The organism is Streptomyces sp. KM273126 (genome assembly GCF_004337435.2).
Classification (GTDB): Bacteria; Actinomycetota; Actinomycetes; order Streptomycetales; family Streptomycetaceae; genus Streptomyces; species Streptomyces acidicola.
Genome location: NZ_SJXB02000001.1, coordinates 4188324 through 4245205, shown reverse-complemented (window position 1 = coordinate 4245205; position 56882 = coordinate 4188324). Strand labels below are relative to the sequence as shown.

The window sequence follows — 56882 nt, the reverse complement described above, 5'->3', positions numbered from 1 at the left end:
GTCTTCTTCACCACCGGCGGCGGCGAGGCGGTCGAGACCGCGTGGAAGCTCGCCAAGCAGTACTTCAAGCTCACGGGCAAGCCGACCAAGTACAAGGTCATCTCCCGCGCCGTCGCCTACCACGGCACCCCGCAGGGCGCCCTGTCCATCACCGGCCTCCCTGCTCTGAAGGCCCCCTTCGAGCCGCTCGTCCCGGGCGCGCACAAGGTCCCGAACACCAACATCTACCGCGCGCCGATCCACGGTGACGACCCCGAGGCCTTCGGCCGCTGGGCCGCCGACCAGATCGAGCAGCAGATCCTCTTCGAGGGCCCGGAAACGGTCGCGGCGGTCTTCCTGGAGCCCGTGCAGAACGCGGGCGGCTGCTTCCCGCCCCCGCCCGGCTACTTCCAGCGGGTGCGCGAGATCTGCGACCAGTACGACGTGCTGCTGGTCTCGGACGAGGTCATCTGCGCCTTCGGCCGGCTCGGCACGATGTTCGCCTGCGACAAGTTCGGCTACGTCCCGGACATGATCACCTGCGCCAAGGGCATGACCTCGGGCTACTCCCCGATAGGCGCGTGCATCGTCTCCGACCGCCTGGCCGAGCCCTTCTACCAGGGCGACAACACCTTCCTGCACGGCTACACCTTCGGCGGCCACCCCGTGTCGGCGGCGGTCGGCGTCGCCAACCTGGAGCTGTTCGAGCGCGAGGGCCTGAACCAGCACGTGCTCGACAACGAGGCGGCCTTCCGCTCCACGCTGGAGAAGCTGCACGACCTGCCGATCGTCGGCGACGTCCGCGGCAACGGCTTCTTCTACGGCATCGAACTCGTCAAGGACAAGGCCACCAAGGAGACGTTCGACGACGAGGAGACCGAGCGGATCCTGTACGGCTTCCTGTCCAAGGCCCTCTTCGACAACGGCCTGTACTGCCGCGCCGACGACCGCGGCGACCCGGTCGTGCAGCTCGCGCCGCCGCTGGTCTCGGACCAGGGGACGTTCGACGAGATCGAGCAGATCCTGCGGGCGACTCTGACGGAGGCGTGGACGAAGCTGTGACCGTCCGTGATCGTCACGGCTCCGATCAGGTGAGACGCTGATCAGGTGAGCCTCTGATCAACAATCGGCCCCGGAGCCGCCCGTTCGAGTGAGAAACGGCGGCCCGGGGCCGCGTGCTGTCCGGCCCCGCCGTACCCGCTGCCTACCGTGCCCAGTGACCGATCGGCCCTGCCTTCGTTCCCCCGTACGGGGGACTCCCCACGGCAATCCTGATCTGAACCGAGGTGTACGCCCATGGTGGCCCCGCCGGACAACGACGTGCTCTGGGCACACGGCCTGACCCACACCCACGATGGCTCGCCCGCGCTTCACGGCGTGTCGATCGGCGTCCGCGAGGGCGAGATCCTCGCGGTCAGCGGTCCGCGCGGCAGCGGCAAGACCACGCTCCTGCGCTGCCTTTCGGGACAGGTGCTGCCGCAACAGGGCGAGGTGTGGTTCAACAGCACACCCGTGCACACCATGCGGCCGCACACCCGTGAGCGACTGCGCCGGGAGCGCTTCGGGTGGATCGACCCCGAGCCGGCTCTCGTCCCCGAACTGACCGCCTGGGAGAACGCTGCCCTGCCGCTGATGCTGCGCGGCACCGGCCGCCGGGCCGCCAAGACGGCCGCGCTGGAGTGGCTGGAGCGCCTGGACATCGGCGGCTGCGCCCGCAAGCGCCCGCACGCCCTGCTGTACTCCGAGCGCCAGCGCGTGGTCGTCGCCCGCGCGCTGGTCGGCTCCCCCACCGTGCTGTTCGCGGACGAGCCGACCGCGCCGCTGCACCGCGCCGAGTGCGCCCACGTCCTGCGGACCCTCGCGGCGGCTGCCCGTTCGCACCGGATCACGGTCGTCCTCGCCACCACGTGCGCGGAGACCGCCGCGCTCGCCGACCGTACGGTGTCGCTGCTCGACGGACGCCGCGTGCACTCCGTCAGTCTTCCCCAGGCTTCCGGGACGGAGGGCCGGGCCGCGTGCTCGCTCTCCGTCTAGCCCGCGGCGCCCCACCGGCCGTCCACCTGCGCCGCCTGCTGGTCACGGCGGCGTCGGCGGGCACGGGCTTCCTGCTGCTGTGCGCGCTGGGGCACGCGCTGGCGCACCCCGACGCGCCCGCCGGTTCCGTGCTGCGGCTCGTGTGGTGCGGGGTGCCGCTGGCGGCCGCGGTGTACTTCGCGGTGGCGGTCGCCCGTACGGACCCGGGGACGCGTCCCCGCCCGGGCCTCGCGGCGATCGGCCTCGGCCCGGGCCGTCTGATGGCCGTCTCGGCGCTGACGACGGCCCTGTCCACCACGCTCGGCTCGCTGCTCGCCCTGCTGTACTTCCTCCTGCTGCGCGGCGACCTGACGGGTGTCCCCCTCGACGGCACCGCCCCGGAGACCCTGGCCGCGGACCACCCCCTGCCTCTCCCGGCCGCGCTGACACTGCTGTTGCTGGTCCCGCTGCTCGCCTCGCTGACGACCGCGCTGATGCTGCGCCCCCGGGGTGGCGTACCAGGACACGCGGGGCAGCCGGGCGAACTCCGGCGCAAGGAGACGGGGCAGCCGACGGAACACCCGGCTGCCTCCGCGCGGACGGAGGTGCAAGGCCCAGCCGACGGCCGGCACCGGAACAGGGAGCACTCGACCGCGGCCCGGCATGAAGACGCGGAACACCCGGTCGGCCCCGACTACGAAGCCCCTGAACACCTCGCCGCCCCCGGCCCCGAAGACGCCGAGCATCCGGCCGCCCCACAGCGCCGGAAGGACGAACACCCGGCCGCCGCCCAGCACCAGGAGACCCGGCAGCCGGGCGCCCACGGCGCACCCGCCGGCACCCGCACCCGCACCCACGCCGACGCCCAAGCCGAAGTCCGCTCCCGCGCGCAAACCCGGGCCGAGCGTGGCAACACCGGCTCGCACGCCCTCTCCGAGGCGCTGGCGCTGGAGGCATCCGGCTCGTACGCCCCGGCGCCCGGGACCGCCCAGGCGTCCGACCCCTACCGCTCCACCGCTCCCCGGCCCGCCCCCGGCGGCCTCACCTGGGGATGGCCGTGCTCGCCGCCGGACTCGCCTTCGAGATGTACGCGAGCCGCTCCGGCCCCGCCCCCGGCCTCGCGATCCCCGGCTCCGCGAACAGCCCGGCCGGAGTGCTCGGCGGCTGGACGCTCACGGCACTCGGGCTGATCCTCGCCGGGCCGGGGCTGACCCATCTGTGCGCGCTGCTGTTGCAGGCCGTACGGCCGGGGGCGCTGCGGCTGCTCGCCGGGCGCATCCTGCAGGAGGAGGCGCGCCGGATCGGGCGCCCCCTCGGTGTGGTGTGCGCGGTGGCCTCGGGCGCGTACGCCATGGCCACGCTGCGCTCCGGGGCGCGCCTCGACATGGGCCCGCTGACGGTGCTGGGCGCGGTCCTGGTCACCGGCTGCACGCTCCTCACGCTGGCGACGGCCGCGATCGAGGCGCGGAACACGCGCGCGGAGACCGTGGCGGCCCTCCTGCGGCTCGGCGCGCCCGCGGCCGTGCTGCGCTCCGCGGCCCTGCTCCGCGCAGCCCTCCTGCTCGCCGTGTTCGGCTCGCTGACCTGGACGGTCGCGGCGCTCGCGGCCACACCCCTGGCTCCCTGACCGGCACCGCCGAGGGCGCGCGGACGCCGTACGACGGCCCGCCCGTGAGTCGGTTGCGCCGTCGCCGGAGGGCCACCGCAAAGCGGACGGTGAGCCGGCGGAAAGCCGGCAGAAAGGCCGACGGAAAGGCCGCTGGGAAGCCACCGGGAAGCCGCGGAAAGTCGTACGAAAAAATCCGCGGATCAGCGATGAGTTCCGCGCGGCACCACGGTCCACCCCCCGAACGGATCGACACCGATGGGAGAGACCGCGCATGTACCAGCAGATGATCTTCGTGAACCTGCCCGTGAGCGACCTGGACACCTCGAAGAAGTTCTTCACGGAGCTCGGCTACACGATCAACCCGCAGTTCAGCGACGACAACGCCGCCTGTGTGGTGATCAGCGACACGATCTTCGCCATGCTGCTGACCAAGCCGTTCTACCAGGGCTTCACGAAGAAGCAGATCGCTGACTCGGCCAAGACCAGCGAGGTGATGCTGTGTCTGAGCGCTCAGAGCCGCGAGAAGGTGGACGAGCTCGTCGACAGGGCGATCGCGGTGGGCGGCTCGGCGACCGGAGACACCCAGGACCAGGGCTTCATGTACAGCCGCGCCTTCGACGACCCGGACGGCCACACCTGGGAGGTCGTGTGGATGGACCCGGCGGCGGTCCAGGGCTGAGCACGCCATGGCCGCCGCGGGCCCGGGGCCTGCCCTCCGGGCGGACGGCGGGGGGGTGTGACGACGGGGCCCAGGGGGCTACTGACGGATCTCCGTGGACGCCGCGGAGATCCGCCAGAAGCCCCCTAGCATGGGCGGGTGCAGACGAGCCCCGCCCACGCAGCCCACCACAACGACCGTGAGATCGAGACGCTGGAGGAGTTCGACGCCACCGTCTCGGCCCGCGGCACGCTCGCCGGATACCGTGTCCAGGGCGTGGATCTGACGGACCGTACAAGGGAGTTGCTCGCCACGGACACCACTGGCGCCGTCTTCCTCGGCTGCCCCATGCGGGAGAACGCCGAGGCGAAGATACGCACCGACGGCGCCCTGGTCTTCCCGCCCGTCCCGGACCTGCCCTTCGATCCCTACCGCGGTCATGTCTACACGCCCGACGAGCTGTTCGCCTCGCTCGACAAGGGCTACGAGGAGACACCGGACGCCTTCGCGTACGCCTGGTTCCGGCGCACCAGGGCCGACGGCGACATCTACGCGTCGATGCTGCGCGCCGTCCACGACGACTCCGTCTCCGACGCCCTCGACGAACTCCTGCGCGGGGCACGGGTGGTGGGGGTGATGGGCGGCCACGCGATGGCGCGCGGCACGGAGGCGTACGAGGGCGCCGCCCGGCTCGGCCGCGCGCTGGCACGCGCCGGTTTCACGGTGGCGACGGGCGGCGGCCCGGGCGCGATGGAGGCGGCGAACCTCGGTGCGTACGCGGCCCCGTACGACGACGCCATGCTGGAGGAGGCCTGCCGGCTCGTCGGGAAGGCGCCCTCGTTCACGCCGTCGATCACCGAATGGGCACGGTGCGCGTTCGAGGTGCGTGCCCGCTGGCCGAAGGGCAACACCTCGGTCGGCATCCCCACCTGGTTCTACGGCCACGAGCCGCCGAACGTCTTCGCCTCCCACATCGCCAAGTACTTCGCCAACGCGACCCGCGAGGACGGTCTGCTGGCCCGCTCGAACGCGGGCGTCGTCTTCCTGCCCGGCGCCGCCGGCACGGTCCAGGAGATCTTCGACAACGCGACCCCGAACTACTACGAGTCCCGCGGCGAACCGACCCCCATGGTCCTGGTGGACCGCGCCCACTGGACGGACCGCCTCCCCGCCTGGCCCCTGTTGAAGTCACTGGCCCGGGAACGGTCGATGGAGTCCCGGATCGCGTTGGTGGACCACGTCGAGGAGGCGCCGGAGGCCCTCGCACGTCTCGGCGGTTGAACGGCACGGCTGTTAATGAGCGGGCAAAGCCAACTGCGGTGATACGTCGCCGGATTGACAGTACTTATGGCGCGCTTATAAACCTGTGAGCCACATGGGGTTACAGCTGTCACAGCTGTGGCCCGAACCCCCCGCATTTCCCTTGAAGGGCAACCGTGTCCATATCTCCGCGCACCGCACGCTCGGTGCGGTTCCTGGGTGTTGTCTCCGCGTCCGTGGCACTTGTGCTCGGCGTCGCGAGCAACGCAATGGCCTGCAGCATCCGTGACTTCTCGGCCAAGGCCGAGTGCGACGCCGACGGCAAGGGCGTCATCAGCGTCACCGACGTGGACCCGACGGGCGTCACCGCCGAGGTCTCCGTCTACCTGGAGAACAACGGCGCGGACGAGCGGATGGTCGGAACCCGGACCATCGAGAACTCGACTGCCAAGGGCGTCACGGTCTCGTTCTCGGAGGACTGGGAGCCGAACGCCGAGTACCGCATCCACATCAAGGCCAAGGGCTACGTCGACGAGGACATCAAGCCGAACCTGACCACGCCGTCCGAGGCGTGCGAGCAGGAAGAGGACAACCCGCCGGCGCCGGAGAACCCGAAGCCGTCGGACAAGCCGTCCACCCCGGCCGACACCGACACCGACACACCGGCGCCGTCGGAGTCCGAGAGCGCCACCCCGGAACCCGCCGGGGACGGCAACAGCCCGTCGCCCGAGGGTGACTCGAACCTCGCCGAGACCGGTGCCGACTCCAACACCCCCGTGATCGCCGGGATCGCCGCCGCCTTCCTGGCGGTCGGAGGTGGCGCCATCCACTACAGCACACGCCGCCGCGGGGCCTCGTCCCGCTGAAGCGTTCCGAAGCGTTCCGGGTCGTACGCCGCGTACGGCCGGTCTCCAGCCGTATGTCACGCACGGCTCCGTGGCCCGTCCCCTCGACCAGGGGGCGGGCCACCGCTGTGCGCGCTCAGCCGAACGTCGCCCGCTCCAGCCAGAAGTCCAGCAGCTCACGATCTCCCAGCACCTCCAGCCGCCCGTCGTCGGGCGGGAGCCGGCGGTAGAAGGCGAGCAGCACCTCCGTGAGCGGTCCGCGCAGCGCCACCGTCGCCTTCTCATGGCCCCGGCGCCAGGCGAGGCCCTCCTCGGTGAGCTCGATGAACCACTCGGCGTTCACACCGTCCGGGGCGTCGGTCGCGTGGAGGTGGATGCTGCGGTGCGGTCCGCGCAGCGCGCTCGCGGCGTCGTCCGGCCTCATCCGCTGCACGAACTCGACGATCTGCAGCCACTCGTCGATGGCGTCGGCGGCGATCTCGGGCGCCACCTCGTACGGCAGCCCGGCCGCGAGTGTCGCGTCCGCGCGGTGGATCGTGATCTCGTGGGCCATGCGCCGGGCCCAGAACGCCGTGCTCCGGTCCCAGGCCCAGGTCCACACCGGGGTGTCGGGGCCGGCCGCGCGTATCGCCTCGACGACCGACGCGCCGGTCTCGGCGAGCCATGCGTCCAGTGCGGCCGGGTCGCCCTGTTCCTCGGGGCCCTGGGAGTGCGGCACCTCGTCGTCGGGCACCTCGTCCTGCGCCCGTGAGCGGACGATGTGGTCCACCCAGCGCAGCGCCCCTCCCATATGCCGCACCAACTGCTCCAAGGACCAGTCGGGGCAGGTCGGCACCGTCACCGTGAGGTCCGCGCCGGAGGTCACCACCGCTCTCAGCTGCCGTACCTGTTTGTCGATCTCGTCGCAATAGCGGTCATGTCCGAGTGGGGTCATGCTCCTGACCCTAGGGCGGAAGGCTTCCCAAGTAGGACGATTTCCGCTGCGTCGAACGCCACACCGACCTCGTCCCCGGGCCCCGGCGCGTCCCGCAGGGCACACGCCGCCTCCAGCCTCGGCGCGTCCTCCGGTTGCAGGTGGACGGCGACGTGGGTGCCCCGGAAGGTCCGCGCCGCCACAGTGCAGCGCAGCCCCTCCGCGGGCTCCACGAGCCGTACGCCCGCGGGCCTGACCAACAGCGCGGCCGGCCCCTGCCGCGCTCCCTCAGGCACCGGCACCTTGCCCCAGGGGGTGTCCGCGACCTGGCCGCTGACGGTCGCCGCGACCACGTTGTCGAAGCCGAGGAAGCGCGCCACGAACTCGTCCGCGGGCCACTGCCACACCTGAAGCGGGGTGCCGGACTGGGCGATCCCCCCGTCCCGCATCACCACGACCCGGTCGGCGAGCGCGAAGGCCTCGCCCTGGTCGTGCGTCACGGCGAGAACGGTCGTGCCCAACTCGTGAAACACCTCACGGAGTTCCACCACGAGCCGCTCGCGCAGCGACCGGTCCAGCTGACCCAGGGGTTCGTCCAGCATCAGCAGCCTGGGCCTCGGGGCGAGGGCGCGGGCCAGCGCGACACGCTGCTGCTCGCCGCCGGAGAGGGAGGCCACGGCCCGGCGTTCGGCCCCCGGCAGCCCGACCAGCTCCAGCAACTCCCGGACCCGTGCGGCCCGTTCGCCCTTCGCCTCGCCGTGCATCCGCGGCCCGAATGCCACGTTCCCGCCCACATCGCGCTGCGGGAACAGCTGGTGGTCCTGGAACATCAGGCCGACGCCGCGCTTGTGCGCGGGTACGCCCGTCTGGTCCCGCCCGTCGAGCAGCACCCGCCCGGCGGACAGGGGTTGCAGCCCCGCCACCGCCCGGAGCAGCGTCGACTTTCCGCTGCCGCTGGGCCCGAGTACGCACACGATCTCGCGTTCGGCGACATCGAGGCCGACGGCGTCGAGCACGGCCCGCCCGCCGAAACGGACGGTCGCGTCCTCCAGACTCAACAGCATCTAGAACTCCCCGGTCCGGTTGGTGCGCAGCCGCTCCAGCACCAGCAGCGCCACCGCGCACACCACCATCAGAATCGTCGAAAGGGCCATCGCCTGGCCGTAGTTGAGATCACCGGGCCGACCGAGCAGCCGCGCCACGGCGACCGGCAGCGTCGGACTGTCGGGGCGCGCGATGAACACCGTCGCCCCGAACTCCCCCAGCGACACGGCGAACGCGAACCCGGCCGCGACCAGCAGCGCCCGCCGCACCATCGGCAGATCGACCTCCCGCCACACCCGCCACGGCGACGCCCCGAGCACGGCCGCCGCCTCCCGCAGCCGTACGTCCACGGCCCGCAGCACGGGCAGCATGGTCCGTACGACGAAAGGGACGCCCACCAGCGCCTGGGCGAGCGGCACGAGGATCCAGGAGGAGCGCAGGTCGAGGGGCGGCTCGTCGAGGGCGATCAGGAAACCGAAACCGACGGTCACCGCGGAGACGCCCAGCGGCAGCATCAGCAGCGCGTCGAAGCCGCGGACCAGACGGCCCGCGTCGCGGCGGGTGAGGGCCGCGGCGGCGAGAGAGCCGATCACCACGGCGATGGCGGTGGCGGCGAGGGCGTACTGCAGCGAATTGCCGATCGCCTCGATCGGCGCGACGAGGAAGGTCCCGCCGTCCTCACCGCCCAGCGCCCGGTAGTAGCCGAAGCCGGGTGCGTCCAGGGAGCGTTGCACCAGCACGGCGAGCGGCAGCAGGAGCAGGACGACGACGGTGACGAGGACTCCGGCCAGCAGCGCCCACTGCCCGGCGCCGCGCGGCCGCCGGGCCGTGATGTCCGCGTCGACCAGGCGCAGGGCGGTCTCCCGCCGCCGTACGGTCCAGGCGTGCACGGCGAGGATCGCGACCACGGCCGCGAACTGGACGATCGTGAGCACGGCGGCGGTGGCCAGGTCGAAGATCTCCGAGGTCTGCCGGTAGATCTCCACCTCCAGCGTCGAGAAGGTCGGCCCGCCGAGGATCTGCACCACGCCGAAGGAGGTGAAGGTGAAGAGGAAGACCATCAGCGCGGCGGCGGCCAGGGCGGGCGCGAGGGCGGGCAGGGTGATCCTGCGCCAGGCCTGCAGCGGCGATGCGCCGAGCATCCGTGCGGCCTCCTCCTGACGCGGGTCCAGTTGGGCCCACAGCCCGCCGACGGTCCGTACGACCACCGCGTAGTTGAAGAAGACGTGGGCCAGCAGGATGGCCCACACGGTCGTGTCCAGCCGTACGCCCCACAGCTCGTCGAGGAGCCCGCCACGCCCGAGAAGGGCCAGGAACGCCGTCCCGACAACGACGGTCGGCAGCACGAACGGAACCGTCACGACCGCCCGCAGCACGTGCTTGCCCGGGAAGTCGAAGCGCGCGAAGACATACGCGCCAGGGAGTGCGATCAGCAGCGTGAGGGCCGTCGAAGCGAGCGCCTGCCAGGTGGTGAACCACAGCACGTGCCGGATGTCGGACTGCGCGACCACGTCCACGATCCGCCCGAACCGCCAAGCGCCGTCCACCTTCAGCCCGCGCGCCACGATCGCGGCGACGGGCCAGGCGAAGAACACCGCGAAGAACGCGACGGGCAGGGCCATGAGCCCGAGCCGCGCCGCGCTCCCCGTACCGTTCCCGCCGACGGCTACTTCAGTACGAGTGACGTCCACGACCTGACCCACTGGTCACGGTTGGCGGCGATCTTCGAGGGCGCCATGGTCTCGGGGTCCTTGGCGGCGGGTCCGTACTCGGTGAACTCCTTGGGCACCGACGCCCCCTCGATCACCGGGTGGACGAACATGTTGAGTGGCATGTCCTCCTGGAACTCCTTGCTGACGAGGAAGTCCAGGAACGCCTTGCCGCCCTCGCTGTTCCTGGCGTTGCCGAGCAGTCCCGCGTACTCGATCTGCCGGAAGCAGGTGCCGTACGACACCCCGGTCGGCGCGGTCTCGGGCCTCGGGTCGGCGAAGACGACCTCGGCGGGCGGCGAGGAGGCGTACGAGACGACGAGCGGCCGGTCGGCCTTCGCCTTCCTGCCGCCCGCGGAGCCGGAGAACTCCTCGTTGTACGCCTGCTCCCAGCCGTCGACGACCTTCACGCCGTTCGCCTTGAGCTTCTTCCAGTAGTCCTGCCACCGGTCGTCGCCGTACCTGGCGGCGGTCCCGAGCAGGAAGCCGAGGCCGGGCGAGGAGGTGGAGGCGTTCTCGGTGACGAGGAGGTTCTTGTACTCGGGCTTGACCAGGTCGTCGAAGGAGGTGGGCGGGCTCAGCTTGCGCTTACTGAAGTAAGCCTTGTCGTAGTTGACACATATATCGCCCGAGTCGACGGGCGTGACCCGGTGCTTGTCCTGGTCGACCCGGTACTGCGGCCGGATCTGCTCGGACCCCTTGGCCTCATAGGACTGGAACAGCCCGTTGTCCAACGCGCGGGACAAGAGCGTGTTGTCGACACCGAAGAAGACATCGCCCTGGGGGTTGTCCTTGGTCAGGATGGCCTTGTTGACGGCCTGACCGGCGTCACCGTCCTTGAGAACCCTGACCTTGTACCCGGATTCCTTCTCGAACGCCTTCAGGACGTCCTTGGACGCGGCGAAGGAGTTGTGGCTGACGAGGGTGACGGTCTTCGAACCGGAGTCCGAGCCGCCGCTGCCCGAGTCGGACGACCCGCACGCGGACAGCGTGGCCAGACCGAGCCCGATGGCGGCGGCCACGACCTTCTTGCTGGTACTCACTTGGATTCCTCCTGGGGATGACCAGGAGAAGACGCGGCCCTGCCCGGGATCAACGGACAACTCCGAGATTCCCGGGCAGGGCGCAACAGCTTGAGTGGTGACCGATCTCCCTACCCAGAATGACCTGGGCGAGGTTCAGAGGGTCTGCGGCCCTTGCCGCACTCTCAGCGCTGTGGCGCTCCCCTGCCGGAATATTGAGATGTACGCGCTCAGATTACCGCTCGGTGGCCGCCAGCTGACCGCAGGCCCCGTCGATCTCCTGCCCACGGGTGTCGCGAATAGTCACGGGCACACCATGCGCGGCGATCGCCTCGACGAACGCCTTCTCGTCCTCGGGCCGCGAGGCGGTCCACTTCGAACCGGGCGTCGGGTTCAACGGAATCAGATTGACGTGCACGGGCCTGCCCTTGAGCAGCCGCCCGAGCCGGTCACCGCGCCACGCCTGGTCGTTGATGTCCCGGATCAGCGCGTACTCGATGGACAGCCTCCGCCCGGACTTCGCCGCGTACTCCCACCCGGCATCCAGCACCTCCCGCACCTTCCACCGCGTGTTGACCGGTACGAGGGTGTCGCGCAGCTCGTCGTCGGGGGCGTGCAGCGAGATGGCGAGCCGGCACTTGAAGCCCTCGTCGGAGAACCGGTGAATGGCCGGCACGAGCCCGACGGTGGACACGGTGATTCCCCGCTGGGACAGCCCGAGCCCGTCCGGCTCGGGATCGGTCAGCGCACGAATGGCACCGACGACGCGCTTGTAGTTGGCGAGCGGCTCACCCATGCCCATGAACACGATGTTCGAGAGCCGCGCCGGCCCACCCGGGATCTCTCCATCCCTCAGGGCCCGCATCCCGTCCACGATCTGGTGCACGATCTCGGCGGTGGACAGATTCCGGTCCAGCCCTGCCTGCCCCGTGGCACAGAACGGGCAGTTCATGCCACACCCGGCCTGCGAGCTGATGCACATGGTGACCCGGTCCGGGTAGCGCATCAGCACGGACTCGACGAGCGTGCCGTCGAAGAGCCGCCACAGGGTCTTGCGTGTCGTGTCCTGGTCCGTGGACAGGTGCCGCACGACCGTCATCAGCTCGGGAAGCAGCGCCTCCCGCAGCTTGGCGCGCGAACCGGCGGGGATGTCGGTCCACTGCTCCGGGTCGTGCGCGTACCGCGCGAAGTAGTGCTGCGACAGCTGCTTCGCACGAAACGGCTTCTCCCCGACCGCGGCCACCGCCTCCTTGCGCTCGGCAGGCGTGAGATCAGCGAGATGCCGCGGCGGCTTCTTGGCTCCGCGCGGCGCGACGAAAGTGAGTTCTCCGGGCTTAGGCATGGCCGTACCAGTGTCGCAGATCGTTGTCCGGGTCCCGCACTCGGCGATCACAGCACCGGACGGCTGATCCGGCTTCAGAACAGACTGCCGACCACACCGATGACGCGGGCGCCGTAGTTCTTCAAGCGGTGGGACAAGCGGCAGTACAGCCGCGGCTTGCTCCGCCCGCCCTGTTCGATGAGTGCACCGCAGTATCTGCACTGCAGATCACCGTGATAGGTCCCGTCTTTGTGTAAACGCGCCCGCCCCATGCGCAGGACCCTACCCCAACCGGACGGCCCACCGGGGCGCAGAAGAGGTCGCCGCCCTGTGGACGACGAGCCCTTCGCGTACCCACGGTGCCGGGTCGGCTACCGCCACTCCCAGAAGTGCCTGGAGATCACCGCATCCCAGCAGCCGGAGGCCTCTTCCGTCGTGAAGCTCGTTCCGGGGAGGCCGGAGACCTGGGCGTCGACCGTATGGAGACGGTATTCGCTCGGCAGGCCCGGGTACGAGGGTGAGACGACCTTCTCGACGGCCACCGACAGGGACAGCGGATCGATGGTGACGTCCCTTTCGCGGACTCCGAGTTCCTCGGCCAGGCACCGCAGCACCGCCGCGACCACCGTCTCCCCGGGCTTCATCTTCTCCGTGGGCGGCGAGTTCCTCTTCCGCTCGGCGCCGCCCGCCATCAGCTGCCCGACTTCCGTGAGCTGCTTTCCGTCCTGCCCGATGCGCACGCTGACGACCGAGACGTGGCGAAGCGGCGGGTCGTCCGACAGGGTCGCCTCGCCGGAGGTGATCTCGTCCCACAGGTTCCGTACGGATTTCACGGCGCCGATGCCCCATGACTCGCAGGGAATGCCGTTGCTCCGCAGCCATTCCTGGAGTTCGTCCAGGCTGTGCAGGTCCCGCATACGCCGCACCCCTCCCGTCACGCGGATCCTCCTGCGGTGATCCTACGAACGGAAGGGGTGGTGAGGAGAGAGCGGCGATACGGCGGTCAGCCGGACCCCACGAAGAGGACGAACAGCAGCCACGCCACCGGCGCGGTGGGCAGCAACGAGTCCAGCCGGTCCATGATCCCGCCGTGGCCCGGCAGCAGCGTGCCCATGTCCTTGATGCCCAGATCGCGCTTGATCATCGACTCGCCGAGATCGCCCAGCGTGGCGCTGGCGGCGACCGCGAGGCCGAGGAGCAGGCCCTGCCACCAGGTGCCGTCGTCGATGAGGAACTGCATGCACAGGGCGCCGGCCACCATGGCGAACGCGACCGCGCCGAGCAGGCCTTCGCGGGTCTTGCCGGGGCTGATGCGCGGGGCCAGCTTGTGCGTGCCGAAGCGCCAGCCGACGGCGTACGCGCCCGTGTCGCTGACGACCGTGAGGAGCAGGAACGTCAGGACCCGCCACGGGCCGTCGTGCGCGGTGAGCATCAGCGCGACGAAGGTGGCCAGGAACGGGACGTAGAACGCAGCGAAGACGCCCGCCGTGACGTCCTTGAGATAGTTCTCCGGCGGCTCCGTCATCCTCCAGACCAGGACGGCGAGCGCGGTGAGCGCCATGGCCGCCCACGCGCCTTCGGCGCCCCGTACGTACCCGGCGACGACCATCGCCGCGCCACCGACCGCGAGCGGTACGAGGGGCGCCTTGATGGACTTGCGCTCCTGCAGACGCGACGTGAGCTCCCACAGGCCCACCACCACGGCGACCGCGATCACGCCCACGAAGACGGCCTTGACGATGAACAACGAGGCGACGATCACCGCCCCGAGTCCGATGCCGACCCCTATCGCGGCGCTCAGGTCACGGCCCGCGCTCTTCTTCTGCGGGGTGGGCTGAGGGGCGTCGGGCATGGGCTCCGGCTTCTTCTGCGGCGCGACCCCGTGGGGCTGCGCCGGCGGCATCTCGTCGCGGAACGAAGGGCCGCCCATCCGAGCGGCCCCCCGGTTGTCATCCTGGTTTCCGCCATGCGCGGGGACGTCGGGCACGATGGGCATGGGCTGCTGAGTCTGCGATGGACGCGGACCCACGTGCGCATCGTACGCGGGACCCGCCGGGGCAGCCCTCTGGACAGGCCCGTGGTCGGACGGCCCCCAGTACCCGGCTTGTGGCGGCGCCCCCCAGGAAGACTCGTTCATCAGACTTCGAGCAGCTCCGCTTCCTTGTGCTTGAGGAGCTCGTCCACCTGGGCGACGTACTTCGCGGTGGTGTCGTCGAGCTCCTTCTCCGCGCGACGGCCCTCGTCCTCGCCGACCTCGCCGTCCTTGATCAGCTTGTCGATGGCGTCCTTGGCCTTGCGGCGGACGGAGCGGATGGACACCTTGGCGTCCTCGCCCTTGGTCTTGGCGACCTTGATGTAGTCGCGGCGACGCTCCTCGGTGAGCTCGGGGAACACCACCCGGATGATGTTTCCGTCGTTGCTCGGGTTGACGCCCAGGTCGGAGTCGCGGATCGCCTGCTCGATGTTGCGCAGCGCGCTCTTGTCGAACGGGGTCACCACGGCCATGCGCGGCTCCGGCACCGAGAACGAAGCCAGCTGGTTGATCGGCGTCAGCGCTCCGTAGTAGTCCGCCACGATCTTGTTGAACATCGCCGGGTGCGCACGACCGGTGCGGATCGCGGCGAAGTCCTCCTTGGCGACCACGACGGCCTTCTCCATCTTCTCCTCGGCTTCGAGGAGGGTCTCTTCGATCACCACTTGCTCCTGCGTGTCTTGAGTAGGCCCGGCTGCTGTTCTCTGTCACGTCGGCGGCCGGCTGCGTCGCGTCTTGTTCCTGCACGGTTCCCGACCATCAGAACATTGTCCATCCCCCGGTCAGGGTCCGTCCCCCGGGCAGGGGTGGTTCCCGGTCAGGCCCGGCTGTCCTGTTCACCCACGAGAGTGCCGATCTTCTCACCCTTGACGGCGCGCGCGATATTTCCCTCCGCCAGAAGCTCGAACACGAGGATCGGCAGTTTGTTGTCGCGGCACAGAGTGATCGCCGTGGCGTCGGCGACCTTGAGTTCGCGGGTGATGACCTCGCCGTAGCCGAGGGAGTCGAACTTGACCGCGTCCGGGTTGGTCTTGGGGTCGGAGTCGTAGACCCCGTCCACACCGTTCTTACCCATCAGCAGCGCCTCGGCGTCGATCTCCAGGGCACGCTGGGCGGCGGTGGTGTCGGTGGAGAAGTACGGCATGCCCATACCGGCGCCGAAGATGACGACGCGGCCCTTCTCCAGGTGGCGCACGGCGCGCAGCGGGATGTACGGCTCGGCGACCTGGCCCATGGTGATGGCGGTCTGGACCCGGCTGTCGATGCCCTCCTTCTCCAGGAAGTCCTGGAGGGCGAGGCAGTTCATCACGGTGCCGAGCATGCCCATGTAGTCGGACCGGGCGCGGTCCATGCCGCGCTGCTGGAGTTCGGCGCCGCGGAAGAAGTTGCCGCCGCCGATGACGACCGCGACCTGCGCGCCGTCCCGTACGACGGCCGCGATCTCGCGGGCGATCTTGTGCACCACGTCGGGGTCCACGCCCAGGCCCCCACCGCCGGAGAAGGCCTCTCCGGACAGCTTCAGCAGAAACCGGCCGCGTACTTTGCCGTCATCGCTCTTCTGGGCCTTGGTGGTCATGGGGTTCCCGCCTCTTTCACCTGTTGCACATACGAAGAAGGCCACTGCCGGTGGGGCGTTTCGCATCCCATGCGCGGCAATGGCCTCCTCGTCAATTCTGCTGTCGTCCGTCACGCGTGTACGGGACGGCATACGCGAGCGACACGGACGACTCGGACGACTGCTGTCGACCCTAGCGGGGTCGCGCGTCGATCGCTGTAATGACTCAGATGCCGACCTTGATGCGCGAGAAACGCTTCAGGGTGACACCGGCCTCGTCCAGGATCTTCTGGACGGACTTCTTGTTGTCGAGCGCGTACGGCTGGCCCAGCAGCGTGGCGTCCTTGAAGAAGCCGTTGAGGCGACCCTCGACGATCTTCGGCAGGGCGGCCTCCGGCTTGCCCTCGGCGCGGGTGGTCTCCTCGGCGACGCGGCGCTCGGACTCGACGACCTCGGCCGGGACGTCCTCCTTGGAGAGGTACTTCGGCGCGAAGGCGGCGATGTGCTGGGCGACGCCCTTGGCCACCTCGGCGTTCGGCTTGTCGAGCTCGACGAGGACACCGATCTGCGGCGGCAGGTCGGGCATCGTGCGGTGCATGTACGCCGTCACGAAGCCGTCGGAGAACTGCGCGAAGCGGTCCAGGACGATCTTCTCGCCGAGGTTGGCGTTGGCCTCGTCCACGAACGCCTGGACGGTCTTGCCGGCCTCGATCTCGGAGGCGAGCAGCGCCTCGATGTCGGCCGGGGAGGTCCTGGCGACGTGCTCGGCGATGGCCGTGGCCGCGGCCTGGAACTTCTCGCCCTTGGCGACGAAGTCCGTCTCGCACTTCAGCTCGACCAGGACACCGGAGCTGTTGTCGTCGGCGATGACGGAGACCACGGCGCCGTTCTCGGCGGAGCGGCCCTCGCGCTTGGCGACGCCCTTCTGGCCCTTGATGCGGAGCTCCTCGACGGCCTTCTCGACGTTGCCATCGGCCTCGTCCAGCGCCTTCTTGCAGTCCATCATGCCGGCGCCGGTGAGCTCGCGGAGCTTCTTGACGTCGGCGGCGGTGTAGTTCGCCATGAGTCTGTGAATCTTTCTCGAAGTCTGGAGGATCGAAGATCTACGGGGTTGCGATCCACATACAGCCGTGGATCTCTGACGCGCCGTTGACCTACGGGTGAACGGCGGGAGCGGACTTCACCGCGCCGGAGGCGCTGTGGGATGCAGTGCCGCTCCCGCCGTCAACGCCCTGGTGTCAGGCCTGCTCGGCGTCAGCGGCCGGAGCGGCTTCGGCGGCCGGAGCAGCCTCGGCGGCCGGGGCCTCGGCCGGCTTCTCGGCCTCGGCGGCCGGGGTGGCCTCGGCGGCCGGGGTCTCCTCGGCCTTCTTCTCGCCACCCTCAAGCAGGTCGCGCTCCCACTCGGCGAGCGGCTCGCCCGCGGCCTTCTCGCCCTCGGTCTTGACGCCCGAGCGGGCGATGAGGCCCTCGGCGACGGCGTCGGCGATCACGCGGGTGAGCAGGGTGACGGAGCGGATCGCGTCGTCGTTGCCCGGGATCTTGTAGTCGACCTCGTCGGGGTCGCAGTTGGTGTCGAGGATGGCGACGACCGGGATGTTGAGCTTCCGGGCCTCACCGACCGCGATGTGCTCCTTCTTGGTGTCCACGATCCAGACGGCGCTGGGCACCTTCTGCATCTCGCGGATACCACCGAGGGTCTTCTCCAGCTTGGCCTTCTCGCGGGAGAGGACCAGCAGCTCCTTCTTGGTCAGACCGGAGGACGCCACGTCCTCGAAGTCGATCTGCTCAAGCTCCTTCAGGCGCTGCAGACGCTTGTAGACGGTCGAGAAGTTGGTGAGCATGCCGCCCAGCCAGCGCTGGTTGACGTAGGGCATGCCGACGCGGGTGGCCTGCTCGGCGATGGCCTCCTGCGCCTGCTTCTTCGTGCCGACGAACATGACCGTGCCGCCGTGGGCGACGGTCTCCTTGACGAACTCGTAGGCGCGGTCGATGTACGACAGCGACTGGAGCAGGTCGATGATGTAGATGCCGTTGCGCTCGGTGAAGATGAAGCGCTTCATCTTCGGGTTCCAGCGACGGGTCTGGTGACCGAAGTGGACGCCGCTTTCCAGCAGCTCCCGCATCGTGACGACGGCCATGGCCGTTCTCCTTGTGTTTCTCGGTTGTGCCGCGGGTGCCGGACGGCACCCGCGCCTGACGCCCACGACGCGCCGTGCCGCGAAGGACCGAGGGGCGCTGATACGGACCACTGACGGGCCTCGTATCGGGGCGTGCGAAGTCGACCCGGTGGCCCGGGTCGCCACCAGAAGTGTACGGGACCCAAGGGGCCCCGGGTGACGCCGATATCCACAACCCGCCGGTGGTCCACAGATCCCGGCCATGATCGACCGCATTGCGGCACGGTGCTCGTATGCGAGCGAAACGATGTGCGGCGAAACGACGTGCGTGGACGTGGCTGGACCTGCCGTGGCCGCGCCTGCCGTGGCCGCGCCTGCTCCTGGCACTGACGGTCACGGCCGTGGCGGTGATCCCACCCGGAGCGATCCCGTTAGGAGCGGGCGCTGGCGGCTCGGCGTGGCAGGGGCACGACGTGCCTGGCGCGTCCTTGGCGGGCGCGGTCCCGCCGACGGCCGCGGGGCGGGAGATGCCCTCCGCGGGGGCCGGACCTGGCGGCGCGGAGGAGTCGTCGAAACCCGGGAAGGGCCCGGCCGGGCCGCCGGGCGCCGACACGTCCCTACCGGCCGTCGGGCGGAACTGGCCCGTGGGGCCCGTGGGCCGGCGCCCGTTGGTCCTACGGGGCTGGGAACCCCCTGCGACGGCGTACGGCCGCGGTCACCGGGGCGTGGACCTGGCGGCGGCCGCCGATGCCCCGGTACGCGCCGTCGCGCCCGGCCGTGTGTCCTTCGCGGGCCTGGTCGCGGGGCGCGGAGTCGTCTCGGTGGAGCTGACAGGCACGGGCGATCCGCCCCTGCGGACGACCTACGAACCGGTGCGGGCCTCGGTGAAGGAGGGCGACGAGGTGGGCGCGGGCGATGTCCTGGGCTTCCTCGAACCCGGCGCCTCCCACTGCCCGTCGTCGTGCCTTCACTGGGGCCTGCTCAGAGCCGACGTCTATCTGGACCCACTGTCCTTGCTGCCCCCGTGGCTGCTGGCGAGAGGGCCGTCACGACTGCTGCCGGTGATCGGGGTGCCGGGCTGACTGGAGGTGAATGTGGTACCGCAGTAACTGCCGATGATCGGAGTACCGGGGTGATTCTTGGTGAATCGGGATGCCGGAGTTACTGCCGCTGATCGGGTACCGGGGTGGCTGTTGGTGAATGCGATACCGGGGTGGACTGCCGGGGTGCCGGGGTGCGCTGCCGATCGCCGGAGTACCGGAGCAATCGATGAACCGGCGTAACGGAGCCTCAGCCCCGAACCCCCCGCAACGCCATCGCGACCGCCGCCTCGGTGATCGACTCGGGGTCCTCCGCCGCGCCGAGCTCGATCCGCCGCACGGCCGCGTCGACCACGCCCTGGAGCAGCATCGCGGCCAGCCGGGGCTGTGTGTGCCCCAGGGCACCCAGCGCCTCGACGATCATCGTTGCGAGCCCACCGTGCGCGGCGCGGATCTTCTCCCGCGCCCCCGCGTCGAGCTCACTCGCCGAGATCGCGACGACGGCCCGGTGCCGCCGGTCCCCGACCAGCGCCAGCTGCTGCCGCACATACGCCTCGACCTTGCCCTCGGGGCTGTCCGCGACGGCCATCACAGCCTCGACCTCCGCCGCCCAGAGGGGGAAGTCGACCTCGCAGAGCTCCTCGACCACGGCGGCCCGCGACCGGAAGTACTCGTACACGGACGACCGCGCGAGTCCCGTGCGCTCGGCGAGCGCGGGGAACGTCAGCGCCTCCGTCCCGCCCTCGGACAACAAGGAGCGCGCCGCGTCCAGCAGGGCGGCACGCTGCATCGACCGGTGCTCGGCCACGGAGGCCGCTCGAATCCTTGGCACGTCAGCCACTTTACGGACGAATCACCGACCACGGGAGACGCTTCGTCCGACGGGACGGCCTCCGGCCAGGTCAACGGCCGAAACTCGCCAGCTTCGCCCGTAGCTGGAGCACGGACTTGGTGTGGATCTGACTGACCCGGCTCTCCGTCACCCCGAGCACGTTGCCGATCTCCGCGAGTGTGAGGCCCTCGTAGTAGTACAGCGTGACGACGGTCTTCTCCCGCTCCGGCAGGGTGTTGATCGCCCGCGCCAGAAACCGTCTGAGCTCCCGGTCCTCCGCCACCTCCACGGGGTTGTCGGCGGCGGTGTCCTCCAGCGTGTCCATCAGGCTCAGCCGGTCGCCGCCCTCGCCCCCGACGTGCAGCAACTCCTCCAGGGCCACCACGTTCGCCAGCGACAGCTGGCTGAACACCGCGTGGAGTTCCTCCACGGCGATGCCCATCTCGGCGGCCACCTCGCCCTCGGACGGGGTGCGGCGCAGCCGTGCTTCCAAGGTGGCGTAGGCCCGCTCGACGTTGCGCGCCTTCTGCCGTACGGACCGGGGGATCCAGTCCAGCGCCCGCAGTTCGTCGATCATCGCGCCCCGGATGCGTGTGATCGCGTACGTCTCGAACTTGATCTCCCGGTCGATGTCGAACTTCTCGATCGCGTCGATCAGCCCGAACACCCCGGACGACACGAAGTCCGCCTGTTCGACATTGGCCGGCAGGCCGACGCTCACCCGGCCCGCGACGTACTTGACCAGCGGCGAGTAGTGCAGGATCAGCTGCTCGCGCAGCCGCTCGTCGCCCGTCGCCTTGTACGACCGCCACAGCTCGTCGAGCGTCGAGGGGGCGGGCGGTCGCACGTCGACGCGGGTGGCTGGGGGAACTGCCGCCCGATCGGACCCGGAGTGGTGCTGGGGCATTCGTCGCCTTGTGCCGTTCTGCCGTGAACTGGTGCTGCCTGGTACCTGGTGCCTGCTGCCAGTGTCGAGTTGCCGTCTGCGTCTTGCCGTCTGCGTCGTCCTGCCGTCTACGCCGGAATCCTCGTGAGCGTAGCGTGACTGGAGCGTCGCAGTGCGCGAAGGGCGAGGGATCGCCCGTACGCGAACCCCTTCCGCCGGGCGCTCCCCGGGGTCACATCTGTCGCACTGCGTAACCCCGCGGAGGCACCAACTCCGGGAATTGCCGGGGCAGTCGGCGTTCCCCCGGACGGCCGAACACGCTCGGTCAGCATCGGCGTCGATCGGATGAGCCGGAGATCATGGCCTGGCGTGTCAACTTCCAGCCCTCGCCGTGTCGTTCGACGTAGCCAAGTGCTCGGAGTTCGTACAGTTTGCCGACCGCGTCGTCCTCCGCCGTGCCGGCACCGCGGGCGATCGCACGCGCCGTCGCGGCCCGGCGAGCGGGAAGCGCGTCGAGGACTCGCCGGGCCCCTGGTTCCAGCAGGTCACGCGGCAGTACGGGCCCATGCCGGTCGGGCGCCAGCTCGCCCATGTCGCCGATCAGCTCGGTCACCTCGGCGGCATCGGTGACCAGCGTGGCCTCGCCGCGCAGCAGCTCGTGCACACCCGCCGACAGCCCGCTGGTCGCCGGTCCGGGCACGCCCATCGTGAACCGCCCCAGCCGCTGCGCGGCCCGCGCCGTCACGAGCGCGCCGCTGCGGTACGCGGCCTCGACGATCACGGTCCCCCGCGTGAGCGCGGCGATGACCCGGTTGCGGAGGATGAACCTGCTGGGTGTCGGATGGTCCCCAGGAGGCAGCTCTCCGACCACGAGCCCCTGTTCGGCGATCCTGCTGATCAGCTGGGTGTGCCCTCGGGGGTAGGGCCGGTCCACCCCGCAGGCCAGCACGGCGACGGTCGCGCCCGCGGCCCCGAGAGCCCCTCGGTGGGCGGCCCCGTCGACGCCGTACGCCCCACCGGACACGACGACCCACCCCCGCTCGGCAAGCCCTGCCCCCAGCTCGGCCGCCATGTGGGCCCCGTACTCCGTACAGGCCCGGGCGCCCACCACGGCGACCGACCGCAACGCCCACATCCGCAGACTGACCTGCCCCCGCACCCACAGCCCGACGGGCCGTGTGTCCCCCAGGTCGTCCAGTTGCCCGGGCCACTCGACGTCCCCGGGGCAGACGAACCGGGCTCCGGCGTCTTGTGCCTGCGCGAGGTCCCGCTGCGGATCCGCACGCTCGGCGCGGGCACGCAGCCCTGCCCATCGCTTCTCCGAGGCCCCCGGCAACGGTCGTCCTCCCCCGGTGAGCCGCCGCACCGTCTCCCGGACGCCGAGCTCGCGGAGCCACCGCCCCCCAAGCTCGTCTCCCGGCTCGGTGACCCGGGAAAGAAAGACCCGGTCGAGCCGCTCGGCCTCGGAGAGGCCGCCCGCGCTCACGGCTGCTCCTCACTCTGCCGCCGGACACTGTTCATGACCGCGCTCCGATCGCCATGGGCACTCCACGGGGCACACCGGTCCGCAACTGCAGTGCGAGGCCGACGTCCATGCCGTCCGGCCGGTCGTGCCCCACGAGGTCTGCGACGGTCCAGGCGACCCGCAGTACGCGGTCGAGGCCCCGCGCGGTCAGCGCACCCCTCTCCAGGCCGCGCTCGGCTTCGTCCATGGCGCCCGGCGTGGCATACCACCGGCTGCGCAGCTCCCGCCCGGGAACCTCGCTGTTCGTCCGCCACGGAGTGCCGGCCAGGCGCGCGGCCGCCCGCTCCCTGGCCGCGCGCACCCGGTCGGCGACCGCCGCCGTGGACTCGCCGCCCGCGCTGCGCTCCGTCAGCTCGGAGCGGGTCACACGGTCGACCTCCACCCTGAGGTCGACCCGGTCGAGGAGCGGGCCGGAGAGGCGGGCCTGGTAGCGGCGGATCGAGAGGGGCGGGCACTCGCACAGGTCGTCCTTCTGCGAGAAGCGGCCGCACGGACACGGATTGGCCGCGAGCACCATCAGGAACTTCGCCGGGAACCGCACCACGCCCGCACTGCGAGCGATCACGACGTGCCCAGCCTCCAGCGGCTGCCGCAAGGCGTCGAGGGCCTGGCCGCTGAACTCGGGTGTCTCGTCCAGGAAGAGCACCCCTCGATGAGCCAGCGACACCGCACCCGGCCGAGCGACACCCTGGCCACCGCCGACGAGTGCCTGCATGGTGGCCGAGTGGTGTGGGGCGCAGTAAGGCGGGACGTCGACCAGGGGCTTGCCCGCGGGCAGCAGGCCGGCCACCGAGTGGACGGCCGTGACCTCCAGCGAATCCTGCCTGCTCAGCGACGGCAGGAGGGCCGGCAGCCGCTCGGCGAGCATCGTCTTGCCGGCACCTGGCGGACCTTCCAGGAAGAGATGGTGTCCGCCGGCCGCGGCGACCTCGACCGCGGTCCGCGCCGAGAGCTGGCCGACGACGTCGGCGAGGTCGTGCCCGTGGTCGTGGTGCGCGGCACCCACGCTGTGCATGCCTGTGGCCGCGCCCACCCCCGGCACCCGCAGGCCGGCCATCAGCGGGTCCGGGCGGGTGTCGTCCGGTTCCTCGTCGGGTACGGGTTCGTCGGTGAGCACCGCGATGAGCTGGCGCAGGCTGCGCACGCCCAGCACGGACACGCCCGGCACCAGCGCCGCCTCCGCCGCCGCGCATTCCGGGACCACCACCTGCTCGTAGCCCGCGTCGGCGGCGGCCAGCACCGCGGGGAGGATGCCCCGCACCGGACGGACCCGGCCGTCGAGCCCCAGCTCGCCGATCATCACGATGTCGGCGAGGACGCGTGGGTCGATCCGCTCGGAGGCGCCCAGGACGGCGCTGGCGACGGCGAGATCGAATCCGCTGCCCGCCTTCGGCACCGACGCGGGGCTCAGCCCCACGGTGAGCTTCTTCTGGGGCCACTCGGCGCCGGAGTTGACCATGGCCGCCCTGACCCGGTCCCGGCTCTCCGTCAGGCTTTTGTCGGGCAGTCCCACCAGTGTGAACGCCGCGACACCCGGTTCGAGATCGGCCTGGACCTCGACGACGACGCCTTCGACGCCGACCAGTGCCACCGCACACGTACGGGCGAATCCCATCAGGCCACCCCTCGCACGTGCTCGACGACGGCGGCGCCGCGCTCGGGCAGGACCACGCCCACCAGGTCGATGCGCACGCCGCCCGGCGGCGCCCCGCCGTGCGCGTGGAGCCAGTGTTCGGCGAGTTCACGCAGGCGTCCGGCCTTGGCCGGGGTGACGGCGGCCATCGGATGTTCGAAACTGCCGCTGCTGCGGGTCTTCACCTCGCAGACGACGAGGATGTCGCCGTCCCTGGCCACGATGTCGATCTCGCCGGTCCTACCACAGCGCCAGTTGCGCTCCAGGACGGTCATCCCGGCCTCGGTCAGCCGCCGGGCGGCCAGCTCTTCCCCGTACTTGCCGATCGCACTGCGTGCGTTGCGTGTGTTGCGTGTGTTCATGTCGGCACCACCTCCGGCGCCAACGGTCACGCATCCGCCTCCACACAGTGGATCTTGGTGGACAACTCAGCGGCTGTGGACAACTCCGTCACTCACACGAGGGGCCCACACCGTCATCGGGCCGGGAGCCGGATCCCTCGCCCACCCGGGAGCCCCGGAGCCCCGGATCACTCACCCGCCCGGAAGCTCCAGATCGCTCTTGTTCAGCTCCTCAATGTTCACGTCCTTGAACGTCAGAACGCGTACCTGCTTCACGAAACGGGCCGGGCGGTACATGTCCCACACCCAGGCGTCCGCCATCGACACCTCGAAGAACACCTCACCCTGGACCGAGTGCACCTGCATCTCGTAGTCGTTGGTCAGGTAGAAACGTCGCTCGGTCTCGATCACGTATTTGAACAGACCGACGACATCGCGGTACTCCCGGTAGAGCTTCAGCTCCATCTCGGTCTCGTACTTTTCGAGGTCCTCGGCGCTCATGGCATGTTCCCCTTCAGCCGTGCGTCCCCCTATTGTGCGCCAGCCCCGTGAGCCACTAGACGATTTCCGTGTCGAGGACCTCGGGCCTGGCCGGGGGACCTTCGTCGAGCAGCCTGCGCAGGAGCTCGGCGAACCTGGTCGGATACACCGTCTCATGCGCTTCGGTCAGTTCCTGACAGGTCCACCAGCGTGCTCCGGCGACGCTGCGGCGTTCCAGGTCGGTGAAGCCTGCGGCCACGGTCGTGGTCTGACGCGTACGGGCCAGGTAGTACCACTCGTCCTGGTCCCAGCGACGGCCCGCGAACGGAAAGGAACATCTGCGCCGCCACAGCACCGGGCCGAGTTCCACCTCGGTGATGCCGGTCTCCTCCGCGAGTTCCCGCAGCGCGGCCTCCTCGCGCGTCTCCACGCCCTCCAGGCCGCCGCCTGGCGTGAACCACCAGTCGTCCACAGGATCGTCCGGTTCGTGGCCGTGCAGCAGCAGGACGCGCTCCTGCGTGTCCAGCAGCACGACCCTGGCCACCTTGCGCAGGCCGCCCTCGTACGTCGCCTCAGCGGGCACGGGCCGGCTCCGTCGCCGTCGTCATGCGCCGACGCGTGGCCATGCGCTGGGCGATCGGCCCGTGTGCCGCGCCGCCCAGCACGAGCACCGCGCCGACGATGATCGCGGCCGTGATCAGCCGCAGCGGACCCGGCGACGAGAGTGAGCCGAGCGTCTCGAAGCCCGTGGGGCGGGCCAGCATGCCGTCCATGGGCCAGACGACGGCATCGACCCGCGCGTCCACGGAGTTGCGCGGCACCGTGCCGCTGCCGGCCTCCGTGAGGTGGGCCGTGGAGTCCAGGGAGCCGCTGCGCTCGTCGCCGAGGAGGAAGAGCCGTCCCTCGGGCACCGTGATCTCCGGGATGCCCATTGCCTCCGCGTCCTGGCCCTCGGGGAGGTACGCCTCGTCGATCTTCTTGCCGTTGACGGTCAGCTTGCCGTCCGTGCAGCAGGCGACCTTGTCTCCGCCGACCGCGACGACCCGCTTGACCATGGGCATGTCGCCCCAGCTCTTCTGACTGAAGACGACGACGTCACCGCGCTTGATCGCGCCGCCGTCGATCCGCTCGGCGAGGACCCGGTCCCCCGCCGTGATGGTGGGCGCCATCGAGTCGGTGGGCACGGTGTACGGCTGGTAGACAAAGGCACCCCAGGCGAATCCGCCGAGGAAGAGCACACAGCCGAGGGCCACGGCCAGTCCCGACAGCGTGCTGCCGAGCCGTCCGCGGCCCTCGTCCGTACGGCCTGTCGTCCCGCTCATCCCAGTGCTCCCCCAGGTCGGAGAGCCAACCTCCCGAGGACCGTGCGCGGCCGCGGGAGATCGGCGATCTGGGACGGCACCCTACCCGGCGGTACCGCCGCCAGAAACCCTGGGGTTTCCGACGGTAAGGACGCGGCGCCGGCGCCACAGCACCAGCGGAACCGCTCCCGCGAGACCGAGCGCACCGGGAGCCGCGGCGCTCAGGTCCTGGTCGAAGGTGTCGGGAATCGGCAGCGTGTCCCAGCGAGTGGGCGGCCAGGCGATGACGATGGCGCGGCCCACGACGCTGCCCACGGGGACGAAGCCCTCGTTCTTGTCGTTCTGGTGGTAGCGGGAGTCCAGCGAGTTCTGCCGGTGGTCACCCATGACCCAGATTTTGCCCTCGGGTACCTTCACCTTGAACTGGCCGCCCTGGTCGTCCATGCTGCACGGGGTGTTGCCCGGGTAGACGTACGGCTCGTACAGCACCTTGCCGTTGACCCTCAGGGGGCCGGTGTTCTTGCACTCGATGGTGTCGCCCCCGACGCCGACGACCCGCTTGATGAGGTCCTTCTCCTCGGAGGAGGGCATCAGGCCGACCCAGCTGAGCACGCGCTGCACGGGGTTGGGCTCGGGCGTGGGCTCGCCCGAGAGCCAGTTGTCCGGGTCGTGGAAGACGACGACCTCGCCCCGCTCGGGCTCGGAGCCGAACCACGGGGTGAGCTTGTCGACCAGGACCCGGTCGCCCTGCTGCAGGGTGTTCTGCATCGAGTCCGAGGGGATCGAGAACGCCTGCACCAGGAAAGTCTTGATCAGCAGCGCGAGGACCAGCGCGATGACGACGAGGAGCGGCAGTTCCTTCCAGAAGGACCGCTGCTTCCTCCTCTGCTGGCCTCCCGCATCGTCGCCCGCGGTGTTGTCCGCACCGTCCCCGGGGCTCTCGCCGTCCCTGGAGCCCTCGGCGTCACTGCGGTTCTCGGCGTCACCGCGGTTCTGGGCGTCCGGGGAGTCACTCCCGGAGCCCGCGGAACCTCCGGTACCACCAGGGCCTGCGGCGTTCCTGGAGCTCGCCGCGTCCTCCGCGGCCGGGGAAGCCGCTTCGTCGGGCCGCTCCGGCTGCTCCTCGGGGCCACCGGGTCCGGATCGTGCGCCGACCGCCAAATCCCCCACATCCACTCCTCACGCCGTACCGCCGCCTACGCCTCATCCGGTGCAGGCCCACCACTCCCATAACGAGCGGGAGTTCCGCAGGGGTCGGGAGCGGGATCAATCCATTCAGACCCGCTGAGGCCACCCTATGCGACGCGCCGAGAGCGGTGGTCGACCCGCTCGGCACGGACGCGTACGTGTCCGGTTCCTCCAACTGGCTCCAGTTGCCGATGGGCCAGGCGATGACCACGGCACGGCCGACGACGGAGTCCTCGGAGACGGTGCCGTTGTACGACTCGGTGCGGTGGTAGCGCGAGTCGGCGGAGTTGGCACGGTGATCGCCCATGACCCAGAAGCGGCCCGGAGGCACCGCCACCTCGAACTTGATCGACGACGGTGCGTTGCCGGTGCGGATGTACGGCTCGTTGAGCGGCATGCCGTTGACCGTGACGCGCCCCTGGGTGTCGCAGCACTTGACGGTGTCTCCGCCGACCGCGACGACCCGCTTGATCAGGTCCCGTTCGTTGTCGGAGGGCAGCAGTCCGATGAACTGCAGGCCCTCCTTGATCTGCTTGATCACGACGGGGTCGTCCTGCTTCACCGTCGTCTGCTCGTCCTCCAGCCAGCCGCCGGGGTCCTTGAACACGACGACGTCCCCGCGCTGCGGCTCGGAGCCGAACCACGGGGTGAGCTTGTCGACCAGGACCCGGTCGCCGATCTGGATCGTGTTCTCCATCGAGCCCGACGGGATCACGAACGCCTGGACCAGGAAGGTCTTCAGGACCAGGGCTATGACCACGGCGACACCTATGAGGAGCGGGATCTCCTTGAGGGCCGAGCGGCGCCTGCGGCGCTTGATCTTACGGGCGAGTTTGCGCCGTTCGACTCGGCTCGGCCGGGCTGCTCCACCGGACCGTCGGGCGCCGGTGGGCAGCAGGTTCTCAGCGGGGCTGCTGACGACCCCGCGGGGTTTGCCGCGGTTACCCATGGGCACCGTCCGCGGTGGACGCGGCGGGCACGCGCGCGTAGGCGCCGGGTCGGTCCAGGACCGTCATGTGTCCTACGGGCCAGGTGATCCAGTCGGCTCTGCCGATCACTCTCCCGACCGGGATCATGCCGCCACCCGGCGACCCGAGATGGTCGCGGGAGTCACTGGAGTCACTGCGGTGGTCACCGAGGACGAACAGGGTGCCGTCGGGCACGACCACGTCGAAGGGCACGTCCGACGGGCTGTCCCCCGGGTACAGAAACGCCGACTCGTCGACCGACCGGCCGTTCACCTCAAGCCTCCCCTCCCTGCCGCAGCAGACCACACGGTCTCCCCCAACGCCGACAACGCGCTTGACGTAGTCGGCGTTCCCGAAGTAGTCGGTGCCGTCGAACACCACGACGTCACCCCGCTGCGGCTCGGAACCGAAACGGTACGCCAACTTATTTACGAGAACGCGGTCCCCGATCCTCAATCCGCGCTCCATGGAGCTGCTGGGAATCTGGAACGGCTGGATCACGAACGTGCTGAGCAGCAGCAGGAAAAGCAGGCAAACCAGTGCGGTCAGGGTGATCCGCCCGCCGGGGAGCCAGTCGGCGACACGGGTGCCGAACGAGAAACGCGACCGTCCCTCCGGCTCCGCTGTGTCCGAGATCTCTTCGGAACCGTCCGGCGTCCGGCCGGAGTTGTCCGATGGGATCTCGTCCCCAGAAGGGCGGGAGGAGCGGTCGCGCTCCACGTGATGTGCTTCGGTGTCCATCGGGGCCAGATGCTATCCGGCCCCGCTCAGTGACACCTGAGCGCACTCAGTTCTCGCGCTTCTCCTTGATCTTCGCCGCCTTGCCGCGCAGGTCGCGCAGGTAGTACAGCTTGGCGCGACGGACGTCACCGCGGGTGACGAGCTCGATCTTCTCGACGATCGGGGTGTGCACCGGGAAGGTACGCTCCACGCCGACGGAGAACGAGACCTTGCGGACCGTGAAGGTCTCGCGGACACCGGCGCCCTGGCGGCGGATGACAACGCCCTTGAACTGCTGCACACGAGAGCGGTTGCCCTCGATGACGCGGACGTGGACGTTGACGGTGTCACCCGGGCGGAAGGCCGGGATGTCGCTGCGCAGCGACGCGGCGTCGACGGTGTCGAGCACGTGAGACATTTCGTCTGCTTTCTTCGCCCATGCCACAGGTCATCGGCGGGAGCTAGGTTGTTCGGGAGGATTGCTGTCCGGGTCGGGGCGGGCGTCGTGTCCCCCTGTGGCAGGGGCGCGCGCCGGACGACGCACAACAGCGGCCTATTCTTCCACGCCCTCTGTCCTGCGCCAAAATCGGCCGTGCGGCTCACCCTCGGGGTCCGGCGACCAGCCGAGGATGGAGAGCATCTCGCGGTCCTTCTTGTCGAACGCCTTGGGGTCGCAGCGCTCGATGAGGTCGGGCCGGTTGACCGTCGTACGCCTGAGCGCCTCGTCGCGGCGCCAGCGGGCGATCTTGCCGTGATGGCCGCTGAGCAGCACGTCGGGGATGCCACGGCCGCGCCACTCGGGCGGCTTCGTGTACACCGGGCCCTCCAGGAGACTGGCCATGGCTCCGGGCGCGAAGGAGTCGTCCCGGTGCGACTCGGCGTTCCCGAGGACGCCCGGCAGCAGTCGCGCCACGGCTTCCGTGACGACGAGGACGGCCGCCTCACCGCCGGCGAGGACGTAGTCGCCGATGGACACCTCGTAGACGGGCATACGGGTCGCGTACTCGTCGATGACGCGGCGGTCGATGCCCTCGTAACGGGCGGGTGTGAAGACCAGCCAGGGACGCTCGGAGAGTTCGACGGCGAGTGCCTGGGTGAAGGGGCGACCGCTGGGGGTGGGGACGATGAGGGCGGGGCCGTGGGAGCCCGTCTCGTAGCCGTCGGCCAGCACGGAGTCCAGCGCGTCGCCCCAGGGCTCGGTCTTCATGACCATGCCGGGGCCGCCGCCGTACGGCGTGTCGTCGACCGTGTTGTGGCGGTCGTACGTCCAGGTACGCAGATCATGCACGTGCACATTCAGCTGTCCACGCGCGCGTGCCTTGCCCACGAGCGACACGTTCAGGGGTTCGAGGTACTCGGGGAAGATCGTGACGACGTCGAGTCTCATGCGTGCTCGTCCTTCGGCGAGGCCGTCTCGGCGTGCTCGTCGATCAGGCCGGGCGGAGGGTCGATGACCGCCCTCTGCTCCTTCAAATCGATCTCGGTGACGATCTCCTCGACGAAGGGGATCATCACCTCGCTCCCGTCGGGCCGCTCGACGATGAAGAGGTCCTGCGAGGGCAGGTGCGAGATCTCGGTGATCCGGCCGACCTCCACGCCGTCCTTGGTGACCACGTCCAGGTCGATCAGCTGGTGGTCGTAGTACTCGTCCTCCTCCGCGGGGAGTTCCTCCGGGTCCACCTCGGCGATCAGAACGATGTTGCGCAGGGCCTCGGCGGCGGTGCGGTCGCGTACGCCCTCGAAGCGCAGGAGCAGCCGGCCGCTGTGCACCCTGCCGGTCTCGATGGTGAGCGGGCCCGCCGAGGCGGGATCCGTGTGGAGTACGGCGCCGGGTGCGAGCCTCAGCTCCGGCTCGTCGGTGCGTACCTCGACGGTGACCTCGCCCTTGATGCCGTGGGCGCGGCCGATCCGTGCGACTACCAGCTGCACTTGTTTAGATCTCCTGTCATACGACTGCGGGCCGGGGACGGCCCAGTGGCCTTCCCCGGCCCGAGCCGGTGCTGCGTTCGCGTCAGCGGACTTGGTCCACGTCGACGAGGTCGACGCGGACACCACGGCCGCCGATGGCGCCGACGACGGTACGCAGGGCACGCGCGGTGCGGCCGTTGCGGCCGATCACCTTGCCGAGGTCGTCGGGGTGGACCCGGACCTCTAGGACGCGCCCGCGACGCAGGTTGCGCGAGGCGACCTGCACATCGTCAGGGTTGTCGACGATGCCCTTCACGAGGTGCTCAAGCGCCTCTTCGAGCATGCTGCTCAGGCCTCGGTCGACTCGGACTCAGCCGCGGCCTCGTCCTTCTTCTCGGCCTTCTTCTTCTGGGTGATGGCCTCACCCTTGCCCTCGTCGTCACCGCCGAGAGCCTCGAACGACGGACGCCCGGACTTGGCCTCGGCGACGAGCAGCGGCGCCGGGGCGGGCTCGCCCTTGAACTTCTGCCAGTCGCCGGTCTTCTTGAGGATCGCGAGCACGGGCTCGGTCGGCTGCGCGCCGACACCCAGCCAGTACGCGACACGCTCGGCGTCGACCTCGATCACCGACGGGTGGTACGTCGGGTGGTACTTGCCGATCTCCTCGATGGCCCGGCCGTCACGGCGGGTGCGGGAGTCGGCGACGACGATGCGGTAGTGAGGCGAACGGATCTTGCCCAGACGCTTCAGCTTGATCTTGACTGCCACGGGAGTGGGTTCTCCTGGTTTTGACGTGGTGGGGCACAACGAGATGCCGCGTGGGGTTGCGGTACCCGAGTGGCCCGATGGACGCGTCAGCCGGAGGAGAGAGGGGTCCTGTGCGGCTGTCGAGTACAGCTAGCCATTGTGCCACACGCCGGAGATCGCTCCGGCCACGAGGGGCTCCTGGGCATGGCTGAGCGGCACCCGGCGCCGGCTCGGCGAAGCTGGTCCGCTCACCGCCCGGGCAGGGTGCCGCCGCGCCCACTCGTGCCCCGCTGCGACTGCCGAGGTACGGCTGCCACGAGCAGCCGTCGTCTCAGCTGGCCGCCGCGCCGACCACTTCGGGGATGCGGAACGGCTTTCCGCATCCGCCGCACACGATCGGCGCCTGGGCCAGGACCGACGGTACGACCCGGACGTTTCGTCCGCAGTCGCACACCGCCTTCACCCGGACGCCGCCACCGGACGAGCCGTGCCGGGCGGCCGGGCCGCGGAAGGACCGGGCCGTGTCGGCGGCGGTCGCGGCGGAGTGGGCCTTCAGCGCGCGCTGGAGCCGCTCGATGGTCGGGCGGTAGCGCCGCTTCGCCTCGGGGTTGAGCGTGACCAGCGAGAAGCCGCTGCTGGGGTGCGGCTCCTCGGGGTGGTCCAGGCCCAGCTCCTCGGCGATGGCGAGGAATCTGCGGTTGTGGTAGCGGCCGGCGCGCGAGGTGTCGCGGACTCCGCGGGCGGCGGCGATGCCGTGGACTGCCTCATGGAGCAGTCGCTCGAAGGAGAGCTCGTGCCCGCATGCGGACGACGACTCCCCGATCAGGGACTCGGGAGCGGCAAGATCCGGCAGCTCGGGGTGGTACCGCTGAATATCGGCCCACGCCTGTGCCAGCTCTGCGGCGAGAACAGGTGGTGTCTGTGTCGTGCTCACGTAATGACAACGAGCCTGGGTCCCGCTGTGTTCCTATTCCGGGGCATCTCAAATAATTTGCACGTACCCGTCAGTTGCCGCTGATGCGACCTGACGAGGGCGGGTGCGCCGATCTGCGGAGAAGCCTCACAGCTCATACCAAGGCGGTACGTAGACGCACGTACGTCCGCCCGTCTCCTTGCACCGCCCTCAATCGATGCCCTTCGGGCCACCCCTCCTGTCCGGCGCGTGGACGATTCCGCGCGCCGGGGACACCCGGAGTTGTCAGATGCGCAAGATGCCGTTCGGCCTCTCTCGCGGAGGCGCGGGCCGCACTAGTAGGCGCGCGCCACGACGGCGACGTTACCCGGCGCGTCGTCGGAGTCGGGCACCGACCCGTCCTCGGCGACCAGACACCGTACGGTCACCGCCTGCTCGGCCAGCTTGACCTCGCCTTCCTCACCGAGCACGGCCCACGGGATGCGCGCCCAGCCGCCGGCGGCCGCCGCCTCGACCGCCTCCTCGATCGTCGACACATCGCTCGTGCGGGACTCACGGAGCTCGCGCGACTGCCTCAGCAGGAGCGCCTGGTCCGCTTCGAGGACCGCGGGGAGCGTGTCGGCGAGCGAGTCGATCGCGACGGGTTCCTTGCCTCCCGGGATACGGCGGGCCAGCATCTCGGTCCCCTTCTCCAGGTCGCGGGGCCCGAGCTCGATCCGCACGGGGACGCCCTTGAGCTCCCAGTCGACCGCACGGCGGCCGAACGGAGTGTCGGTGCGGTCGTCGACGTGGACGCGTACGCCCGCCGCCCTCAGGCGGTCACCGATCTCGTGGACCTTGGCCAGAACCGCGTCGTCCTCCTTGACCGCGAGGACGACAGCCTGGATCTGGGCGAGGCGGGGCGGGACGCGCAGGCCGCTGTCGTCGCCGTGCATCATCACCAGGGCGCCGATCATGCGGGTCGTCGAGCCCCAGGAGGTCTGCCACACCAGCTCCTGCCTGCCCTCCCGCGACAGGTACCGGGTGTTGAAGGCCTTGGCGAAGTTCTGGCCCAGCTCGTGGCTGGTGGCCATCTGCAGGGCCTTGCCGTCGCCCATCATGCCTTCGAGGGTGAGGGTGTTGATGGCGCCCGCGAACCGCTCCTTGACGGTCTTGCGGCCGGCGACGACGTCCATCGCGAGGACGTTCACCATGAAGTCCTCGTAGACCTTGCGGTGAATGTGCGAGGCGAAGTCACGCGCGTCCTCGTAGGTGGCGTGCGCGGTGTGGCCCTCCTGCCACAGGAACTCGGTCGTGCGCAGGAACAGGCGGGGCCTGAGCTCCCAACGGACCACGTTCGCCCACTGGTTGATCAGCAGGGGCAGGTCGCGGTAGCTCTGCACCCACTTCGAGAAGTAGTCGTTGACGATCATCTCGGAGGTCGGGCGGACCACCGCCGGCTCCTCCAGCTCCTTGCCGCCGCCGTGCGTGACCACAGCGAGTTCGGGCGCGAAGCCCTCGACGTGGTCGGCCTCACGCGTGAGGTACGACTGCGGGATCAGCAGCGGAAAGTACGCGTTCTGGGTGCCCGTCTCCTTGATGCGCCCGTCCATCTCGGCCTGCATCCGCTCCCACAGCCCGTACCCGTACGGTCGGATGACCATGGTGCCGCGCACCGGCCCGTTGTCGGCCAGTTCGGCCTTGTTGATCAGGTCCTGGTACCAGCGCGGGAAGTCGTCCGCCCGGGGTGTGAGAACGGGTGCCTTGGCCATGGCGCGATGGTACGGCGCCACGTTGCGGGGATGTGAATTCTTTTCCTGGAGCACAGTCATCACACAAACGGGTGCACGTGACCACTGGACGGGGCGTCGGGTGCGGAGTTTCCTGGCATACGGGGGACAAAGCGGGGGGAGTGCGACCGCACTGCACGGGGGCCCGGAAAAACGGGCACAGGACGACTCGGCAACTCTCGGCGGATTGGGGCGCTTTCGATATGACATCCACGCTCATGCGGCAGCACCTACCTCTCGCGGCGGCAGCGCCCCGCATGGACCAGGCCACACGCGCGCGTGACTGGGCCGAGATCCAGGAAAGGATGCTGGTACCTCTCTACGAGGCCGTCTATGAGCGACTCGACGTGGGTTCGGGTACGCGGGTGCTGGGCCTCGGCTGCGGTTCCGGGCTCGCTCTGTTGATGGCGGCCTCCCGGGGGGCCGCCATCACCGGCATCGACGCGGCGTCACCCGAACGGGTGCGGCTGGCGCGGGAAAGGCTGGTGCCGGAGGCATGGGGCACGCGCGCGCGTGCCGAGATGCGCATCATCGACGGAACCGACGGGACCCTTGAGGACGTGGCCGGTGCGGTCGGTGCCTGTGGGGAGCCCGCGTACAACCTCGTGACCGCCTTCGAACCGATCGGCTGCGTGGCCGGGGACTCCGAGGGGCTCGCCGAGTCGCTCACCGCGGCGAGGCCGCTCGTGCGTCGTGGCACGCCCGTGGTGCTGGCGGGCTGGGGCCCACCGGAACGGTGCACCACGTCGTCCGTGCTCCGCGTGGCCACCAAGCTGGCGGATCCCTTGCGTACGCCGGGGAGTTGGCGGCCCGCTCTCCGGGACGACCTGGAGGAGGTCGCCCAGCGGGCCGGTCTGCGGCCCGACGGGTCCGGGCGGGTCGCGTGCCCCTTCGGGTACGCCGACATCGACAACGCGGTACGGGGCCTGCTGTCCACGGGGCTGTTCGACGCGGCCGTCACGGCCACGGACCAGGCCCAGGTCGAGAAGGAGTTGACGGAGGCCCTTCACCCGTACCAGCGCGGTGACGGCACGGTGTGGATGCCGAACGTGTTCCGCTACCTGATCGCACGGACGCCGTAACCCGACGCCTTTCGCCCCCGTCCCATCCCTGGGGCCACGCCCCAGGCCCCCGTTTGAGGGCTGGGGTGGGTGAGTTGTGTGCGGGTGAGTGGGTGGCTGGGCGGGTGGGCGGGTGGCCCATCGGCCTGACGGCACCGTCCTCAACGCTGGACGGGCTTGGTGGCACCTGGCCTCGGCTGAAGTCCCAAGCCCCGGCCGGCACATTCCAGCGCCGCCGCGCGCCTTCCAGCCCCTTCGGCGTTTGAGCAGCGGGGGTCCGACGGCTGGGCCGCCGGAAACGGGGTCCGGGGCTGAGCCCCGAAGGAAGCGGGGCCCCCGGAGAGCGCGGTCTCAAAAGGCGGGCACGAGGCGCGGCCCCGAACTGGGGGTCCAGGGGCGCAGCCCCTGGGGATGGGACGGGTAGGGGCGGCGGGGCGCGAAACCGGGGCACCCTCACAGCGAGAGCGCCCCGGCGTCATACGCGTCCCGCACGAGACGCGCCGTAGGCGAACCGGCGAACCGGCGAACCGATCGGCGATCGGCGATCGGCGATCGGCGATCGGCGATCGGCGATCGGCGATCGGCGATCGGCGAAGAGTGAACGGTGGGAACGGTGAACAGCGGCCATCGGCCGGCGCCGCGCCCAGCGAACACGCCCACGGCCTCCTGCGAGCCACAGACCCGCACCCCCGCCGATCAGCCCATGAACTTCTTGAACTCGTCCGGCAGTTCGAAGTCCTGCCCGCTCTGCTGGCCCGGCAGGCCGAGCGCCCCACCCGGAGCACCCCCCTGCGCCGCGGCGGCACGCCGAGCGGCAGCCTCCTGCTCCTGCTGCTTGCGCTTCATCGGGTTCCCGGAACGCTGCTTGCCCTTGGCCTTCTTCGGCTGCTTCTTCGTCCGGCCGGGACCGCCACCCATGCCCGGCATCCCGGGCATCCCTGGCATACCGCCGCCCTGCGCCATGCGGGACATCATCTTGCGAGCCTCGAAGAACCGCTCGACGAGGTTCTTCACAGCGCTGACCTCGACACCCGAACCCCGGGCGATACGGGCACGCCGCGAGCCGTTGATGATCGTCGGGTCCTGCCGCTCACCCGGAGTCATCGACTTGATGATCGCGGCCGTACGGTCGACGTCCCGCTCGTCGAGGTTGTTGATCTGGTCCTTGATCTGGCCCATGCCCGGCAGCATGCCGAGCAGCTTCGAGATGGAGCCCATCTTGCGGACCTGCTCCATCTGGGCCAGGAAGTCGTCCAGGGTGAAGTCCTGGCCCTTCTTGGACGCCAGCTTGGAGGCCATCTTCTCGGCCTCTTCCTGGCTGAACGTCCGCTCCGCCTGCTCGATCAGGGTGAGCAGGTCACCCATGTCGAGGATGCGGGAGGCCATCCGGTCCGGGTGGAAGGCGTCGAAGTCGTCGAGCTTCTCACCGTTCGACGCGAACATGATCGGCTTGCCGGTGATCTGGCGGATCGACAGCGCCGCACCACCGCGGGCGTCGCCGTCGAGCTTCGACAGCACCACGCCGTCGAAGCCGACGCCGTCACGGAAGGCCTCGGCGGTGTTGACCGCGTCCTGACCGATCATCGCGTCGACGACGAACAGGATCTCGTCGGGGCTGACCGCGTCCCGGATGTCCGCGGCCTGCTGCATCATCTCCTGGTCGATGCCCAGGCGGCCCGCGGTGTCGACGACCACGATGTCGTGGACCTTCGACTTCGCGTGCTCGATGGAGTCCTTGGCGACCTTCACCGGGTCGCCCACGCCGTTGCCGGGCTCCGGCGCGAAGACGGCCACGCCCGCACGCTCGGCGACCACGCTGAGCTGGTTGACCGCGTTCGGACGCTGGAGGTCGGCGGCGACCAGCAGCGGGGAGTGTCCCTGCTCCTTGAGCCACTTGCCGAGCTTGCCCGCGAGCGTCGTCTTACCGGCACCCTGCAGACCGGCCAGCATGATCACGGTCGGCGGCTGCTTGGCGAAGCGCAGGCGCCGGGTCTCGCCGCCGAGGATCTGGACGAGCTCCTCGTTGACGATCTTGAGGACCTGCTGGGCCGGGTTGAGCGCCTTGGAGACCTCGGCGCCGAGCGCCCGCTCCTTGACGTTCTTGATGAACCCCCGGACGACAGGAAGCGCCACGTCCGCTTCGAGGAGCGCGACGCGGATCTCGCGTGCCGTGGCGTCGATGTCCGCCTCGGAAAGGCGTCCCTTACCCCGCAGGTTCTTGAAAGTCGCTGAGAGGCGATCGGAGAGCGTATCGAACACGGCGGCTTCGGTCCTCGGAGTCGGGGGCAGTGTGGGTTGCCCTCCAGGGTATCTGTCCGGCTGCGGTGGGGTCTCCACCCGTTCTCGTACGGAGCCAATGGCGCCCTTCCCGAACGGGTACGAACCCGAATCCCGAACACGTACGGACCCGCACGGACCCGCACGGGAACGGAACCGGGAGCGCCCGTCACGAAGGCGCCCCCGGCAGTCGGCTAACCCCGCAGCGTCTCCTCCAGTGCCCGGGCCACCGCGGCAGCCTCCTCCCCCGGCAGCGGCACCCCCTTCGCACTGGTCACGTAGAAAGCGTCCACGGCATTGGCGCCCAAGGTGCTGACGTGGGCGCTGCGCACCTGTACGTCCGCGTCCTCCAGCGCCCTCCCGATGCGGAACAGCAGCCCGGGCGCGTCCTGGGCCCGTACCTCGATCACCGTGGCGTGGTGGGAGGCGGCCGGGGCGACCGTCACCCGCGCCGCAGGCGCGAGCACGCCCCGGCGGCGCGGATACGCCGCGTCCCGCTCGGCCAGGCGGGAGGCGATGTCCAGGGAGCCGTCCAGCGCCCGTACGAGGTCCGTGCGCAGCCGGGCGGCCTGGGGCAGGGAGCCGTACTCCGCGGCCACCCGCCAGTTCAGCAGGAGCACCGGCCCGTCGAAGGCGTCGGCGTCGGGCAGCTCCAGGGCGCGCAGTTCCGCCGTGCGTACGGTCAGGCGGTGCACGGCCAGGACGCCGGCCACCGCGGGCAGGACGCCCGGCTGGTCCGGCACCGCGATGAGGAGTTCCACGCCGAGGGGCTCGGGCTCGCCGGAGGGCTTGTCCTCGCTCTCGCCGGACGGTTCGGTCTGGGCGCGCAGGGCGAGGACGGGGCCGCCGGTGCGGAACGCCTCGATGGCGAGTCGCTCCTGCTCGGCGGTGGGCGCCTCGGCGTCGGCCGCGGGCTGCTCGGGGGCGTCGCCGGAGAGCACGGCCGCGACCCGCTTGACCAGGTCGGCCACCAGCGAGGCACGCCAGGAGGACCACGCCGCCGGGCCGGTGGCCAGCGCGTCCGCCTCGGTCAGCGCGTGCAGCAGCTCCAGGGTGCCCTCGGAGCCGACCGCCTCGGCGACCGAGCGGACCGTCGCCGGGTCCTCCAGGTCGCGCCGGGTGGCCGTCTCCACGAGCAGCAGGTGGTGGCGTACGAGGGTGGCGAGCACGGCCACGTCGTCGCGGTCGAACCCTATGCGCGCGGCCACGTCCTTCACGATGATCTCGCCCGCGACGGAGTGGTCTCCGGGCCAGCCCTTGCCGATGTCGTGCAGGAGCGCGGCGACCAGGAGGAGGTCGGGGCGGTGGACCCGGCGGGTGAACTCGGAGGCCCGTACGGCCGTCTCGATCAGGTGCCGGTCGACCGTCCAGATGTGCACGGCGTTGCGCTGCGGACGGCAGCGGACCCGCTCCCAGTCGGGCAGCAGCCGGGTGATCAGGCCCTCTGCCTCCAGTGCCTCCCAGACGTCCACGGTCGGGCGGCCCGAGCCGAGCAGCGTGACGAGTTGTTCGCGCGCCTCGGCGGGCCAGGGCGTGGGCAGCGGGCGGGCGCCGGCCGCCATCCGGCGTACCGCGTGCAGCGAGAGGGGCAGTCCGGCCTGGGCGGCCGCCGCGGCGGCGCGCAGGGGCAGCACGGGGTCGCGCTCGGGGCGCGCGGCCCGCGCGAGCACCACCTCGCCGTCCTGCTCGACCACGCCCTCCGCGAGCGGGGAGCGCTCGGTGGTGGGCTTCCCGCCTCCGAGCATGGCGCGCAGTCGCGGCCGTACGGCGCGCGAGCGCAGCACACGCCCCACCTCGCGCCAGGTCACGTCACTGGCGTACGACACGACACGTGCGGCCTCGTACACCTGGCGCAGCAGCGTGTCCGCGTCCAGCAGTCCCAGTTCGGCGGCGACCTGGTCCTGCTCCTGGAGGGCGAGGCGGTCGGTGGCGCGGCCGGTGGTGAGGTGCAGTGCGTCCCGGACGTCCAGCAGTCGGCGCCGGGCGTCTGCCAGACCCTCCCGGGGGGCGTCCGCGAGCCAGGAGGCGGCGACGGCGCGCAGGGCTGTGGCGTCTCTCAGTCCGCCGCGGGCCTCCTTGAGGTCGGGCTCCAGCAGGTACTGCAGTTCACCCTGGCGTTCGGCACGTCCGGCGCACAGCTCCTGGAGTTCCGGGAGGCGTTTGGGCGCCTGGTTGCGCCAGTCGGCCAGCACGGCCGTGCGCAGGCCCGCGGTCAGGCCGAGGTCGCCCGCGATGTGGCGGGCGTCCAGCAGGCCGAGCTGCACCTTGAGGTCCTCGCCCGCCGTCTTGCGCGCCTCGGCGGGCGTGCGCACGGAGTGGTCGAGGGCAAGGCCCAGGTCCCACACCGGGTACCAGATGCGGTCGGCGAGAGCGGCCACCGCGTCCGTGTCGCTGCCGTCGTGCAGGAGGAGCAGGTCGAGGTCGCTGCGCGGGGAGAGTTCACCGCGCCCGTAGCCTCCGACGGCCACGAGTGAGACGCCACGCGGGCCGCCCTCCCGTCGCCCACCACCATCCTTCTGCGGAAGTCGCTCCGCTCCCTTTTCTCCGGTCCCGGCGTCGAAGAGACCGCGCAGCCAGTCGTCCGTGAGTTCGGCGAGGGCCGTACGGCGCGGCGGCCCTGACCGCGCCCCCTCTTGGAGGAGGCGCAGCCGGGCCGCCGCGTAGCCGCTGGGTCCCGAGTCGTCTGCTTGCGTGCGTACGTGCGTACTCGTCACCCAGAGACTCCTGTCCTTCTCGTCAGAGCGCGTCCGGGCCGCGCTCGCCGGTCCTGACGCGGACGGCCGTGTCGACCGGGAGGGACCAGACCTTGCCGTCACCGATCTTGCCGGTGCGGGCCGCCTTGACGATGACGTCGATCAACTGCTCGGCGTCGTCGTCCTCGACCAGCACCTCGATGCGGATCTTGGGGACCAGGTCGACGGTGTACTCGGCACCGCGGTAGACCTCGGTGTGTCCCCGCTGACGACCGTAACCGCTGGCCTCGGTGACCGTCAGTCCGTGCACTCCGAAGGCCTGCAGGGCCTCCTTGATCTCGTCGAGCCGGTGCGGCTTCACGACGGCGGTGATGAGCTTCATGCGTCCACCTTCTTGCTCGCAGTGGCGGCGACCGGGGCCGGCACCGTCCGGGCGGCACCGCCGCCGGCGCCGCTGAAGTCATATGCGGTCTCGGCGTGCTCGACCTGGTCGATGCCCGCCACCTCGTCGTCCTCGGAGACCCGCATGCCGATGGTCTTGTCGAGGATGAGGGCGAGGATCGCGGAGGCCACCAGCGAGTAGGCGAGGACCGCGAAGACACCGGCGCACTGCTTCCAGAACTGGTCCAGGCCGCCGCCGTAGAAGAGGCCCGCGACATCGGACTGGCCGTGACCGCTGGCGAAGAGGCCGATCAGCAGGGAGCCGACGACACCGCCGACCAGGTGGACGCCGACGACGTCGAGCGAGTCGTCGTAGCCGAACTTGTACTTCAGTCCGACGGCCATGGCGCACAGCAGACCGGCGATGGCACCGACGGCGATCGCGCCGAGCGGGGAAACCGAGCCACCGGCCGGGGTGATGGCGACCAGACCGGCGACGGCACCGGAGGCGGCGCCCAGCGTGGTGAACGCGCCGTGGCGGATCTTCTCGTAGATGAGCCAGGCCAGCATGGCGGCGGCGGTGGCGACCTGGGTGTTGACGAACATCAGCGCGCCGACACCGTCGTCGTTGCCGAGCCACGAACCGGCGTTGAAGCCGAACCAGCCGAACCACAGCAGACCGGCACCGAGCATGACAAGCGGGAGGCTGTGCGGACGCATCGGGTCCTTCTTGAAGCCGACGCGCTTGCCGATGACCAGGATCACACCGAGCGCTGCGGCACCGGCGTTGATGTGGACCGCCGTACCGCCGGCGAAGTCGATGACCCCCAGTTCGAAGGCCCAGCCGCCGGCGCCCCAGACCCAGTGGGCGACCGGGAAGTAGACGACCGTGGCCCACAGGGCGACGAACAGCGCCCAGGCACTGAACTTGACGCGGTCGGCCAGGGCACCGCTGATCAGGGCGGGCGTGATGATCGCGAACATCAGCTGGAAGACCAGGAAGACGAAGACCGGGATGGTGTATCCGTCCCACAGCTCCGTCAGTCCGATGTTGCTGAGGCCCACCCAGTCCGAGTTCCAGCCGATGAGGCTGCCGGAGTCCGTACCGAAGGCGAGGGAGAAGCCGTACAGCACCCACAGGATGGTGACGATGCCCAGGCTGATGAAGCTCATCATCAGCATGTTCAGGGTGCTCTTGACGCGGACCATGCCTCCGTAGAAGAAGGCCAGGCCCGGGGTCATGAGCATCACCAGGGCGGAACAGATCAGCATGAAGCCTGTGTTGGCGGCAGACAGTGTGGGTGCGTCTGCGGCTAGCGTGATGGCGGATGATGCCATCGGCGTCTCCTCGTCGATAGGTACGGCCCCGTGCGGGCGAAGCCTGAGCGGATTGAGGGGCGGGCCGGTTATGCGCCACGAGATTGGCGCAGCGCGGTTTCGGTCGACGCCCCTCGATGTTTCGCCACCGTGACGAAGGCACCTCGCGTGTTACGCCTTGATGAACTGCTGGATACCGGGCCGCACGATCGTTATCGTGACGCAACCTTCGGAAGCTCCCCCACCGCCCACGAGCCGAAGACCGCCGCAACCACCGGCCGAAGACCACCGCAACCATCAATTGAGAAACCCAAACGGCGCTCAGCCAGCTACGCGAGAGCGGCGCCGGTTCAGGCGCAAAAAGGCGCGTGTACCGGCCGCGGGCAGCCATCCGATGACCTGGCATGGGGGGAGCCGAGTCGGGTAGTCGGGGAGGCCGGCCGCGGCCGGAGCCTTGGGGTCCTGGAGCGGAGGGAGTCAGACCGCGTCGGCGGTCTCGGGCAGGTGCTTGGCGAGTTGGTCGTTGAGGTCCACGACCTCGGCCAGATCCCCGAAATCGCGTACGGCCGTGTCGACGGTCTTTCGGATACGAGTGTTGACCCGCTCGGAGCGCACCTTGACCGCGACCTCCATGGCCCTCCGGGCGAGCACCGCGCTCTGCTCCGGCTCACGCTGCAACAGGTGCACCGTGGCCATGCCGATCAGGTTGAGTGCGTACGACCGCTGGTGCTCGGTGTCCTCGGCGAACAGGTCGACGGCCTTGCGCATCACGGGCTCTGCCATGGAGGCGTACGTGGGGCTGCGGCCGGCGACGTAGGCGAGGTCGCGGTACGAGTGGGAGTTCTCCGCGTACAGCTCGGCCTCGCAGAAGAAGCGGATCCAGTCCGGGTCCGGCTCGTCCCACTCCTCGGCGTCGGCGAAGGTGTCCTCGGCCATACGCACGGCCCGCTTGCACTTGCTGGGCTGGCCCATGTTGGCGTACGCGCGGGCCTCCATCGCATACAGCATGGACTGGGTGCGCGGGCTCGCGCAGTCACGGCTGCCGTACTGGGCGAGGTGGATCAGCTCCAGCGCGTCGTCGGGGCGGCCGACGTGGATCATCTGGCGGCTCATGCTGGACAGGACGTACGACCCCAGGGGCTTGTCGCCGGCTTCCTTGGCGGCGTGCAGGGCCAGGACGAAGTACTTCTGGGCGGTCGGCTGGAGCCCGACGTCGTAACTCATCCAGCCCGCCAGCTCGGCGAGCTCCGCGGCCACCCTGAACAGGCGCTTGGCGGTGGCCTCGGGCTGGGACTCCTGGAGGAGGTCCGTCACCTCGTGCAGCTGGCCCACGACTGCCTTGCGGCGCAGGCCGCCGCCGCACTGGGCGTCCCACTTCCGGAACATCACGGCGGTGGACTCCAGGAGGTCCAGCTCGGGTTTGGACAGCCGGCTCGGACGGCGCGCGGCGGGCGCGGGCTCCGACACCCCGTGCGATGAGGCTCCCCCCTGCGCGAGCGAACCCAAGGGCCTGGGGGAGGACGGCGAGGGCACGAGCCAGCGCTGCATCGGCTCGATGAGGGACGGCCCGGCGGAGAGGACCAGCGAGGTCCCGAGGAAGCCGCGCCGCGCCAGCATCAGGTCGCTGCGCGAGAACTCGCTGATCAGCGCCACGGTCTGCGGGCCCGTCCAGGGCAGGTCGACGCCGGAGGTGGACGGGGACTGGTGGGCGGCGCGCAAGCCCAGGTCCTCGACGGCGACGACACAGCCGAATCGCTCGGAGAACAGCTCGGACAGGATTCTGGGGATCGGCTCGCGCGGATTCTCACCGTCGAGCCAGCGGCGCACGCGGGAGGTGTCCGTGGAGATGTGGCTGGCGCCCAGCTGGCGGGCCCGGCGGTTCACCTGACGGGCGAGCTCGCCCTTGGACCAGCCGCTCCGCACGAACCACGAACTCAAGAGCTCGTTGGGGCGCTTGTCAGCGTTCGTGCCGCCTCCGCCGTTGCCGCCCACTGGAACGCCCCCATTCCTGAAACCACCTGTACGCCATGTGCGCCAAGCCCGACCAGGATGCCGGTGCGGACGGTCGCACGTCCGGCAGTCGCCATCCGTCGAACGGAGACTCGACTTGCCTCCGGCATACCCACGCGCGCATGCACCCCAGGACTTGTGCACACACAGTAATCCTACGATCACCCGTCCAGCCACCGGGAATCCAGAAACGCCACCATTCGCCACCCCTTCGAATGAACTCACGGTTGCCTCTACACGATTCACTTGACACATGACGGCCGGGGGCAGGCGGAGTGATGCGTTCAGCGGCGCGCGCCGTCGAGCACGCCCCCCGGAGCACCACTGAGCGCCACCGGGACGAGCGGCCACTCGGGCCTGACGGAAACACAGGGTCACGATCCGCCTCCGTCTCGTAACCACTGGCGTGCTGGACCCGTTGGAGGGGGCATGGGCTTCACGATCGGCGGCATTCGGGACATGCGATCCAGCGCGCGCCGGCGCGGCGGCCGCTCGTCGGAATGCACCGCCGTGGCCGAGTTCACCGGGCTCTGGGGCTGGGACGTCGTGCCAGGTGCGCGGGCGGCCGCGGGTGCCTGCTCGTGCGGCAAGGCGAGTTGCGGTGCGCCCGGCGCGCATCCCCTCGACTTCGCTCCCCCGGTCCGCGCCGGGGCGACACTCGACGAGGTGGCCACGGCCTGGGCGGAATTCCCGGGCGCCTCGGTCATGCTGCCGGTGGGCCGCGCCTTCGACGTGATCGAGGTCGCCGAGGCCGCCGGACACCGGGCCCTGGTCCGGCTCGAACGGATGGGTCTCCCGCTCGGCCCTGTCATCGCCACCCCCGAGGGCCGCGCCCACTTCCTCGTCGCCCCGGGCGCGGCCGCCGAGCTCCCCGGGCTGCTCTACCGCATGGGCTGGGACGACCCGTCGTCCCTCGACCTGCGCGGCCTCGGCCCCGGCAGCCACGTCACGGCCCCGCCCTCCGACCGCGGCGGCCTGGGCCCGGCCCGCTGGCTCCGCTCCCCCGCCCTGGACTCGGCGACGCACCCACCGGCCGCACGCCTGATGCTGGGCACGCTGGCGTACGTGGCGCATCGGTCCCGCGCCTGACCCTGCCGTTCAACGACCAGGCCCCGCCACATCTGCAACATGTGACGGGGCCTTTTCTGTTTTTCGCCACCGTCGCTCCGCAACCATCAATTGAGGAACCACAACGGCGAGCAACCAGCTCCGCGAGAGCGGCGCCGGTTCAGGCGCAAAGAAGGGGCGCTCAGTCACCGATAAGCGCATCGACGAACGCTTCCGGCTCGAACGGCGCCAGGTCGTCGGCACCCTCTCCCAGACCCACCAGCTTGACCGGCACGTCGAGCTCACGCTGGACGGCGACCACGATGCCGCCCTTGGCCGTGCCGTCGAGCTTGGTCAGCACGATGCCGGTGATGTCGACGACCTCGGCGAACACGCGGGCCTGGACCAGCCCGTTCTGACCGGTGGTCGCGTCGAGCACGAGCAGCACCTCGTCCAGCGGGGCGTGCTTCTCGACGACGCGCTTGACCTTGCCGAGCTCGTCCATGAGGCCGGTCTTGGTGTGGAGGCGGCCCGCCGTGTCGATGAGGACGACGTCGGCGCCCATCTCCTTGCCCTCCTTGACCGCGTCGAAGGCGACGGAGGCGGGGTCGCCGGCCTCGGGGCCGCGCACGGTGTGGGCGCCGACCCGCTCACCCCAGGTCTGCAGCTGGTCGGCGGCGGCGGCACGGAAGGTGTCGGCGGCGCCGAGGACGACGCTGCGGCCGTCGGCCACGAGGACACGGGCGAGCTTGCCGGTGGTGGTCGTCTTGCCGGTGCCGTTCACGCCGACGACCATCACGATGCCGGGCTTGCTGGTCTCGGGCTCGGTCTTCACCGTGCGGTCCAGATCGGCGCCGACCAGCGCCAGCAGCTCCTCGCGGAGCAGTCCGCGCAGCTCCTGAGGCGTACGGGTGCCAAGCACCTTCACGCGCTCGCGCAGCCGCTCGACCAGTTCCTGGGTGGGCTGTACGCCGACGTCGGCGGTGAGGAGCGTGTCCTCGATCTCCTCCCAGGTGTCCTCGTCGAGGTGCTCGCGCGAGAGGAGCGTGAGCAGCCCCTTGCCGAGCGCGTTCTGCGAGCGGGAGAGCCGGGCGCGCAGCCGTACCAGACGGCCGGCGGCCGGCTCCGGGATCTCGATCTCGGGGGCTACGAGCCCGGGGACGGCGGGCGGCTCCTCCACAGCGACGCCGGTCGAGCCGCCGGGTAGGTCCACCTCCTCGATCGTCCGGCGCGGTTCGTCCCGCGGTGTTTCGGCCTCGTCGCCTACGTGCGGCTCGGCCGGAGGGGCGGTGATGTCGGGCGTTGTGGGGGGCGCCGGCGGCAGCTGCTTCTTCCTACGGCTGCCGATGACAAGCCCGCCGATCGCGGCGAGCACAACCACGGCGATGACTACAGCAAGGATGAGGATTTCCATAACACGCTCAAGTATGCGTGACCCCCCGCTCGGCGGTTCGTTGTCCACGCGGGGCCACACGTCCCACCGGGCCGGGCTGGCCCGCCCGTCCGACCTCGTGTCGGCCGGGAAGCCCCTCAGGGGCGGAGTCACAACGCACCCAGTATGCGGTTGCTGTCGGGTACGCGAAGCAGCGTCCCCAGGGTGTGTCACGGCCCATGATGTGGGTCGTGACACACCCTCCCCACAGTCACGTGGCCCCCACTATGGAAAGTTGACTGTGCGTCAGCTAACGTCCCCCTCCACCTACGCCACGAGGGGGCCCCATGCCCGTCACGGTCGTCCGTTTCAACCTCGTCGAGCCCGGTGCGACCCCGGCGTCGCTGGGCGCCCGCTACCAGGCGGCCGTCGAGATGGCCGCGTACGCCGACGACCGCGGGATCACCACCGTGCAGACGGAGGAGCACCACGGGGTCGCCAACAACTGGCTGCCGTCGCCGTTCGCCTTCGCGGGCGCGGTCTTCGGGGCCACCCGGCGGATCGCGGTCACCGTGTCGGCGGTCATCGGACCGCTGCACGACCCGCTGCGGCTGGCCGAGGACATCGCCGTACTGGACCTGCTGAGCGGCGGTCGGCTGGTGACGGTGGCGGGGATCGGGTACAGGCCGGAGGAGTACGCCCTGTTCGACGTGGAGTGGAAGCGGCGCGGCCGGCTCCAGGACGAGGTGCTGGAGACGGTCCTGAAGGCGTGGACGGGCGAGCCGTTCACCTACCGGGGCCGCACCGTCCGCGTCACTCCGCGTCCGTACACCGAGCCGCATCCCCTGCTGCTGGTCGGCGGCTCCTCGCAGGCCGCGGCGCGCCGGGCGGCCCGGCTGGGGCTGCCGCTCTTCCCGAGCGCGCATCTGCCCGAGCTGGAGGCGTATTACAAGGAGCGGCTCGTGGAGTACGGCACCGAGGGCTGGACCATGATGCCCGCGGCCGAGACCCCGCTGCTGCATGTCGCCGAGGACCCGGACCGGGCGTGGGCGGTGTACGGCGAGCACTTCCTGCACGAGGCGCGGACGTACGCGTCCTGGCAGTCGGAGGGGACCCGCTCGGCGGTGAAGTCGGCGGCCACGACGGTGGAGGAGCTGCGTGCCGAGGGCGTGTACCGGATCCTGACGCCGGACGAGTGCGTGGCGCAGGGGCTCGGCAGCTTCGTGCTGCATCCGCTGTCCGGTGGGATGCCGGTCGAGGAGGGCTGGCGCAGTCTGCATCTGTTCTGCGAGGACGTGCTGCCGAGGCTCACGGAGTGACGCCGCCGCCCCGGCCCGGGAGGTGTCCGGGGCGGGCGGCGGCGGGTTCGAGGAGAGGGGCAGCGGGGACTTGGCCCTTCTCCTCGGGCTTCGGTGAGCGAGGCGGTAGGTGCTGGACCGGGACGGGTTACCCCATCTCCTCCAGCGTCTTGCCCTTGGTCTCCTTCACGAACCTCAGCACGAAGGGGACGGAGAGCGCGGCGAAGACCGCGTAGATCACGTACGTCACGGAGAGGTTCCAGTCGGCCAGGGACGGGAAGCTCGCGGTGATGGCCCAGTTGGCGATCCACTGAGCGGAGGCGGCCACGCCCAGGGCGGCGGCGCGGAGCTTGTTCGGGAACATCTCGCCGAGCATGACCCAGACGACCACGCCCCAGGAGAGGGCGAAGAAGAGCACGAACACATGGGCGGCGATCAGGGCGATCCAGCCCTGGGCGGCCGGGAGCCTGCCGTCGACGAGGTCGTAGCTGAACGCCCAGGCCTCCAGTGCGAGGCCGACGACCATGCCGACGGAGCCGATGACGGCGAGCGGGCGGCGGCCTGTCCGGTCCACGAAGATCATGGCGATCACGGTGCCGAGGATGTTGATGATCGACGTCGTGAAGGAGTAGAAGAACGACTCGGTCGGGTCGACGCCGACGGACTGCCACAGCGTCGAGGAGTAGTAGAACGCGACGTTGATGCCGACGAACTGCTGGAAGACCGAGAGGCCGATGCCGATCCAGACGATCGGCTTGAAGAGGAAGCCGCCGCCGAGCAGGTCCTTGAACGCCGACTTGTGCTCGCTCTTCATGGCGAGCTCGATCTCGGCGACCCGGGCGTCCAGGTCGACGTCCTCGTCTTCGATCTCGGCGAGCACCTCACGGGCGCGCGCTTCCTTGCCTGCGGAGATCAGGAACCGCGGGGACTCGGGGATCGCGAAGGACAGCAGGCCGTACAGGACGGCGGGGACGACCATCACTCCGAGCATGACCTGCCAGGCCTCAAGGCCCAGCAGCTTGCCGCGCTGGTCGCCGCCCGCGGCGTTGAGGATGCCCCAGTTGACCAGCTGGGAGACGGCGATGCCGACGACGATCGCGGCCTGCTGGAAGGAGCCGAGGCGGCCGCGGTACGCGGCGGGCGCGACCTCGGCGATGTAGGCGGGGCCGATCACCGAGGCCATGCCGATGGCGAAGCCGCCGACGACGCGCCAGAGAGCGAGGTCCCAGAGGGCGAAGGGGAGCGCCGAGCCGACCGCGCTGATGGTGAACAGCACGGCCGCGATCTGCATGGACCGGATGCGGCCGATGCGGTCGGCGGTGCGGCCCGCGGTGGCGGCGCCGACGGCACAGCCGATCAGCGCGATGGCGATGACCTGTGCCAGCGCCGCGGAGCCGATGTCGTAGCGGTCCCGGACGGCCTCGACGGCGCCGTTGATCACGGCACTGTCGTAGCCGAAGAGGAAGCCGCCCATCGCGGCCGCCGCCGCGATGAAGACGACGTGGGCGAGATGCTCGGGGTGTGCGCCCCGGGCTCCTGATCTGGATGCCTGCGCTGTGCTGGTCACGTGTACTCCTCATGCCGCCGACAACGCTGCCGGCCTGGAACAAGCCCCTTTTCAGATGGTCATACCAATGGCATGGCCATGCGACCGGCCATCTGAAGGTGAAAACAACGCTGCAGAGACTATGCCTTCATGTTTCGAAGTCAACAGCGGGGTGAACCTGGACTTTGTTCCGCGGGCGAGAGTGACGTGTTCAACTCTTGAAAGAAGGGAGCATCAGCGAAGCCGCTGACTGATCACCTTCGACACCCCGTCCCCCTGCATGGACACGCCGTACAGCGCGTCGGCGACCTCCATCGTCCGCTTCTGGTGGGTGATCACGATCAGCTGGGAGGCCTCCTGGAGCTCCTGCATGATGCGGATCAGCCGCTGGAGGTTGGTGTCGTCGAGGGCCGCCTCCACCTCGTCCATCACATAGAACGGGCTGGGCCGCGCCTTGAAGATCGATACGAGCAGGGCGACGGCGGTCAGTGACCGCTCGCCACCGGAGAGCAGGCTGAGCCGCTTGACCTTCTTGCCCGGGGGCCGTGCCTCGACATCGACACCCGTGGTGAGCATGTTGTCGGGGTCGGTCAGGACGAGCCGGCCGTCTCCACCGGGGAACAGCCGGCTGAACACACCCTCGAACTCCCGGGCCGTGTCCCGGTACGCCTCGGTGAAGACCTGTTCGACACGCTCGTCGACCTCCTTCACCACCTGGAGGAGGTCGGCGCGGGTCTTCTTCAGGTCCTCCAGCTGCTCGCTGAGGAACTTGTGACGTTCCTCCAGCGCGGCGAACTCCTCCAGGGCGAGCGGATTGACCTTGCCCAGCTGCTGGTACGCCCGCTCGGCCGCCTTGAGCCGCTTCTCCTGCTCCGCGCGGACGAAGGTCCTCGGCTGGTTGCGCGGGTGCTCGGGGTCCTCGGGAAGCTGCTCGCCCTCGGCGGGCGGCGAGGGCGGTACGAGCTGGTCGGGGCCGTAGTCGGCGGTCAGACCCGCCGGCTCCACGCCCAGCTCCTCCAGCGCCTTGGTCTCCAGCTGCTCGATCCGCATCCGCTTCTCCGCGCCGAGCACCTCGCCGCGGTGGACCGAGTCGGTCAGTTTGTCGAGTTCGGACTTGAGGTCGCGGCCCTCGCCCCGGGCCCGGGCGAGCTCCTGCTCCCGGCGCGCCTTCGCGGCCTCAGCAACGGTGCGTTCCTCCTCGGCGCGGACGAGGGAGACCTCGACGTGGGCGAGCAGCTGCCGCGCACCGGAGGCGACGGCCCCGGCCACGGCCGCCTCGTGGCGCAGCCGTGCCCTGCGCTGTTCGGCGCGCGCCCGCGCCTCACGCTCGGCGCGCGCGGCCCGGTCCAGCGAGTCGGCGCGCCCCGCGAGCCCCTTGACGCGCTCTTCGTGGGTGCGCACCTGGAGCCGGGCCTCCATCTCGGTCTGCCGTGCGTTGGCACCGTCGGCGGCGAGCCGGTCCCGTACCGAGGTGTCGGGCTCCTCCTCGACCGGCATCTCCTCGGCGACGGCGAGCCGTTCGGCGAGTTCCTCGGCCTCCTGTACGGCCCTGTCGAGCGCCTCCTGGGCCCGGGCGGCCGCGGCGGTGCTGCGCTCGGCCTCCCCGGCGGCACCGCGGGCCTGCCCGGCGAGCCGTCCGAGCTGCTGCGCCACGGCCGACTTCTCCCGCTCGGCCGCCCGCCGCCGCTCCCCCAACTCCTCGACGAGCGCGGCCCGTTCTCTGCGCTGCTGCGTGGCCTGCTGCTGGGCCTCGGTCAACTCCTCGCACCGTACGGCGAGTTCTTCGAGCTCGGCCGCCGCCTCGTCGACGGACGCCTGCACTTCGAGCAGGCTGGGGGCTCCGGCGGAGCCGCCGCTCGCGAAGTGCGCGCCGAGCAGGTCGCCCTCGGCGGTGACGGCGGTCAGGCCGGGCCGTGCGTAGACGAGGTCCTCGGCGTCCTCAAGGGTGCCGACGACAACGATGCCGTGCAGCAACCGCCGTACGGCAGGCATGAGTTCGGAGGGCCCTCGGACCAGGTCGGCGGCGAACAGCGGGCCGTCCGTCCGCTCCCCGGCCGCTGCGTCCTCGGGGGCGCCGCTCACGAGCAGTGCCGCCCGCCCGGCGTCCTGCTTGCGGAGCAGACGGATGGCGTCGGCCGCGGAGGCCTGGGTGGTGACCGCGACGGCGTCGGCGGCGGCGCCGAAGGCAGCGGCCAGCGGGACCTCGTAGCCCGGGGTCACCGTCAGCAGCTCGGCCGCCGGTCCCAGGAGTCCGCCGATACGATCCTTCGCGGTCAGCAGCGCGCCCGTGCCGTCCTTGCGACGCAGGCCGAGGGCCAGGGCCTCGTGGCGGGCCTGGGTCGCGGCCCGCTTGCGCTCGGCCGCCGTGGCCGCCTCGCGGGCCGCCGTCAGGGCCGCTTCCGCCTCGGCCAGCGCCTGCTTGGCCGCGTCGTGCCGCTCGGCGAGATCGGCGTCGTCGGCGTCGAGGCCGTCGACCTCGGCCTTCAGGGTCTCGTACTCCTCCTGGGCGGCGCCGGCACGTTCCCGCGCCTCGTCGCGGGCGGCGGCGAGGCGGTCGATCTCGGCCTGGGCGGAGGCCGCGCGGGAACGGGCCGCGTTGACCTGACCTCCCAGGCGAGCCAGGCCCTCGCGGCGGTCGGCGATGGCGCGGGCGACGTCCTTCAGCCGGCGTTCCTCGACGGACAGCTCGCGTTCGAGTTCGGCCCGGTGGGCGACCGTGTCCTCCAGGGCGCGCTCGGCGGCCTCCAGGGCCGCTTCGAGCTCGGCCTCCTGCTCGCGGACCCGGGCGGCCTCGCGCTCCATGTCCTCGGGGTCGCGTCCGCGCCGCTCCTCGGGAGGCGTGGACGTGGCGCTCTTGACTCGGGCGTCGGCCAGCGAGACCGTGCCACGCACCCGCTCGGCGAGCTGCGACAGCTCGTACCAGGTCTGCTGGGCGCGCGTCAGGCGCGGCGCGAGCTGTCGTACCTCGTCCTCCAGCAGCCCCTCCCGCTGGAGCGCCTTCTTCAGCTCGACCTCGGCGGCCTCCTTGCGCCGCTTCAGCGCGGCCTCGTCGGCGACCTCGGCCTGGAGCGCCCGGCGGAGCCGTACGAGATCGTCGGCGAGCAGGCGCAGGCGGGCGTCGCGGAGGTCGGCCTGGATCACGGCGGCCCGGCGGGCGACGGCGGCCTGGCGGCCGAGGGGCTTGAGCTGGCGCCGCAGCTCGTCCGTCAGGTCCTGGACGCGGGCCAGGTTCGCCTGCATCGCGTCCAGTTTCCGCAGCGCCTTCTCCTTGCGCTTGCGGTGCTTGAGGACGCCGGCCGCTTCCTCGATGAAGGCGCGGCGGCCCATGGGGTCGGCGTGCAGGACCGAGTCGAGCTGGCCCTGGCCGACGATGACGTGCATCTCGCGGCCGATGCCGGAGTCGGAGAGCAGGTCCTGGATGTCCAGGAGGCGGCAGGTGTCGCCGTTGATCTGGTACTCGCTGCCCCCGTTGCGGAACATGATCCGCGTGATCGTGACCTCGGCGTACTCGATGGGCAGGGCCCCGTCGGTGTTGTCGATGGTCAGGGACACCTCAGCGCGGCCCAGCGGGGGGCGCCCGGTGGTGCCGGCGAAGATGACGTCCTCCATCTTGCCGCCGCGCAGCGACTTCGCGCCCTGCTCGCCCATGACCCAGCTCAGCGCGTCCACGACGTTGGACTTGCCCGAGCCGTTCGGACCCACGACACACGTGATGCCCGGCTCGAACCGCAGCGTGGTCGCCGAGGCGAACGATTTGAACCCACGGAGGGTCAGGGCCTTGAGGTGCACGCCGCCGGACTCTACCTTCCGGCCAGGTCTCACTCCATGAACGCGCGGTTTCACCGGTGAACGCGCAGGGCACACCCAACGTTAAAGAGGGTGAGGAGGGGCTCGGGGGCAAGAAGGAAGGGACGCCGAGAGGGCGCCCCTTGCAGATCTGACAACTTAGCGGTTGATACGAGCCGCCCAACCACTGCTGACGCCCGGCGATGCAGTGATCAGGTGAGCGCAGGCTCCGCCTGGTGTGCGTCGATGCTCTCGATAAGCGAGTCGTGAGAAGCGGCAGCCGTCAGCGCGTCGTTCTCCGCCTGGATTCGTACGAGCTCGGATTCCAGGTCCTGGACACGCTGCTGGAGCCGTCGCATCTCGGCGAGGAGTCGCGGGTCGGAGCCGCCGACGTAACCGAGAAGCGCCTTTGCCATGATGGATGGTCCTCCACACTGAGTGACCGACCGAAGCGGTGTGGGTCGTGAGGGAATCGCACCCGGAGTGCTTGGCACTGTGGAGTTTTGCTGCCGTTCATCCATGCCAAACAGCTAAGGTGCGCGGGGCTTTCAGCGTCTCACCAAAAAGTTTGACGGTCAACACGATCACGCCCCGCATCGGCGGGTGACCCGGGGGCGCGCGGCCCGGACGGGCGGCGCTGCGGCTCCTGCGGGACCTCGGGGGGCGAGGAGATCATCCTTTACCGCGGAGCCTGCCACGGCAAGCGATTCTTGGCAACCACCTGGTGATTTCCCCTTCGGGCGGGTGCCAACGGCATTTTCCGGCCGCTTCGGACGGCCGGTTCCACGCCTCCGGGTCACCGGACCTCAAAGCCGTCGTACCCCCCGCGAGGTGTGTCCCAGATCTCTGTCACACCGTCCACACGCCCGGGCGTGTCGTTGCCCTGAAGCCACTCCAGCAGCCCTTGGCAGCCCTCGTGCGGACCCTCAGCGACCACTTGGACCCGCCCGTCCGCCAGATTGAGAGCAAAACCACTCAGGCCGCCGATCTCCAGGGCCTTGGCCCGGGTGAACCAGCGGAAACCCACACCTTGGACGTGTCCGCGCACCCAGGCGATCAGCCGTACATCCTCGCTCATGCCCGCACGCTAACGGGCCAATGTCTCTCAGGTCTCACCGTCCCCCGGTGCCATGCTGTAGCGTCCCGGTCCAACGAATCTCATATGAAACTCACTCGTTCGTGTGAGTTCAGTGAAGAGAGTGACCGCAAGGTCGAGGAAGGCCAGGACATGGGACGCCACCGACGCTCCGCCGCCGGCCGCGCCGCCAGGGGCCGCGCCACGGGGGTTACGCACACAGAGGACGCGATCACCGAGCGCTACGGACCTGAGAACCTGTACGGCTTCGCCGCCGTCCTTGAGACCGAGACGCCGCACGGACGACGTTCGCACCGCAAGCAGAAGAGCGTCGTGACACCGGTGAAGACCGGCCTGCTGGGCGTGTCCGCGGCCGTCGCCATCGGCACCGCCGCGGTGGCCGCCGGGGTACTGCCGGGCGGCGACAAGTACGCCGTCAGCGGCGGCGGCAGCGCCGACACCGTCACTCCGGCGGGCACGCCGACGAGCTTCGAGACCCAGCAGGGCGGTACGGACGGCCCCGCGAACCGTGCCGAGGAGTCCACGAGCCGCGACTCCCAGCGCGAGGCGGCCTCACCCTCCCCACCCCCGTCGGAGACGGCCACGCAGCCGAAGACGCCCTCCAAGAAGCCCTCCTCCAAGGCGCCCAAGCCGGAAAAGCCGGAGAAGACCAAGGAGCCCGCCGGCAAGGCCACGGAGAAGCCCGAGAAGCAGGCCCCGGTGAAGGTCTCCGCGGAGACCAAGGCCGAGGCGGAGGTGCTCCGCCTGGTCAACGAGGAACGGCAGAAGGCCGGGTGCAGCCCGGTGTCCGCGAACAGCGCGCTGTCGGACCTGGCCTCCGCGTTCAGCCAGGACATGGCCAAGCGCGGCTTCTTCGAGCACACCGACCCCGACGGGAAGAGCCCCTGGGACCGGGCGACGGCTCTGGGCATCACCGACCTGGGCGCGGAGAACATAGCCCGCGGGCAGGCGACCGCTGCGGCCGTCATGGAAGCGTGGATGAACAGCCCCGGTCACCGGGCGAACATCCTGAACTGTGACTTCAAGACGCTGGGTGTGGGTGTGAATCTGGGGTCCGGCGGGCCCTGGTGGACTCAGGACTTCGGGTACTAGGAGTTTCACCCGGCTCCCGGCTCCCGGCTCCACAGCGCTAACCGGAAGTTAGTGCAACCTGGTGGTTAGCGCTGTCTCGCCGTACTCTCGGCGTATGGAACTCGACGCGCTGCCCTTCGACGTGTTCGCGAAGAACTGTCCCTCCAGGGGAACCCTGGAGCATGTGACGGGGCGCTGGGGTGCGCTGACACTGGGGGCGCTGCACGAGGGCTCGCTGCGGTTCAACGAGCTGCGGCGCCGGGTCGACGGGGTCAGCGAGAAGATGCTCTCGCAGACCCTGCACGCCCTGGAGCGCGACGGGCTGGTCCACCGTGAGGCGCAGCCCACCAATCCGCCGCGCGTCGACTACACGCTCACTCCTCTGGGCCGTGAGGTCTCCGAGCGTCTGCTGGCCCTCATCCACTGTGTGGAGGGCCGCATGGAGGACGTGCTGCAGGCGCGGGAGCGTTACGACGAGGTCCGCGGCGCCCGCTGACAGCGCGGGCAGAAGTAACTGGAGCGGTTCATCCAGGCCCGCCGCCGCATCGGTGTGGCACAGCGCCGGCACGGCAGACCCTCACGCCCGTACGCGTCGAGTGAGCGGTCGAAGTAGCCCGACTCTCCGTTGACGTTGACATACAGGCTGTCGAAGCTGGTGCCGCCCACGGCGAGGGCCGCGTTCATCACGTCCCGGACGTGGCCCAGGAGTTCGAAGGTGCGCGGGCGCGTGAACCCCGCCGTGGGGCGCTCGTAGTGGATCCGTGCGCGCCACAGCGCCTCGTCCGCGTAGATGTTGCCGACGCCGCTGATCAACGACTGGTCGAGCAGAGCCCGTTTGATGGTCGTGCGCTTGCGACGCAGTGCCCGGTGGAACGCCTCGTCGTCGAAGAGCGGGTCGAGGGGGTCGCGTGCGATGTGCGCGATGACGTCCGGCAGCCCGTCGGGCGTGGTGTCGTGCAACGAGAGGCCGCCGAACGTGCGTTGGTCGACGAAACGGAGTTCCGTGTCGAGGGCGTCCGTGAAGCGCACGCGGATACGGAGGTGCTTCTCGTCGGGCGCTTCGTGCGGCTGGACGAGGAGCTGGCCGCTCATGCCGAGGTGCGCGAGGACGGCCGTACCGGTGTCCTCGACCGGCAGCCACAGGTACTTGCCGCGGCGGCCGGGCTCGCCCATCCGGTGGCCCTTGAGGCGCTGGGCGAAGTCCTCGGGCCCGGCGAGGTGGCGGCGTATCGCACGCGGGTGCAGGACCTCGACGTCGGCCACGGTGCGGGGGGCCACCCAGCGGTCCAGTCCGCGCCGTACGACCTCGACCTCGGGCAACTCGGGCATGGGACTCCCCCGTGTCTCCCCTACGGGCCTTTCCCCGTACGGGCCGAGCGCCCGCCCCCGGGGAGGGACGGGCGCTCGGGAGCGAACATTCAGGCGGACTCGGCGTCGGGATGCTCCCCGTCGCGCTCTGCGGCCTCCTGGGCCGCCTTGGCTCGCTCGTCCGCCGCGGAGCGGATCGCACGCCAGGCGGACTCCGCCGCCTGCTGCTCCGCTTCCTTCTTGCTGCGGCCGGTGCCGGTGCCGTACGAGACGCCTCCGACGCGGGCGGCA

54 protein-coding genes, 1 pseudogene and 1 riboswitch (2 of these 56 cut by a window edge) are annotated in these 56882 nt (G+C 70.3%); of the genes and pseudogenes, 13 read left to right on the top strand and 42 right to left on the bottom strand.

What is annotated here, in order from left to right:
* The 7 genes from E0500_RS18315 to E0500_RS18285 form a co-directional block, all read left to right on the top strand.
* Positions 1 to 1041 carry the 3' portion of an aspartate aminotransferase family protein gene (locus tag E0500_RS18315; protein ID WP_131559727.1) on the top strand. Its footprint begins 333 nt before the window's first position, so only the last 1041 of its 1374 coding nucleotides appear in the window; its start codon lies off the left edge, out of view; its stop codon occupies positions 1039 to 1041.
* Positions 1042 to 1275: 234 nt separating this feature from the next.
* Entirely contained in the window at positions 1276 to 2013 is a 738-nt protein-coding gene (locus E0500_RS18310) for an ABC transporter ATP-binding protein (protein WP_131559729.1), read from the top strand.
* Positions 1995 to 3182, top strand: a complete 1188-nt coding sequence (locus tag E0500_RS43900) for a hypothetical protein (RefSeq protein ID WP_309505090.1) — start codon at positions 1995 to 1997, stop codon at positions 3180 to 3182. Before E0500_RS18310 ends, E0500_RS43900 begins: the two co-directional genes overlap by 19 nt.
* Entirely contained in the window at positions 3146 to 3619 is a 474-nt protein-coding gene (locus E0500_RS18300; protein WP_258572837.1) for a hypothetical protein, read from the top strand. The genes E0500_RS43900 and E0500_RS18300 overlap by 37 nt, the downstream gene beginning before the upstream one ends.
* A gap of 253 nt (positions 3620 to 3872) precedes the next feature.
* The gene (locus E0500_RS18295; protein ID WP_131559733.1) at positions 3873 to 4280 is read left to right on the top strand and encodes a VOC family protein; all 408 of its coding nucleotides are present in this window, start codon (positions 3873 to 3875) and stop codon (positions 4278 to 4280) included.
* Positions 4281 to 4418: 138 nt separating this feature from the next.
* The gene (locus E0500_RS18290; RefSeq protein WP_131559735.1) at positions 4419 to 5540 is read left to right on the top strand and encodes an LOG family protein; all 1122 of its coding nucleotides are present in this window, start codon (positions 4419 to 4421) and stop codon (positions 5538 to 5540) included.
* 155 nt (positions 5541 to 5695) lie between these two features.
* Positions 5696 to 6385 (top strand): LAETG motif-containing sortase-dependent surface protein, encoded by a 690-nt coding sequence (locus E0500_RS18285; protein ID WP_131559737.1) that lies wholly within the window; start codon positions 5696 to 5698, stop codon positions 6383 to 6385.
* Between the two features lie 115 nt (positions 6386 to 6500).
* Here the strand turns inward: E0500_RS18285 and E0500_RS18280 are convergent, their stop codons facing one another.
* From E0500_RS18280 to rpsB, 11 genes are all read right to left on the bottom strand, one after another.
* The gene (locus E0500_RS18280; protein ID WP_131559739.1) at positions 6501 to 7298 is read right to left on the bottom strand and encodes a maleylpyruvate isomerase family mycothiol-dependent enzyme; all 798 of its coding nucleotides are present in this window, start codon (positions 7296 to 7298) and stop codon (positions 6501 to 6503) included.
* Positions 7295 to 8341, bottom strand: a complete 1047-nt coding sequence (locus tag E0500_RS18275) for an ABC transporter ATP-binding protein (RefSeq protein ID WP_131559741.1) — start codon at positions 8339 to 8341, stop codon at positions 7295 to 7297. The genes E0500_RS18280 and E0500_RS18275 overlap by 4 nt, the downstream gene beginning before the upstream one ends.
* Positions 8342 to 9943 carry an iron ABC transporter permease gene (locus tag E0500_RS18270; protein ID WP_131559743.1) on the bottom strand — a complete coding sequence of 534 codons (1602 nt, stop codon included), beginning with the start codon at positions 9941 to 9943 and terminating at the stop codon, positions 8342 to 8344.
* Positions 9944 to 9987: 44 nt separating this feature from the next.
* A complete protein-coding gene (locus E0500_RS18265; RefSeq protein ID WP_131559745.1) occupies positions 9988 to 11073 on the bottom strand; it encodes a thiamine ABC transporter substrate binding subunit in 1086 nt (361 codons plus the stop codon).
* Between the two features lie 89 nt (positions 11074 to 11162).
* Positions 11163 to 11268: riboswitch (TPP riboswitch) on the bottom strand.
* A 19-nt stretch (positions 11269 to 11287) separates the two neighbouring features.
* Positions 11288 to 12394 carry a 23S rRNA (adenine(2503)-C(2))-methyltransferase RlmN gene (gene rlmN / locus E0500_RS18260; protein WP_131559747.1) on the bottom strand — a complete coding sequence of 369 codons (1107 nt, stop codon included), beginning with the start codon at positions 12392 to 12394 and terminating at the stop codon, positions 11288 to 11290.
* Positions 12395 to 12744: 350 nt separating this feature from the next.
* Positions 12745 to 13311 (bottom strand): NUDIX hydrolase, encoded by a 567-nt coding sequence (locus E0500_RS44980; protein ID WP_131559749.1) that lies wholly within the window; start codon positions 13309 to 13311, stop codon positions 12745 to 12747.
* Between the two features lie 65 nt (positions 13312 to 13376).
* Positions 13377 to 14510 carry a phosphatidate cytidylyltransferase gene (locus tag E0500_RS18250; RefSeq protein ID WP_131559751.1) on the bottom strand — a complete coding sequence of 378 codons (1134 nt, stop codon included), beginning with the start codon at positions 14508 to 14510 and terminating at the stop codon, positions 13377 to 13379.
* The gene (gene frr, locus E0500_RS18245; RefSeq protein WP_131559753.1) at positions 14510 to 15067 is read right to left on the bottom strand and encodes a ribosome recycling factor; all 558 of its coding nucleotides are present in this window, start codon (positions 15065 to 15067) and stop codon (positions 14510 to 14512) included. Before frr ends, E0500_RS18250 begins: the two co-directional genes overlap by 1 nt.
* Before the next feature lie 155 nt (positions 15068 to 15222).
* Entirely contained in the window at positions 15223 to 15981 is a 759-nt protein-coding gene (gene pyrH / locus E0500_RS18240; RefSeq protein WP_131559755.1) for a UMP kinase, read from the bottom strand.
* 205 nt (positions 15982 to 16186) lie between these two features.
* Complete coding sequence (gene tsf, locus E0500_RS18235; RefSeq protein WP_131559757.1) at positions 16187 to 17023, bottom strand: translation elongation factor Ts; 837 nt, start codon at positions 17021 to 17023, stop codon at positions 16187 to 16189.
* 175 nt (positions 17024 to 17198) lie between these two features.
* A complete protein-coding gene (rpsB, locus tag E0500_RS18230) occupies positions 17199 to 18098 on the bottom strand; it encodes a 30S ribosomal protein S2 (protein WP_131559759.1) in 900 nt (299 codons plus the stop codon).
* 506 nt (positions 18099 to 18604) lie between these two features.
* On the opposite strand from rpsB, the gene E0500_RS18225 reads away from it, so the two are divergent.
* A complete protein-coding gene (locus tag E0500_RS18225; protein ID WP_131559789.1) occupies positions 18605 to 19159 on the top strand; it encodes a peptidoglycan DD-metalloendopeptidase family protein in 555 nt (184 codons plus the stop codon).
* Between the two features lie 208 nt (positions 19160 to 19367).
* Here the strand turns inward: E0500_RS18225 and E0500_RS18220 are convergent, their stop codons facing one another.
* From E0500_RS18220 to proS, 18 genes and pseudogenes are all read right to left on the bottom strand, one after another.
* Positions 19368 to 19925 (bottom strand): TetR/AcrR family transcriptional regulator, encoded by a 558-nt coding sequence (locus tag E0500_RS18220; protein ID WP_131559791.1) that lies wholly within the window; start codon positions 19923 to 19925, stop codon positions 19368 to 19370.
* A 94-nt stretch (positions 19926 to 20019) separates the two neighbouring features.
* The gene (gene whiG / locus E0500_RS18215; protein ID WP_131559761.1) at positions 20020 to 20856 is read right to left on the bottom strand and encodes an RNA polymerase sigma factor WhiG; all 837 of its coding nucleotides are present in this window, start codon (positions 20854 to 20856) and stop codon (positions 20020 to 20022) included.
* Positions 20857 to 21160: 304 nt separating this feature from the next.
* The gene (dprA, locus tag E0500_RS18210; RefSeq protein WP_131559763.1) at positions 21161 to 22321 is read right to left on the bottom strand and encodes a DNA-processing protein DprA; all 1161 of its coding nucleotides are present in this window, start codon (positions 22319 to 22321) and stop codon (positions 21161 to 21163) included.
* Positions 22322 to 22352: 31 nt separating this feature from the next.
* Positions 22353 to 23975: a YifB family Mg chelatase-like AAA ATPase gene (locus E0500_RS18205; RefSeq protein WP_131559765.1), complete on the bottom strand. Its 1623-nt coding sequence runs from the start codon at positions 23973 to 23975 to the stop codon at positions 22353 to 22355.
* Positions 23975 to 24355 (bottom strand): YraN family protein, encoded by a 381-nt coding sequence (locus tag E0500_RS18200; protein ID WP_165934869.1) that lies wholly within the window; start codon positions 24353 to 24355, stop codon positions 23975 to 23977. The genes E0500_RS18205 and E0500_RS18200 overlap by 1 nt, the downstream gene beginning before the upstream one ends.
* A gap of 171 nt (positions 24356 to 24526) precedes the next feature.
* Positions 24527 to 24835: a DUF2469 domain-containing protein gene (locus E0500_RS18195; protein WP_003965949.1), complete on the bottom strand. Its 309-nt coding sequence runs from the start codon at positions 24833 to 24835 to the stop codon at positions 24527 to 24529.
* Positions 24836 to 24890: 55 nt separating this feature from the next.
* A complete protein-coding gene (locus tag E0500_RS18190; RefSeq protein WP_131559769.1) occupies positions 24891 to 25397 on the bottom strand; it encodes an NUDIX hydrolase in 507 nt (168 codons plus the stop codon).
* Positions 25387 to 26136: a signal peptidase I gene (lepB, locus tag E0500_RS18185; protein WP_131559771.1), complete on the bottom strand. Its 750-nt coding sequence runs from the start codon at positions 26134 to 26136 to the stop codon at positions 25387 to 25389. Before lepB (E0500_RS18185) ends, E0500_RS18190 begins: the two co-directional genes overlap by 11 nt.
* Positions 26137 to 26217: 81 nt before the next feature.
* Positions 26218 to 27285 (bottom strand): signal peptidase I, encoded by a 1068-nt coding sequence (lepB, locus tag E0500_RS18180; RefSeq protein WP_181587040.1) that lies wholly within the window; start codon positions 27283 to 27285, stop codon positions 26218 to 26220.
* Positions 27173 to 28252, bottom strand: a pseudogene (lepB, locus tag E0500_RS18175) (signal peptidase I); the annotation flags it as partial. The pseudogene lepB (E0500_RS18175) and the gene lepB (E0500_RS18180), both read right to left, overlap by 113 nt.
* A complete protein-coding gene (gene lepB, locus E0500_RS18170) occupies positions 28245 to 29012 on the bottom strand; it encodes a signal peptidase I (RefSeq protein WP_131559775.1) in 768 nt (255 codons plus the stop codon). The gene lepB (E0500_RS18170) and the pseudogene lepB (E0500_RS18175), both read right to left, overlap by 8 nt.
* 46 nt (positions 29013 to 29058) lie before the next feature.
* Positions 29059 to 29409 carry a 50S ribosomal protein L19 gene (gene rplS, locus E0500_RS18165; protein ID WP_131559777.1) on the bottom strand — a complete coding sequence of 117 codons (351 nt, stop codon included), beginning with the start codon at positions 29407 to 29409 and terminating at the stop codon, positions 29059 to 29061.
* Positions 29410 to 29544: 135 nt separating this feature from the next.
* Complete coding sequence (gene trmD / locus E0500_RS18160) at positions 29545 to 30378, bottom strand: tRNA (guanosine(37)-N1)-methyltransferase TrmD (protein ID WP_131559779.1); 834 nt, start codon at positions 30376 to 30378, stop codon at positions 29545 to 29547.
* Positions 30375 to 30920: a ribosome maturation factor RimM gene (rimM, locus tag E0500_RS18155; RefSeq protein ID WP_131559781.1), complete on the bottom strand. Its 546-nt coding sequence runs from the start codon at positions 30918 to 30920 to the stop codon at positions 30375 to 30377. The genes trmD and rimM overlap by 4 nt, the downstream gene beginning before the upstream one ends.
* Positions 30921 to 31002: 82 nt before the next feature.
* A complete protein-coding gene (locus E0500_RS18150) occupies positions 31003 to 31242 on the bottom strand; it encodes an RNA-binding protein (protein WP_014176063.1) in 240 nt (79 codons plus the stop codon).
* 5 nt (positions 31243 to 31247) lie between these two features.
* On the bottom strand, positions 31248 to 31667 hold the full coding sequence (gene rpsP / locus E0500_RS18145; RefSeq protein ID WP_131559783.1) for a 30S ribosomal protein S16: 420 nt from the start codon (positions 31665 to 31667) through the stop codon (positions 31248 to 31250).
* Between the two features lie 310 nt (positions 31668 to 31977).
* Positions 31978 to 32580, bottom strand: coding sequence for a hypothetical protein (locus E0500_RS18140; protein WP_131559784.1), 603 nt, complete (start codon positions 32578 to 32580; stop codon positions 31978 to 31980).
* 314 nt (positions 32581 to 32894) lie between these two features.
* A complete protein-coding gene (gene proS / locus E0500_RS18135; protein ID WP_131559786.1) occupies positions 32895 to 34310 on the bottom strand; it encodes a proline--tRNA ligase in 1416 nt (471 codons plus the stop codon).
* A 275-nt stretch (positions 34311 to 34585) separates the two neighbouring features.
* On the opposite strand from proS, the gene E0500_RS18130 reads away from it, so the two are divergent.
* Positions 34586 to 35410, top strand: a complete 825-nt coding sequence (locus E0500_RS18130; protein ID WP_181587254.1) for a class I SAM-dependent methyltransferase — start codon at positions 34586 to 34588, stop codon at positions 35408 to 35410.
* Between the two features lie 432 nt (positions 35411 to 35842).
* Here the strand turns inward: E0500_RS18130 and E0500_RS18125 are convergent, their stop codons facing one another.
* From E0500_RS18125 to E0500_RS18100, 6 genes are all read right to left on the bottom strand, one after another.
* Positions 35843 to 36049 (bottom strand): hypothetical protein, encoded by a 207-nt coding sequence (locus E0500_RS18125; RefSeq protein ID WP_131558420.1) that lies wholly within the window; start codon positions 36047 to 36049, stop codon positions 35843 to 35845.
* A 36-nt stretch (positions 36050 to 36085) separates the two neighbouring features.
* Entirely contained in the window at positions 36086 to 37648 is a 1563-nt protein-coding gene (gene ffh, locus E0500_RS18120) for a signal recognition particle protein (protein ID WP_131558418.1), read from the bottom strand.
* A gap of 212 nt (positions 37649 to 37860) precedes the next feature.
* Complete coding sequence (locus tag E0500_RS18115; protein ID WP_131558416.1) at positions 37861 to 40380, bottom strand: [protein-PII] uridylyltransferase; 2520 nt, start codon at positions 40378 to 40380, stop codon at positions 37861 to 37863.
* 22 nt (positions 40381 to 40402) lie between these two features.
* The gene (locus tag E0500_RS18110) at positions 40403 to 40741 is read right to left on the bottom strand and encodes a P-II family nitrogen regulator (RefSeq protein ID WP_131558414.1); all 339 of its coding nucleotides are present in this window, start codon (positions 40739 to 40741) and stop codon (positions 40403 to 40405) included.
* Positions 40738 to 42078 carry an ammonium transporter gene (locus E0500_RS18105; RefSeq protein ID WP_131558412.1) on the bottom strand — a complete coding sequence of 447 codons (1341 nt, stop codon included), beginning with the start codon at positions 42076 to 42078 and terminating at the stop codon, positions 40738 to 40740. The genes E0500_RS18110 and E0500_RS18105 overlap by 4 nt, the downstream gene beginning before the upstream one ends.
* A gap of 456 nt (positions 42079 to 42534) precedes the next feature.
* A complete protein-coding gene (locus tag E0500_RS18100; RefSeq protein ID WP_131558410.1) occupies positions 42535 to 44049 on the bottom strand; it encodes a hypothetical protein in 1515 nt (504 codons plus the stop codon).
* A 447-nt stretch (positions 44050 to 44496) separates the two neighbouring features.
* On the opposite strand from E0500_RS18100, the gene E0500_RS18095 reads away from it, so the two are divergent.
* The gene (locus tag E0500_RS18095; protein WP_131558408.1) at positions 44497 to 45156 is read left to right on the top strand and encodes a bifunctional DNA primase/polymerase; all 660 of its coding nucleotides are present in this window, start codon (positions 44497 to 44499) and stop codon (positions 45154 to 45156) included.
* A 160-nt stretch (positions 45157 to 45316) separates the two neighbouring features.
* Here E0500_RS18095 and ftsY read toward each other — a convergent pair whose 3' ends face one another.
* On the bottom strand, positions 45317 to 46528 hold the full coding sequence (gene ftsY / locus E0500_RS18090) for a signal recognition particle-docking protein FtsY (RefSeq protein ID WP_131558406.1): 1212 nt from the start codon (positions 46526 to 46528) through the stop codon (positions 45317 to 45319).
* Positions 46529 to 46833: 305 nt separating this feature from the next.
* Between ftsY and E0500_RS18085 the strand changes: the two genes are divergently transcribed.
* A complete protein-coding gene (locus E0500_RS18085; RefSeq protein WP_131558405.1) occupies positions 46834 to 47805 on the top strand; it encodes an LLM class flavin-dependent oxidoreductase in 972 nt (323 codons plus the stop codon).
* A gap of 127 nt (positions 47806 to 47932) precedes the next feature.
* On the opposite strand, the gene E0500_RS18080 is transcribed toward E0500_RS18085, so the two are convergent.
* The 4 genes from E0500_RS18080 to E0500_RS18065 form a co-directional block, all read right to left on the bottom strand.
* On the bottom strand, positions 47933 to 49351 hold the full coding sequence (locus E0500_RS18080) for a sugar porter family MFS transporter (RefSeq protein WP_131558403.1): 1419 nt from the start codon (positions 49349 to 49351) through the stop codon (positions 47933 to 47935).
* A 213-nt stretch (positions 49352 to 49564) separates the two neighbouring features.
* Positions 49565 to 53119 (bottom strand): chromosome segregation protein SMC, encoded by a 3555-nt coding sequence (gene smc, locus E0500_RS18075; protein WP_131558401.1) that lies wholly within the window; start codon positions 53117 to 53119, stop codon positions 49565 to 49567.
* A gap of 209 nt (positions 53120 to 53328) precedes the next feature.
* Positions 53329 to 53532 (bottom strand): hypothetical protein, encoded by a 204-nt coding sequence (locus tag E0500_RS18070; RefSeq protein ID WP_131558399.1) that lies wholly within the window; start codon positions 53530 to 53532, stop codon positions 53329 to 53331.
* Positions 53533 to 53912: 380 nt separating this feature from the next.
* Positions 53913 to 54194, bottom strand: a complete 282-nt coding sequence (locus tag E0500_RS18065) for an acylphosphatase (protein WP_131558397.1) — start codon at positions 54192 to 54194, stop codon at positions 53913 to 53915.
* Positions 54195 to 54344: 150 nt separating this feature from the next.
* Here E0500_RS18065 and E0500_RS18060 point away from each other — a divergent pair, with 150 nt between their 5' ends.
* Positions 54345 to 55304 (top strand): CAP domain-containing protein, encoded by a 960-nt coding sequence (locus tag E0500_RS18060; protein WP_131558395.1) that lies wholly within the window; start codon positions 54345 to 54347, stop codon positions 55302 to 55304.
* A 94-nt stretch (positions 55305 to 55398) separates the two neighbouring features.
* Positions 55399 to 55779, top strand: coding sequence for a helix-turn-helix domain-containing protein (locus tag E0500_RS18055; RefSeq protein ID WP_131558393.1), 381 nt, complete (start codon positions 55399 to 55401; stop codon positions 55777 to 55779).
* On the opposite strand, the gene mutM is transcribed toward E0500_RS18055, so the two are convergent.
* Together mutM and rnc are read right to left on the bottom strand one after the other, a co-directional pair.
* Positions 55752 to 56612, bottom strand: coding sequence for a bifunctional DNA-formamidopyrimidine glycosylase/DNA-(apurinic or apyrimidinic site) lyase (gene mutM, locus E0500_RS18050; RefSeq protein ID WP_131558391.1), 861 nt, complete (start codon positions 56610 to 56612; stop codon positions 55752 to 55754). The genes E0500_RS18055 and mutM overlap by 28 nt on opposite strands.
* Positions 56613 to 56701: 89 nt before the next feature.
* A protein-coding gene (gene rnc, locus E0500_RS18045) for a ribonuclease III (RefSeq protein WP_131558389.1) crosses the window boundary here: on the bottom strand, positions 56702 to 56882 show its 3' end. The gene runs 623 nt beyond the window's last position; the window shows 181 of its 804 coding nt (coding positions 624–804); its start codon lies off the right edge, out of view; the stop codon is at positions 56702 to 56704.

What these genes read in the sequence shown, in the direction of transcription:
- trmD (WP_131559779.1), bottom strand. Translation starts at nt 30,378, where the DNA reads ATGAGACTCGACGTCGTCACGATCTTCCCCGAGTACCTCGAACCCCTG.
- mutM (WP_131558391.1), bottom strand. Translation starts at nt 56,612, where the DNA reads ATGCCCGAGTTGCCCGAGGTCGAGGTCGTACGGCGCGGACTGGACCGC.
- E0500_RS18275 (WP_131559741.1), bottom strand. Translation starts at nt 8,341, where the DNA reads ATGCTGTTGAGTCTGGAGGACGCGACCGTCCGTTTCGGCGGGCGGGCC.
- E0500_RS18195 (WP_003965949.1), bottom strand. Translation starts at nt 24,835, where the DNA reads ATGAGCGCCGAGGACCTCGAAAAGTACGAGACCGAGATGGAGCTGAAG.
- E0500_RS18270 (WP_131559743.1), bottom strand. Translation starts at nt 9,943, where the DNA reads ATGGCCCTGCCCGTCGCGTTCTTCGCGGTGTTCTTCGCCTGGCCCGTC.
- E0500_RS18150 (WP_014176063.1), bottom strand. Translation starts at nt 31,242, where the DNA reads ATGCTCGAAGAGGCGCTTGAGCACCTCGTGAAGGGCATCGTCGACAAC.
- E0500_RS18060 (WP_131558395.1), top strand. Translation starts at nt 54,345, where the DNA reads ATGGGACGCCACCGACGCTCCGCCGCCGGCCGCGCCGCCAGGGGCCGC.
- E0500_RS18095 (WP_131558408.1), top strand. Translation starts at nt 44,497, where the DNA reads ATGGGCTTCACGATCGGCGGCATTCGGGACATGCGATCCAGCGCGCGC.
- ftsY (WP_131558406.1), bottom strand. Translation starts at nt 46,528, where the DNA reads ATGGAAATCCTCATCCTTGCTGTAGTCATCGCCGTGGTTGTGCTCGCC.
- E0500_RS18105 (WP_131558412.1), bottom strand. Translation starts at nt 42,078, where the DNA reads ATGGCATCATCCGCCATCACGCTAGCCGCAGACGCACCCACACTGTCT.
- E0500_RS18065 (WP_131558397.1), bottom strand. Translation starts at nt 54,194, where the DNA reads ATGAGCGAGGATGTACGGCTGATCGCCTGGGTGCGCGGACACGTCCAA.
- lepB (WP_131559775.1), bottom strand. Translation starts at nt 29,012, where the DNA reads ATGGACACCGAAGCACATCACGTGGAGCGCGACCGCTCCTCCCGCCCT.
- proS (WP_131559786.1), bottom strand. Translation starts at nt 34,310, where the DNA reads ATGGCCAAGGCACCCGTTCTCACACCCCGGGCGGACGACTTCCCGCGC.
- E0500_RS18130 (WP_181587254.1), top strand. Translation starts at nt 34,586, where the DNA reads ATGGACCAGGCCACACGCGCGCGTGACTGGGCCGAGATCCAGGAAAGG.
- E0500_RS18310 (WP_131559729.1), top strand. Translation starts at nt 1,276, where the DNA reads ATGGTGGCCCCGCCGGACAACGACGTGCTCTGGGCACACGGCCTGACC.
- rlmN (WP_131559747.1), bottom strand. Translation starts at nt 12,394, where the DNA reads ATGCCTAAGCCCGGAGAACTCACTTTCGTCGCGCCGCGCGGAGCCAAG.
- rpsB (WP_131559759.1), bottom strand. Translation starts at nt 18,098, where the DNA reads ATGGCCGTCGTCACGATGCGGGAGCTGCTGGAAAGCGGCGTCCACTTC.
- rplS (WP_131559777.1), bottom strand. Translation starts at nt 29,409, where the DNA reads ATGTCTCACGTGCTCGACACCGTCGACGCCGCGTCGCTGCGCAGCGAC.
- whiG (WP_131559761.1), bottom strand. Translation starts at nt 20,856, where the DNA reads ATGCCCCAGCACCACTCCGGGTCCGATCGGGCGGCAGTTCCCCCAGCC.
- E0500_RS18225 (WP_131559789.1), top strand. Translation starts at nt 18,605, where the DNA reads ATGCCCTCCGCGGGGGCCGGACCTGGCGGCGCGGAGGAGTCGTCGAAA.
- E0500_RS18085 (WP_131558405.1), top strand. Translation starts at nt 46,834, where the DNA reads ATGCCCGTCACGGTCGTCCGTTTCAACCTCGTCGAGCCCGGTGCGACC.
- E0500_RS18055 (WP_131558393.1), top strand. Translation starts at nt 55,399, where the DNA reads ATGGAACTCGACGCGCTGCCCTTCGACGTGTTCGCGAAGAACTGTCCC.
- tsf (WP_131559757.1), bottom strand. Translation starts at nt 17,023, where the DNA reads ATGGCGAACTACACCGCCGCCGACGTCAAGAAGCTCCGCGAGCTCACC.
- E0500_RS18200 (WP_165934869.1), bottom strand. Translation starts at nt 24,355, where the DNA reads ATGAACACACGCAACACACGCAACGCACGCAGTGCGATCGGCAAGTAC.
- lepB (WP_131559771.1), bottom strand. Translation starts at nt 26,136, where the DNA reads ATGAGCGGGACGACAGGCCGTACGGACGAGGGCCGCGGACGGCTCGGC.
- pyrH (WP_131559755.1), bottom strand. Translation starts at nt 15,981, where the DNA reads ATGACCACCAAGGCCCAGAAGAGCGATGACGGCAAAGTACGCGGCCGG.
- E0500_RS18280 (WP_131559739.1), bottom strand. Translation starts at nt 7,298, where the DNA reads ATGACCCCACTCGGACATGACCGCTATTGCGACGAGATCGACAAACAG.
- E0500_RS18110 (WP_131558414.1), bottom strand. Translation starts at nt 40,741, where the DNA reads ATGAAGCTCATCACCGCCGTCGTGAAGCCGCACCGGCTCGACGAGATC.
- E0500_RS18250 (WP_131559751.1), bottom strand. Translation starts at nt 14,510, where the DNA reads ATGAACGAGTCTTCCTGGGGGGCGCCGCCACAAGCCGGGTACTGGGGG.
- E0500_RS18070 (WP_131558399.1), bottom strand. Translation starts at nt 53,532, where the DNA reads ATGGCAAAGGCGCTTCTCGGTTACGTCGGCGGCTCCGACCCGCGACTC.
- E0500_RS18295 (WP_131559733.1), top strand. Translation starts at nt 3,873, where the DNA reads ATGTACCAGCAGATGATCTTCGTGAACCTGCCCGTGAGCGACCTGGAC.
- E0500_RS18205 (WP_131559765.1), bottom strand. Translation starts at nt 23,975, where the DNA reads ATGGGATTCGCCCGTACGTGTGCGGTGGCACTGGTCGGCGTCGAAGGC.